Source organism: Jiangella anatolica, from assembly GCF_003236295.1.
Classification (GTDB): Bacteria; Actinomycetota; Actinomycetes; order Jiangellales; family Jiangellaceae; genus Jiangella; species Jiangella anatolica.
This window is the reverse complement of the sequence record NZ_POTW01000008.1, coordinates 1-56,361: the sequence shown is the minus strand read 5'-3', so window position 1 is coordinate 56,361 and position 56,361 is coordinate 1. Positions and strand designations below refer to the sequence as shown.

Here is a 56,361-nt window from a genome sequence, read left to right as displayed (position 1 = left end):
CCAGGTGTTCCTGGAGGTCCCCGACAACCGCGACGCGCTGCCGATGCTGGCGCCGGACCAGGCCGAGATCACCTGGCTGTCCCGCCGCCGCCCGGACGGCACCGTGACGGCCAACGGCGAACTGCTGGTCGACGCGGTGTGCGCGGCCGAGTTCGGCCGCGGCGCCCGGGCCGCCGAGCTGGACGCCAGCGCCGTCGACACCGTCGACATCGACCTCGAGGTGCTGTGGGAGGTCGCCGCGGCGGCCGGCAGCAGCGCCTACGCGTGGATCGCGGGCGAGGCCGGCGCCGTCAAGACCATCCGCCGGCACCTGGTCCGCGAGCGCGGCATCGACAAGGGCGCGGTCTCGTTCATGGGCTATTGGCGGGCCGGCCGCTCGGAGAACTGAGCGTCATCGCAGCCGCACGACGCTGCCCGTGAGCAGCTTCGCCTCGTCGGAGACGACCCACGCGATCACCTCGGCGACCTCCTCGGGGGTGGCGACGTGGGTGAGTTCGCGGCTGGCGGCGACGGCGGCGCGGACCTCGTCGGTGACCCAGCCCGTGTCGGTGACCGGCGGGTAGACGATGTTGGCGGTGACGCCGTAGGCCGCCAGCTCGACCGACGCGGACATCGTGTAGTTCTCCTGGGCCGCCTTGGCCGCGCCGTAGGACACCTCCTCGGGGAAGCCGTGCTGGCCGCCCGACGTCAGCCCGACGATGCGGCCCCAGTCGCCGCCGCGGGCGACGTGGCGGCGGGCGAACTCCGCGATGAGCAGCGCCGGCGCCATCGCGTCGACGCCGAACTGCTGCCGGAACGTGGCCTCGGTGACCTGCGTCATCGGCCGGCCGAACCGGTCGGCCGAGGCCGGGGTGAAGGTGTCCTGGACCCAGCCGCTGGCGTTGTTGACGAGGATGTCGACCGGGCCGAGATGCCGCTCGGCCTCGTCGAACAGCCGTTCCGGCGCTTCCGGGTCGGTGAGGTCGGCCTCGACGGCGTGCGCGCGGGCGCCGGACGCCTCGATCGCGGCCACGACGTCCGTGCCGTCGCCGCGGCGGGCCGCGTTGTACGCGTCCTCCTGTCCGTCGGCGTCGCCCGGGCGGAAGAACGCCACGAGCACGTCCACCCCGCGCCGGCCGAGGGCGACCGCGGTGGCGGCGCCGATGCCCGCGTTGGCTCCGGTGACGACGGCGACGTGGTGGGGATTCGTCATGCCGCCATCCTCACGAGGGATCGCGGACCCGCGCCACCAGTTTCTTCGGCGCCAGCAGGCAGTAGCTCTCGGTCATCAGCTCGGCGATCTCGGCCCAGTCGATCTCGTCGGGCAGCACCAGCACGACGACGTCGCGGCCCCAGCTGCCGCGGAAGTACGGCGGGCCGGCGGCGACCAGCGCGGCCAGCTCCTCCGGCGGCGCGCGGAACGTGAGCAGCGGCACCGGCTGGTCGACGCCGCCGGCGGCGCGGGTGTAGGCGGCGTGGTGGTCGGGATCGACGGTGAGGACGTGCGCGAACGTACGCCCGCGCACCCGCCACCGCGTCCCGACCCAGGCCAGCTCCTCGTACGCGTCGGGCAGGCCCATGCAGATCTCGCGCAGCGGCTCGACGATCTCGTCGGGGACGTCGTCGTCGTGGTACACCATCCGCCGAGGCTAACCGCCGCCACCGACACCGCCGCGGGCGAGGACGTGCTGCACCTCCACCGTTCGCTCGTGCAGCTCGCGGTAGAGCGGGAACAGCCGGTCGTACACGGCGGCGTCGGCCGGGTCGGGCGCGACCGTCACGCCGCCGCCGTTCCACGCGTCGTCCCGGGCGGCCGCGCCGATCGCCACCGCGGCGAACTTCGCGTCGCCGTAGGCCGCGCCGACCGTCACCGCCGGGACCTCCTGCGTCACCCCGGCGGCGCTGCTGACGATGCCGGTCCACAGGTCGCCCTGAGTCCCGCCGCCGACCGCGACCACCCGCTCGGCCTCGACGCCGGCGGCGGCGAACTCGGCCAGGTTGTGCCGCACGCCGAACGCGGTCGCCTCGAGCAGCGCCCGGTAGACGTGCCCGGCGCCGTGCCGCAGCGACAGCCCGGCCAGCACGCCGCGGGCGTCCGGGTCGGCGAACGGGGTCCGCTCGCCGTCGAAGTAGGGCAGCGCCAGCAGCCCGTCCGACCCGGCCGGGACGGCGGCCGCCTCGGCCAGCAGCTCGGGGTACGGCCGGCCGCCGGTCAGGTCGCGGAACCAGCCGGTGATCGACCCGGAACTGGCCATCCCGCCGGCCAGCGTGTGCAGGCCCGGATGCTGGCCCACGGTGCCCCACAGCTGCGGATGCGCCACCGGCGACGACGTCACGGCGATGAAGAACATCGTCGACCCGTACATGATCATCACGTCGCCGGGCCGCCGGACGTCGACGCTCTCGGCCTCGGCCCACGCGTCGATGGTGCCGACGGCGACCGGCGTGCCCTCGCGCAGCCCGGTCGCGGCCGCCGCCTCCGCCGTCACCTCACCCGCGATGTCCGTCGGCCAGCGCAGCGACGGCAGCGCCAGCCCGGGTGCGACGGCGTCGGCCCACTCCGGGATCCACTCGCCGCGGACCCGGTCGTACAGCGGCTGCGCCTGGTTCGCCGAGTGGTGGTCCAGCACGTACTCGCCGGTCAGCCGGTACACGACGTAGCCGTTGGCCATGAAGAAGTAGCGGGTGCGGGCCCACACGTCCGGCTCGTTCTCGCGGATCCAGGCCAGCTTCGGCCCGGCCGACTGCGACGACAGCCGCGACCCGCACCGCGCCAGCACCTCGTCCTCGCCGAGCAGTGACGACAACGCCGCCGCCTGCCCGACTGCGCGGGTGTCGACGCCGTACAGGACGGCCGGCCGCAGCGGCGCCCCGTCCGCACCGGCCACCAGCGCCGTCGGCCCGATGCCGCTGACGCACACCGCGCCGATCGACGCGGCCGGGAACCGCGTCGTCATGCGCCGGCTCAGCGCGCACACGTCGGCCCACCAGACGGCGTCGGCGTCCTGCTCGACCCAGCCCGGCCGCGGCCGCTGGGTCTCGTGCTCGACCACCTCGACCGCGATCACGTCGCCGCCGAGCGACGCCATGACCGCCTTGCTGCTGGCCGTGCCGATGTCGATGCCGAGGACGAACTCGGCCACGCCTCAGCCGCCCAGCCGCTGGTAGTCGACGGCCAGCAGCCGGCAGACCTGCTCCAGCTCGGCCAGGTAGTCGCCCGGCACCGCGTGGATATGGTTGGCGCCGAACCGGGACAGGAACTCGGCGGCCGGGACGTCCATGCGGGTGAACGCGTGCGGCCACTCGAACGTCGACTGCCGCGCGAGCTGCTCGTTGACCTCGTCGCCGTAGTCCTCGAAGGCGCCGCGTACCACCTGCATGCGGTAGTGGCCGCTGTGCCGGGTGAGCCTGGCCAGGGTCATCTCGCCGGGCGCGGCGATGTGGTGTACGGACGCGCCGCCGGCCGGGAAGAAGAACACCTCCGGGTAGAGGTGGACGCGGCGCAGGTTCTCGGCCGGGTCGTCGCTGCGGGCGGCGTACCAGGTGGCGTGCTGGCCGGAGTTGGCGAGATCCCAGATGTCGCGGTCGGCGTGGTAGTGCCGCACGTCGGCGAAGAGCACCGGGTCGCCGGAGATCAGCTTGAGGATCTGCATCGTCAGCGCGGCGTCCATGTCCGACTCCGTCGCGGTGACGTGGGTCGGCTTCGGGCCCTCCCAGTCGTACGGGTCGTTGAGGAACGCCTCGGTGATGTCCATCGTGGTGAAGTGCGTCGTCAGCTCCGGCTGGCCCTTGATGCCGGAGAAGTCGAGGTTCCACTCGTCGATCAGCTCACGCACCGCGTGGTACGAGCGGATCTGCCGCTCCAGCAGCTCCGGGGTGAGCTGCTTGCCGTCGTAGTGGACGTTGGCGTGCTTCTCCAGCCACTCCCGGCCCTCCTTGGCCCGGGCGGGCGACACCAGCTCGGAGCGACGGACGATCTCCCACTGGTCGATCTCCTCGACGTCGACGCCGAACGTCGACAGCCACTGGTCGGTGTTGGCGACCGCGGTGTACATGCCCATCGGGCGGCCGCCGAACCGGCCGAACGTGCTCCCCCGCAGCCCGCCGACCGCCTGCGCCGCCCGGACGTGCACGAGCAGCCGGCCCAGCGTCTCCGGGTCCGCGACGTCGCCCCAGACCCGGCCGTGCACCCGGCCGATCTGGTCCAGCGCACCGCCGGCGGCCAGCATGCCGACCATGCCCGGCTGCACCGGGTCGATGTTCGACAGCAGCACCAGCGGCCCCGGCGTCGCGTCGGCCGCCAGCATCGAGAAGTGCGGGAACGCCCACACCGAGTAGTTGAAGATGGTCAGGTCCGGCCGCGCCTCGGCCACCAGCCGGGCCTGGCTGGACGCCAGCTCGTTCGTCCACACCAGCTCCGGCGCCCGGACCACCTCGTGGCCGGCGCCCTCCAGCGCGGCGGTGATCGCGTCCTCCGACGATCGCGCCCAGTCCGCGATGTCGCGGTGCACGAAGTCGCGTCCGTCGGAGATCGTCAGCAGGCCGATACGTGCCACGGTGCACCCCTCGAGGTCGAGAAATCGATTGCACAGACACGCTAGGATGACGGCGGAGCGGATGTCAACGGCACGGGTGCCGGCGGCCGGCGACGGACGGAAGGGGTGCGGTGGTCACGATCTACGACGTCGCCCGGCAGGCCGGGGTGTCGGCCGCCACCGTGTCGCGCGTGCTCAACGGCCACGTGCGGGTCGACCCGGCGCTGGCCGAGCGGGTCACCGACGCCGTCGAGCAGCTCGGCTACCGGCGCAACGCCGTGGCCCGCAACCTGCGGACCAGCCAGACCACGCTGTGGGCGGTGATCGTCTCCGACGTCGAGAACCCGTTCTTCACCTCGATGGTCCGCGGCATCGAGGACGTCGCGCTCTCGGCCGGGTACTCCGTCGTGCTCTGCAACAGCGACGAGAACCCGGAGAAGGAGTCCAACTACATCGCCGCGGCGCTGGCCGAGCGGATGGCCGGCGTGATCATCTCCCCGTCCTCGAACCGCGTCGACGACGTCGAGCTGCTGCTGCGGGCCGACTGCCCCGTGGTCGTCATCGACCGCGAGCTGTCCGGGCAGAGCACCGACACCGTTCTCGTCGACAACGAGCACGGCGCCGAGCTCGGCACCGCTCACCTGGTCGAGCAGGGGTTTCGCCGCATCGCCTGCATCGGCGGGCCGCGCTGGCTGAGCACCGCCACGCAGCGGCTGGACGGCTACGGCAAGGCGCTGCGCGCGGCCGGCCGGCCGGTCGACCCGGCGCTGATCCGCCACGCCGACTTCCGCGAGCGCGGCGGCTACGAGGCGATGGCGTCGCTGCTGGACGACAACGCCGACGCGCCGCCGGACGCCGTGTTCGCGGCGAACAACCTGATGACCATCGGCGCGATGGAGTGCCTGGTGCAGCGCGGCATCGCGGTCCCGTCCGAGGTCGCGATCGTCGGCTTCGACGCGATCCCCTGGGCCGACCTCATCCGGCCCACCCTGACCACCGTCGCCCAGCCCACCTACGAGGTCGGCCGGCGGGCGGCCCAGCTGCTCGCGAAGCGCCTGACCAGCCCGGACGCCGAGCCCACCCGTGTCGTCCTGCCGACCGCACTGCAGGTGCGGGCCAGCTCACGCCGAGACGGCTGACAGAAACCGATTTCTCGCCCGCTACGACCACAGGCCGGCGATCGGCGCCGCGACGATGTCCGTATCGACGACGAAGGCTCGCGGACCCGTGTGGAGCACGGCACCACCGATGAACCGATCGCCCAACTCGTCCCGCAGCCAGGCGAGATGGCGCAGCGCCGCATCGGGATCGGCGCCGACGACGGCTTGGGCGAGCTGGTCGGGCAGGAAGTGGCTGCGGGCCAACCGGCTGGCCGCGATCGTCCTCCCACACGCTCGAGCAGCAAAATGCCGCACCTGTCAGTGGGCATTTCCCACACCCTCGGGCGTCCCTCAGGCCGGCGTGACGGCGGCGATCGTGACGTCGAAGCCGGCGCCGTCGTTGTCGCCGCCGAGCTCGCGCAGCCGCACGCAGATCCCGGTCTCGACGTCGAGTGCGACGTCGAAGGAGTCGGCGTAGGCGCGCTCGTCCGGCTGCGGGCCGCCCTCGTCACGCAGCAGCCCGGCCGCGACCTCGCCGAACAGCATCGCGCAGCAGGTGCAGCGCGGGTCGTACGACGACGTCGGCCGGACCGTCGCCTCCACCGTCGGGCGGCCGGCGCGCACCCCGTCGCGCACCATCAGCACGTCGACCCCGCCGGACAGCTCGACGGGGTCGAGCATCGCGACCCACAGGTAGTTCTCGTACATCGGGTCGTCGTAGAAGACGTGGACCGTGGACGGGCGCTCGGCGACCAGGCCGTCGGCCCGCAGCACCGGCGCCGGAGCACCGGGGTCCAGCGGCAAGGCGATGTCCGCCGGCAGCTGCGGCGTCTCGTCCACCAGGTGCTCGACGCCCTCGTGGTCGACGACGCGCATGCGGCCGGGCCGGTCGATCCAGGCCCGGACCGCCTGCTCGGCGACGATCGAGTGACCCACGAGCGTGCGGGTCAGCTCGACCGATCGCCACCGCCAGGGCGACGAGCGCGCCAGCGCCCGGAACCCGTCCTCGTCCACAGAGAAAACCGGCTCAGACCAGCCGCTTGGCCAGGTTCTCGTCCAGCGCGGCGAGGAAGTCCTCGGTGGTCTGCCACTCCTGGTCCGGTCCGACCAGCAGCGCGAGGTCCTTCGTCATGACGCCGGCCTCGACGGTCTTCACGATGACGTCCTCGAGGGTCTCGGCGAAGCCGGTGACCTCGGGGGTGTTGTCGAGCTTGCCGCGGTGCTTGAGGCCGCCGGTCCACGCGAAGATCGAGGCGATCGGGTTGGTGGAGGTCGGCTTGCCGGCCTGGTGCTGGCGGTAGTGCCGGGTGACGGTGCCGTGCGCGGCCTCGGCCTCGACGGTCTTGCCGTCCGGCGTCATCAGCACCGACGTCATCAGGCCGAGTGAGCCGAAGCCCTGCGCGACGGTGTCGGACTGGACGTCGCCGTCGTAGTTCTTGCAGGCCCAGACGTAGCCGCCCTCCCACTTCATCGCGGCCGCGACCATGTCGTCGATGAGCCGGTGCTCGTAGGTGAGCCCGGCATTCTCGAAGTCGGCCTTGAACTCGCGCTCGAAGACGTCGGCGAAGATGTCCTTGAAGGCGCCGTCGTAGGCCTTGAGGATGGTGTTCTTCGTCGACATGTAGACCGGGTAGTTGCGCTGCAGGCCGTACGAGAACGAGGCGCGGGCGAAGTCCTCGATGGACTTGTTGAAGTTGTACATGCCCATCGCCACGCCACCGTCGTCGCCGTAGTTGGCGACCACGTGCTGGATCGGCTCGGAGCCGTCGGCCGGGGTGAACGTGATGGTCAGCTCGCCGGCGCCGGGCACCTTGAAGTTGGTGGCCTTGTACTGGTCGCCGTGGGCGTGACGGCCGATGATGATCGGCTTGGTCCAGCCCGGCACCAGCCGCGGGATGTTGGAGATGATGATCGGCTCGCGGAACACGACGCCGCCGAGGATGTTGCGGATCGTGCCGTTGGGCGAGACCCACATCTTCTTCAGACCGAACTCCTCGACCCGCGCCTCGTCCGGCGTGATCGTGGCGCACTTGACGCCGACGCCGTGCTCCTTGATGGCGTTGGCGGCGTCGATGGTGACCTGGTCGTCGGTGGCGTCGCGGTGCTCGATGCCGAGGTCGTAGTAGCGCAGGTCGATGTCGAGGTACGGGTGGATCAGGCGGTCCTTGATGAACGCCCAGATGATCCGTGTCATCTCGTCGCCGTCGAGCTCGACGACCGGCCCGGCTACCTTGATCTTCGCCATGTCAGCAACTCCAGAAAGAGAATGTTTGTCTCGACGTCAAGATAACAGACGGGCTCAGATCAGCCCGAGCCCGGCGACGGCGTCGCGCTCCTCGGTCAGCTCCTGGACCGACGCGTCGATCCGCAGCCGGGAGAACGCGCTGATCTCCAGCCCCTGGACGATCTCCCAGGCGCCGTTCCGCGACACCACCGGGAACGACGAGATCAGCCCCTCGGGCACGCCGTAGGAGCCGTCGGACGGGATCGCGGCGGACGTCCAGTCGCCCTCCGGCGTGCCGTTGACCCAGGAGTGGACGTGGTCGATGGCCGCGTTGGCCGCCGACGCCGCCGACGACGCGCCGCGCGCCTCGATGATCGCCGCACCCCGCTTGGCCACCGTCGGGATGAAGTCGTCGGTCAGCCAGGCCTCGTCGACCAGCTCCGCCGCCGGCTTGCCGGCGACCTCGGCGTGGAAGATGTCCGGGTACTGGGTGGCCGAGTGGTTGCCCCAGATGGTCAGCTTGCTGATGTCGGCGACGCCGACGCCCAGCTTCGCCGACAGCTGCGACAGCGCGCGGTTGTGGTCCAGCCGGGTCATCGCGGTGAACCGCTCGGCCGGGACGTCCGGCGCGTGCGACTGGGCGATCAGCGCGTTCGTGTTGGCCGGGTTGCCGACGACGAGCACGCGGACGTCAGACGCGGCGCCGGCGTTGATCGCCTCGCCCTGCGGCTTGAAGATGCCGCCGTTGGCCTCGAGCAGGTCGCCGCGCTCCATGCCCTTCGTCCGCGGCCGCGCCCCGACCAGCAGGGCGACGTTGACGCCGTCGAACGCCTGGCGCGGGTCGTCGTAGATGTCGATGCCCGACAGCAGCGGGAACGCGCAGTCGTCCAGCTCCATCGCGGTGCCTTCGGCCGCCTTCACCGCCGGCGGGATCTCCAGCAGCTTGAGCCGCACCGGGGTGTCTGCCCCCAGCAACTGGCCGGACGCCACCCGGAAGAGCAGCGCGTAGCCGATCTGACCGGCCGCGCCGGTGACGGTGACGTTGACGGGCGCCTGGGCCATGGTGGTTCTTCTCCTCGGTGAGCTGAACGGATTCAGGACGGGGGCGGGACGATGAGCGACGCGATCAGGGTCCCCGCCCCCAGGAACCCCAGCGTCAGCAGGTCGATGGCGCGCGAACGCACCTTGAGCAGGCCGGCGACGCCGCTGGGCAGCACCGCCCGCAGCACGGCGGCCAGGCAGATGCCGGCGGCGATGATGAACGTGCCGCGGCGGAAGTGGTTCTCGGCGACGATGACGGTGCCGAGCGCCACGACGGCGAGGGACAGCAGCAGCGGCCACTGCCGGAACGTCGCGCGCAGCCAGCTCGCGGGCGTCAGCCGCCGCTCGGCGGCCTGCGCCCAGCGGCTGCTGGCCGCGGCGCGATGGGAACCGGCGCGTGTGCTCACCGCTTCGAGATCTCCACCCACTGCTGGTCGTGCGGCCCGGTGTAGTCGCTGTCGGGCCGGATGAGCCGGTTGTCCTCGTGCTGCTCGATGACGTGTGCCGTCCAGCCGCTCATCCGCGAGATCGCGAACACCGGCGTGAACAGGTCGGTCGGGATCCCCAGCGCGTGGTAGACGCTGGCGGCGAAGAAGTCGACGTTCGGGTACAGGCCCTTCTCGTCGAGCACCGTCTGCTCCATGCGGCGGGAGAACTCGTAGTAGCGGCGGTTGCCGGTGAGGTCGGCCAGCTCCTCGCTCATCTTGCGCAGGTGCGTGGCGCGCGGGTCCTCGGTCTTGTAGACCCGGTGGCCGAACCCCATGATCTTGCGGCCGGCGCCCAGCTCGTCGCGGACGAACTGGTCGACGGCGTCCTCCTCACCGTCGATCGAGGTGAGCGTCTTCATGACGGCCTCGTTCGCGCCGCCGTGCAGCGGCCCGCGCAGCGCGCCCATGGCGCCGGTGATGGCCGAGTGCATGTCCGAGAGCGTGGCGGCGATGACCCGGGCGGTGAACGTCGACGCGTTCATCGTGTGGTCGGCGTGCAGCACCAGGCACTCGTCGAAGATCTCCGCGGCCCGCGGGGCCGGCCGCTCGCCGGTGATCTGCAGCAGGAAGTTGCCGGCGATGCCCAGCTCCGGGTCGGCGTCGGGCACCTCGCGGCCCGAGCGCTGCGCCTCGTAGGCGGCGACCAGCACCGGCAGCTGGGCGACCAGCCGGGTGGCCTTGCGCCGGTCGGCGTCGATGGAGGCGTCCTCGGCGTCGGGGTCGTCGATGGCCAGCGACGACACCAGCGTGCGCAGCGCCTCCATCGGAGTGCCGTTGCCGACGACGTACGGCAGCAGCGTCGTGGCCACCGAGCCGTACCGGCGGCCGTCGGCCAGCTCGGCCGTCAGCCCGTCGAGCTCGGCCTGGGTCGGCAGCGTCCCCCGCTGCAGCAGATGGACGCACTCCTCGAAGGAGATGCGCCCGGCGATGTCATGGATGTCGTAGCCGCGGTACCAGAGCCGACCCTCTCGCCCGTCGATGTCGGAGATCGACGTGGACGCGGCCACGACGTCGGCGAGGCCGCGCGGAGACTTCTCGGCCATGAAATGAGTCCTCCTCAGGGGGAAGAACGAACCGGCCTCGAGGCCGCCGATCCGCTCGCCGGGCGTGGGTCCGGCCTACGGGCGGACGGCGGACTCGGCCGCCTCCACGACGTTGGCCAACAGCATTGCACGAGTCATGGGGCCGATGCCGCCGGGCATCGGTGCGAGGTGCCCGGCGACCTCGCGCACCTCGGGCGCGAGGTCTCCGGTGTAGCGGCCCTTGCCGTCCGGGCCGACGACGCGGGTGATGCCGACGTCGAGGACGGCCGCGCCCGGCTTGATCATGTCGGCGGTGATCAGCCCCGGCACACCGGCCGCGGCGATGACGATGTCGGCCCGCCGCACGGTGCCGGCGAGGTCGCGGGTGCCGGTGTGGCAGACGGTGACGGTGGCGTTCTCGCTGCGCCGAGTGAACAGCAGTCCCATCGGCCGGCCGGCGGTGACACCACGCCCGACGACGACCACCTCGGCGCCGTCGATCGGGACGTCGTAGCGGCGCAGCAGCTCCAGGCAGCCGCGCGGCGTGCACGGCAGCGGCGCCGGCTGCATCAGCACCAGCTTGCCGAGGTTCTGCGGGTGCAGGCCGTCGGCGTCCTTGGCCGGGTCGATGGCCGACAGCACGCGCTCCTCGTCCAGGCCCTTCGGCAGCGGCAGCTGGACGATGAAGCCGTGACAGGCGGGGTCGTCGTTCAACTGCGCGACGGCCGCCTCGACCTCGGCCTGGGTGGCCGTGGCGGGCAGCTCCACCTGGAGCGACTCGATGCCGACCTCGGCGCAGTCGCGGTGCTTGCCCGCGACGTAGGCGTGGCTGCCCGGGTCGTCACCGACCAGGACGGTGCCCAGCCCGGGGATCACGCCCCGTTCGCCCAGGGCCTTGACCCGGGCGGTGAGCTCGGAGCGGATGGCGGCCGCGGTGTTCTTGCCGTCGAGAATCTTTGCGCTCACGTATCTGATTCTCGCATGGACCGCCGCGGCCGCCGACGGGTGCTCAGCCGCTCTTGCGGCGGAACATCCGCTGGGTCTTCGCCCCGTCCTCGTGCGACGGGCCGGTGCCGGACGCGTGGTCGTCAGGGTGGTCGTGGTCGGCGGACTTCTTCCGCTCCAGGGCCTCGCGCATCTTGGCCTTGAGATCGTCGTTGCCGCCGGACTTCTTGGCTGCCATGGTCGTCACCCTACCTCGCCGACGCGCCTGATCATCACGGCTTCCCACGTGCCCGGCGACGGGCCGTGTCGGTGTGGCGACGGGGTCCGCTCAGCGACGCTCGGGCGTTCGGCCCCGTCGCGACGGGCTGCGGTCAGTGAGACGGCGACACTCCGGCGTCCGGCTTGTGGCATCGGCCTGTCGGGCCGGTTCGATGTGGCTTTGGTCTTGGCCGGCAGCAGGGGGACGGCCACTGCAGCACAACGGCCAACGCCACGCATCACGGCCAACGCGACGCGGCGAACGTGCGCCGGCCGTCAGTGGAAGAAGTGCCGGGTCCCGGTGAAGTACATGGTCACACCGGCCTCGCGGGCCGCCGCCACGACCTCCTCGTCGCGCACCGAGCCGCCGGGCTGGACGACGGCGCGCACGCCGGCCTCCGTCAGCACCTGCAGGCCGTCGGCGAACGGGAAGAACGCGTCGGAGGCGGCGACGGAGCCGGCGGCGCGCTCGGCGGCACGGCTCACCGCCAGTCGCGCGGAGTCGACGCGGTTCACCTGGCCCATGCCGACGCCGACGGCGGCGCCGCCGCTGGCCAGCAGGATCGCGTTGCTCTTCACCGACCGTACCGCCCGCCAGGCGAACACGAGGTCGGCCAGCGTCGCCCCGTCGACGGGGTCGCCGGCGGCCAGCGTCCAGGTCGCGGGGTCGTCGCCGGGCGCGTCGACGCGGTCCACCTGCTGCATGAGCAGGCCGCCGGAGATGGCGCGCGTCTCGACCGGGCGGGCGCCGTCGCCGGCGACGCGCAGCAGCCGCACGTTCTTCTTCTGCGTCAGCAGGTCCAGCGCGCCGGGCTCGAAGTCCGGCGCGACGACGACCTCGGTGAAGATGGTCGAGATCAGCTCCGCCGCCGCGGCCGTGACCGGCCGGTTGGCCGCGATGACCCCGCCGTACGCCGACACCGGGTCGGTGGCGTGCGCCTTGCGGTGCGCCTCGGCGATGTCGGCGCCGACGGCGATCCCGCACGGGTTGGCGTGCTTGATGATCGCGACGGCCGGCTCGGCGAAGTCGTGCGCCGAGCGCCACGCGGCGTCGGCGTCGACGTAGTTGTTGTACGACATCTCCTTGCCGTGCAGCTGCTCCGCGCCGGCCAGCCCAGGGTCGCCGAAGCCGCGGTACAGCGCCGCGGCCTGGTGCGGGTTCTCGCCGTAGCGCAGGACGGCGCTGCGGTCCCAGGCGCCGCCGACCCACTCCGGGAACACGGTGCCGTCGGCCGGCGGCGCGACGACGCTGCCCAGCCAGGACGCGACGTGCACGTCGTAGGTGGCGGTGTGGGTGAACGCCTGCAGCGCCAGCCGCTGCCGCTCGCCCAGCGTGAACCCGCCGGCCTCGACGGCGGCCAGTACCTCGCCGTAACGGGCCGGGTCGACGACGACGGCGACGTTGGCGTGGTTCTTCGCCGCGCCGCGGACCATCGACGGACCGCCGATGTCGATCTGCTCGATCACGTCGTCCGGCCCGGCGCCGGACGCGACCGTGTCGGCGAACGGGTACAGGTTGCTGACCAGCAGCTGGAACGGCTCGATGCCGAGCTCGTCGAGCTGGGTGCGGTGGCTCTCGTGGCGGACGTCGGCGAGCAGGCCCGCGTGCACGTTCGGGTGCAGCGTCTTCACCCGGCCGTCGAGGCACTCGGGGAACCCGGTGAGCTCCTCGACCGCGGTCACCGGCACGCCCGCGGCCGCGATGCGGGCCGCCGTCGACCCCGTCGAGACGATGGCGACACCGGCCGCGTGCAGGCCCTGGGCCAGCTCCTCCAGCCCCGTCTTGTCGTAGACGCTGATGAGCGCGCGCCGGATCGGCGTACGTGCCTCGCTCACGGGATGGTGACCTTTCTCTCGGTGATGGTCCAGCCCTCGCGGGCCAGCCGGCCGATGTACTCGACCAGCTGGGCGCGCTCGGCGACCTTGATCCGCTCGGTGAGCGTGTCCTCGGTGTCGTCGTCGAGGACGGGGACCGCGACCTGCGCGACGATCGGGCCGGTGTCGACACCCTCGTCGACGAAGAACAGGGTGGCGCCGGTGATCTTGACGCCGTAGGCGAGCGCGTCGCGGGGACCGTGGATACCGGGGAACGACGGCAGCAGCGCGTTGTGGGTGTTGAGGTAGCGGTCGCCGAACCGGCTGAGGAACGCGGGACCGACCAACTTGAGAAAGCCGGCGGAGACGACGAGGTCCGGTGCGTGCTCGGCGGTGCGCTCGGCCAGGGCGCGGTCCCAGTCGGTCCGCTCGGGGTGGTCCTTGACGCGCTCGACGAACGCCGGCACACCGGCGTCGGCGGCGAGGTCGAGCGCCCGGATCCCGTCGCGGTCGGCGCCGACGGCCACGACCGTGGCGCCGTAGGAAGGGTCGGCGCAGGCGTCGAGCAGGGCGGCGAGGTTGCTGCCGGTACCCGACACCAGCACCACGATCCGGCAGGTCACCCGCCGACAATACCTGGGCCTATCGCTCCGGCGGCGGAGGTGGTGGGTCCTCTTCTTTTACGGAGATCGGCTCACCCTCCGCTGTGTCTACTGCCCGGTCCGCCGGGTCGACGTCCACCGCATGCGCCGCACCGTCCACCGGCTCGTCCACTGCCTCGTCCACTGCCTCGTCCGCGGCATCCACCGCACGCCGGCGGAGGCGAAGGCCCAGGACCACGACCACCGCAGGGACCGTGACCAGGCCGAACGTCGCCGCCGCGACCTCCCACGGGACCGGGCCGAGCGCCGTCATCCGTTCCGCACCCACCGAGCCGCCGGACAGCAACGCCAGCACCGCCATCGCGACCGCCGCGATCGCACCGGCGCCGGCCGCCACGCCCGCCGCCTGAGCCAGCGGCACGGCCGCCGACTCCTCCTCGTCGTCCACCTCGTCGACGTCGGCCTCGTCCTCCGGCACGTCCGCCGCGGACACGCCCCGCACCGGGCCCAGCCGGCGGTGCACCAGCACCCCGGCCAGCACGCCGGCGAGCACGGGGCCCGCGACCACCAGCCAGGTGACCGAGCCGGGCAGGCTGGACGGCAGCGCGCCGAGCAGCGGCACCGCGGGCACCAGGCCGAGCGTGACCCCGTCGGGCGCCACCGAGGTCGCCGTCCCGACCGCGAAGCCGGGGCCGAGCGCGAACGCCGCCGACCACAGCACCAGGTTCGGCACCAGCAACGCGCAGCCGGCGACCAGCAGCGTCGTGCCGAGCAGGCCGGCGTCCAGGGCGGTGGCGAGGTCCCCGGTCCGGCCGAGGTGGATGACCAGGCTGACCCCCATCAGCACCGCACCCACCACGACCAGCCCCGCCACCGCCGCGGCCGCGCCGGCCAGTGCCGCGCGCATCAGAGGTGGCACCCGCCACCACCATTCGGCCAGCAGCCCGGATTCGTGCGCCACCCCGGTCGTCACCGCGGCGGCGGACCACAGCGCCGCCCACAGCATCGCCGTCAGCGGATCACCGGCCACCCCGGGGCTGACCGAGAGCGACGCGATGAGGCCCGCGCCCACGACGTACGTGACGACCGCCGGCAGCACGACGGCGGCCGCGCCCCGCGTCGTCGCCACGCCGGCCGAGTGCGCCGCCCACCGGGCGGACCGGTGCAGCAGCAGCACGAACAGCAGCGTGAGGCCGAGCGGGGCGAGCGTGAACGCCCCGTCGCCGACCTCCAGGCCGGCGCGGTGCGCCGTCAGCCAGACCCGGGAGCCGATCCGCAGCGGGTCGCCGAGCGGGCCGACCGCGCCCTCGGCGATCCACATCGCGACACCCGGCAGGACGCACAGCGCGAACCCGGCCAGCAGCGCCCACGCCGTCGCCAGGATCGCCGCCAACCACGGGACCCGCGACCCCCACGCCGGCTCATCGCGCCGGAGCAGCGGTCGGGTCAGCAGGTCGGCCACGCCTCCATCGTCACCGGAAAGGGCACACTATTCGGCGGCACCACGCCGACAAACGGCTGATCAGCTGCGTATTCCGAGAGCGGATTACGAGGAAACGCGCCCGATCGCCGAATTGGTCGTGCAACCGTGGGGCGCACTCACGGGTCCTCCTGGGTGTAAGCGGACAATCGATGGGCACAGGGGAGGTTCAGGCATGCGCCAGCCCGCGGACTTCGACGCGTTCTACGACGCCACCAGCCGGCGTGTGCTGCACCAGCTCTACGCGCTGACCGGAGACCTCTCCGCCGCCCAGGAATGCACCCAGGAGGCCTACGCCAGGGCCTGGCAGCACTGGCCCGCCGTCATGGCCGCGACCAGCGCCGAGGCGTGGGTGCGCGGCTCCGCGTGGCGGCTGGCGTCCGGCCGCCGGCGGCCCCGGCGCCGCCCGGCGCGTCCGGCACGACCGGCCCCGTCCGGCGGCTGCGCCGAGCTCGTCGCCGCGCTGCGGCAACTGCCCGAGAAGCAGCGCTACGCGATCGTCGTCCGGCAGCTCGCCGGCGCGTCCGTCGCCGACATCGCGGCCGAGACCGGAACGTCGGTCGCGGCCGTCGAGAACCGTCTCGCGAAGGCGCATGCCACCCTGGCTCGTATTCTCCCCGGCGACCCCGCCCTTCTCACCGGAGGCCACCGTGTCTGACAGCCACGACGACAGCCTTTCCCGGCGCTTGTCGTCGCTCGAATCGGACCTTGCGGGCATCTCGCTGCCCGGTCCGGGCGCCGCACGGCGCCGGGCCGCCCAGCGGACCCGGCACCAGGTCACGGGCGGCGTGCTGGCCGGCGTGGTGGCCGTCGCACTCGGCGTGGTCGCGGTCAACCCGCCCGCTTTCGTGGCGTCGCCGCAGCCGGCCGAGTCGCCGACCGGCACGGACTCGCCGACGGCCGTCCCCTCGACACCACCCCCGTCGACACCACCGGCCGTGCCCACCCCGGACCCGACCGGCGACGGCGAGAGCCCCGACCCCGGCGGCGCGAACGGCGACGGCAATGGCGACGACGGCACCGGCTCGCTCGCCGTCCCGCCCGGCGCGCTCATCGGCATCGACTTCCTGCTCGACCCTAACCCGGCCGACCTGGACTGGGCCGAGGTCCCGGCCGACGACACCTGGCTGCCCTGTGTCCCGGACTTCGCCGACACCGCGGCCGGGGTCTCCTACGAGACCAGCGTCCAGTCACGCTTCGACCACTGGGTGGAGCCGGCCGGAACCGGCGCCGAGGCCCGGCTCGAGCAGCTGCGCGACGAGATCACCGACTGCGCGCAGAGCGGCGACGACTACTACCTGTCCGACGTCTGGCGGCTCACCGGGGTCGGCGACGAGGGCTACCTCATGGTCTGGAACGGCCCGCCGCGCACCGAGGAGTCCGCCACCTACGTGTCGGCCAGCATCGTCCGGGCCGACGGTTTCATCAGCGCCGCCTTCCGCGGCTGGGACGGTCAGGAGTACATCGGCCCGCCGGGCGCCGAGGATGCCATCGAGGCGGTGTCCACGCTCTGCGCCGTGTCGGACGTGGACTGCCCGGGTACGCCGGAACGGGAGCAGGTGTACCCCGAGCCGGTCGGCGACGTCGACGGCTGGCTCTTCATCGAAGACCTCGCCGAGGCGGGACTCACCGCCCTCACCCAGGGCAGCGATGTCCAGGAGGGCGGTGACGCGGCCGGGCCCACCGACTACGGGTTCATCAACCTGCCGGTCGACCCGTTCGCCGACGGCGCCACGTCGCTGCAGCAGCGCTTCTACAGCGACCCGCTGGAGACGGGCGGTGCCGTCCTGGACCAGCTGCGGGCCACGTTCCCCGACGCCGCATCCGCGCGGGCCCACTACGACACCTTGGTGGCCGCCGCCGGCCAGCCGGTCCAGTCCACCGACGCCGTGGAGGACACCGGCACGGTCTCCGGCGACGGCTACGACGGCGCCACCTGGCGGCTGACGGGCGGTGACGGGCTCGAGTGGCTCTACGGCGCCGCGGTCAGCGGCGACGTCGTCACCGTCGTCTACTACGGGCTGCTCGACGACGAGCTCTCCCCCGAACAGATGCGGGGCCTGGTCGAACACGCCGCGCAGCGGATCGGGGGGTGACGACGATGGCCGCGAACAGCACGGACTTCGACGAGTTCTACAACGCCACCCACCGGCGCGTGCTGCACCAGATGTATGCGATGACCGGCAACCTCGCCGACGCGCAGGAGTGCACGCAGGAGGCGTACGCCCGGGCCTGGCAGCGCTGGAAGACCGTCAGCCAGGCCAGCAGCCCGGAGGCGTGGATCCGCACGGTCGCCTGGCGGATCGCCGCCAGCCGCTGGCGCAAGGCCAAGAACGGCGTGACAGCGCTGGTCAAGCACGGCGCGCCGGACCACTCGCCGTCGCCGGACCCGGACCACGTCGCGCTGGTCACCGCGCTCAAGCAGATCCCGGAGAGCCAGCGGCAGGCAATCGTCCTGCACCACCTGGTCGGGATGAGCGTCGACGACATCTCGCGCGAGACCGGCACGCCGACCGGGACGATCAAGGCGCGCCTGTCGCGGGGGCGGGCGGCGCTGGCGCAGTTGCTCGCCGACACCGGCGACGCCGCGGGGATACCGGCGGGAGGTGAGGCGTCGTGACGGGCGACTTCGACGACGAGCTGCGGCAGCGGCTCGGCGGCCTGTCCGCCGACCTCGACGGCGTCGCGCTGCCCGGCCCGGCCGCGGCCCGTGCCCGGGCCGCCCAGCGGACCCGGCACCAGGTCACCAGCGGCGTGCTGGCCGGGGTGGCGGCGGTCGCGGCCGGCGTACTGATCGTCAACCCGGCGCCGCTGACGACGACGCCCGAGCCGGCGCCGCCGGCCAGCCGGTCGACCGAGGCGCCGACGGACCCGACGACGACGCCTGACGACCTGAGCCCCGCGCTGCTGACGGCCGGCGACGTCACCGACGCGACCGGACAGGCGGCGGCCGAGGTGACCCAGCGCAGTGCCGTCGACTGCGACCCGGCGGACGTGCTGGCGAGGCTCTCGTCGCCGCTCGGGCACGCCGAGGTGACCTACCAGGCCGGGGACATCGCCGTCCGGCAGGACATCCTCCGCTTCTCGGCCGCCGAGTCCGTGACCGGCGTGTGGGCGGAGATCCGCTCCTGCCTGCCCGCCCGCGGCGACGACGACGGCGACGCGCCGTTCGTCACCGACGACCTCCTCATCGACGGCGTGGGCGACGAGGGCTGGCTGGTCCGCTACTACCCCGACCCGGACACCGACGAAGGCTCCGCCGTCACGGCGGCGCTGGTCCGCTACCAGGACGTCGTCAGCCTCACCGTCCGCACCGAGCCACAGCCCGACGGCCCGGACGCCGACATCGAGGTGCCCGTGACCGCCGCGCGGCGGATGTGCGACGCGCTGTTCGCCACGTCCTGCGTCACCGACCCGGTGCTGCGCGATGCCGGACCCAACCCGGAGGAGACGACCGAAGGGCCGACCGGCGAGTCGACGAACGATCCGGGCACCGTCCCGGGCGGCGAGCCGACCGAGCCGGCCGACCCGACGACACCGGCGGAGGAACTGCTCGAGCTCGCCGAGGACCCGTTCCTGACCGACGACGATGTCGCCGCGGTCGGCACCGCCACCGGGTTCGTGCGCCAGCCGGAGCTGGACCCGGACGCGGTCTGGACACCGTGTCTGCAGAACCCGATCGACTCCGGCGCGATCACCGCCGTCGCGCTCGGCTACAACCACGATCTCGACGCCAGCATCGTCGAGCGGGTGGCGTTGATGCCGGACGGCGAGTCGGCGTTCAGCTACGTCGCCGCGCACACCACGCTGCCGGAGGTGTGCGGAGAGGTGGGCGAGTTCCGCGAGCAGACGGTGGGCGAGCCGGTCGCCGTCGACGTGGACGGCGCCGACGACGCGGTGGCCTGGGTCGTCGAGAGCGTGCCGACCGCGGAGAACCCGGGCTCGGAGAGCTCCTTCGCCGGCATCGGGATCGCCCGCGTGAGCAACATCGTCGTCGTGATCGGGTTCAGTGCCATGGGTGACCCGTCCGGCGGCGACTGGCCCGGCACGGTGAGCGGGCTGCTGGCGACCGCGCTGGAGCGGGCGGTGGGCTGAGCCCGTCGTACGCTGCGGGTCATGGAGCGCACCGACGCCGAGGCACTGGACCGCGACGACCCGCTGGCGCACCTGCGCGACCGGTTCGACCTGCCGGACGGGCTGATCTACCTCGACGGCAACTCGCTCGGCCCGCTGCCCCGCGGCGTGGCCGAGCGGGCCGGCCGGCTGGTCGGCGCCGAGTGGCGCGACGACCTCATCACGTCGTGGAACGCGCACGGCTGGTACGACCTGCCGGCGACCGTCGGCGCGAAGCTGGAGCCGCTGCTCGGCGCCGAGCCCGGCACCGTCACCGTCGGCGACTCCACCAGCGTGCAGCTGTTCAAGCTGCTCGTGGCGGGCGCGCGGCTGCGGCCGGACCGGCGGGTGATCCTCACCGAGCCGGGCAACTTCCCGACCGACTCCTACGTGATCGACGGGGTCGCGCGGCTGCTCGGCCTAACGGTGCGCTGGTGGGACGCCTCGTCGCAGTCGCTGAGCGCCGTACTGGACGACGACGTCGCCGTCGTCTCCCTCTGCCACGTCGACTACCGGCTCGGGCGCATGCATGGCGGCGCCGCCGTCACCCGCGCGGTGCACGACGCCGGCGCCGTCATGCTGTGGGACCTGTGCCACTCCGCCGGCGCCGTCGCCGTCGACCTCGCCGGCTGGGCCGCCGACCTGGCCGTCGGCTGCGGCTACAAGTACCTCAACGGCGGCCCCGGCGCGCCCGCGTTCGTCTACGTCGCGCCCCGCTGGCTGGACGTCGTCGACCAGCCGATCACCGGCTGGTTCGGGCATGCGACACCGTTCGCGCTGGAGCGCGACTTCCGCCCGGCCGACGGCGTGCGCCGGCTGCTCAGCGGCACCACGCCGGTGATCGGCACGGCGGTCCTGGACGCCGCGCTGGACGCGTTCGACGGCGTCGCGATCGCCGACGTGCGGCGCAAGTCGCTCGCGCTCACCGACCTCTTCCTGACGCTGGCCGACGAGCGGCTCGCGCCGTACGGCGTCGAGGCCGAGGTGCCGCGCGACCACGCCGCCCGCGGCTCGCAGCTGTGCCTGCGGCTGGACGAGGCGTACGGGTTCGTGCAGGCGCTGATCGCCCGCCGCGTCGTCGGCGACTTCCGCGAGCCTGACCTGGCCCGGTTCGGCCTCGCGCCGCTCTACGTCCGCTTCGCCGACGTGTACGACGCGGTCGAGCACATGGCCGCCGTCCTCGCCACCGGCGAGCACCGCCGCCCCGAGCACGTCGCCCGGGCCGCCGTCACCTGACCCGGTCGTACGTCGCGATGATCACGCCGGTCGTCGTCGGGACGGACTTGGCCAGCCGGAACGGCGCGAGCTGCGCTCCGTCGCGGAAGAGGCGGGCGCCGTCGCCGAGGACGAGCGGGTGGATCGACAGCACGAGCTGGTCGACCAGGTCGAGGCGGAGCAGCGTCTGGACCAGCTCACCGCTGCCGAGCACGCCGATGTCCCGGGACTCGCGGTCCTTGAGGCCGGCCAGCTCGCCCGGGCCGAGGAGCACGGAGTTCTCCCAGGTCAGCGGCTCGGTCAGCGTGGTGGACACGACGTACTTGGTGGCGGCGTTCAGCACTGGCGTGAACGGGTTGCCGTCGGTCTGCTTCGGCCAGAACCCCTCGAACTGCTGGTAGGTGACCCGGCCGAACAGCAAGGGGCCGCCCTGTTCGCCCTGCGCCATCCCCTCGCCCATCTCCCGCATCGCGACCTCGTCGGCGTAGGGCCCGGCCCAGCCGCCGTGCGCGAAGCCGCCGCGGGTGTCCTCGTCCGCCCCGCCCGGCGCCTGCATGACGCCGTCCAGGCTGACGTTCTCGATGACGATGATCCGGCCCATGAGGCGCCTCCTAAACCAAACGGTGTAGTAAAGTCTACGCACATGAGCCGGACCGACCGCAAGCATCAGGCGATCCTCGACGCGGCCACCGAGGTGTTCCTGACCGATGGCTACGCGGGAACGACCATCGACCGCATCGCCGCAACCGCCGCGGTCTCCAAGCCGACCGTCTACGCGCACTTCGGCGACAAGCAGGCGCTGTTCACCGAGATCGTCACGCGCACCGTCGACGAGGCGGCCGAGCCGGTGCACGCCGAGGTCGCCGCGCTGCGCGACACCGGTGACGTCGCGGCCGACCTGCGCGACCTCGCCCGCCGGCAGCTCACGATGGTGATGCGGCCGCGGCTGCTGCAGCTGCGCCGGCTGGTCATCGGCGAGGCCGGCCGCTTCCCCGAGCTGGGCCGGCTGTTCGCCGAGCGCGGTCCGGCCCGGACGATCGCGGACCTCGCGGCGGCGTTCCGCGGACTGAGCGAGCGCGGCCTGCTCGCCGTCGCCGATCCGGAGCTGGCGGCGGCGCACTTCAACTGGCTGGTGATGTCGGTGCCGCTGAACCACGCCATGCTCACCGGCGACGACACTCCCCCGCCGGCCGCGGAGATCGAGCGCCACGCCGACGAGGGCGTCCGCGTCTTCCTGGCGGCCTACGGCGTCCAGCCGCCGTGATGACCCGACCGTCCGCGAACGATCAGGTGACCAAAGCGGCGCGGGCGGCTCGGCGGTCAGCGCAGCGTGTCGAAGTACTCGCCGAAGGCGGCGGCCTCGTCGCGCTGCTCGACGTCGAGGACGTAGGCGGCCTGGAGCAGCTTCGGGACCTTCGGCAGCACGATGAAGCGCACCTTGGCGCCATCGGTCGTCTTGACGACGTAGCGGCGCTGCAGGTCCTTCTTCGCCGTCTGCAGGTTCGCGGCCGTGACGTACACCGGGTCGAGGGCGCCGAGCGAGCCGGGGTCGCCGACGACCTCGACGATCGCGAGGTCCTTCGTGCCCGGCACATACCCGACCACGTACGAGTGGATGATCGTCCTCTTCGCGACGATGTAGTTCTTCTCCACCGAGTCGTACCCGTAGACGATCCGGTAGCCGTCCGGGTCCTTCACGGCGGCGTCGAAGACCCGCCGCAGCTCGGTCATGATTTCGCTCACGAAAGCCTCCCCCAGGGAATCGGCCGGGCCACCCCAGGGGCGGCCCGGCCGAGTCTCTCCCGATCCATGATGGTCAGAGCTTCTGGTAGATCTCCCGCATGAGCCGGGCGGTCTCGCTCGGGGTCTTGCCGACGGCGACACCGGCGGCCTCGAGCGCCTCCTTCTTGGCCTGCGCCGTGCCGGACGACCCGGACACGATGGCGCCGGCGTGGCCCATGGTCTTGCCCTCGGGCGCGGTGAAGCCGGCGACGTACCCGACGACCGGCTTGGTGACGTGCTCCTTGATGTAGGCCGCGGCCCGCTCCTCGGCGTCGCCGCCGATCTCGCCGATCATCACGATCGCCTTGGTCTCCGGGTCGGCCTCGAACGCCTCGAGCGCGTCGATGTGCGTGGTGCCGATGACCGGGTCGCCGCCGATGCCGACGGCGGTGGAGAAGCCGATGTCGCGCAGCTCGTACATCATCTGGTAGGTCAGCGTGCCGGACTTGCTGACCAGGCCGATCGGGCCGGGGCCGGTGATGTCGGCCGGGATGATGCCGGCGTTGGACCGGCCCGGGCTGATCACGCCGGGGCAGTTCGGCCCGACGATGCGGGTCTTGTTGCCCTTCGCCGAGGCGTACGCCCAGAACTCGGCGGTGTCGTGCACCGGGATGCCCTCGGTGATGACGACCAGCAGCTCGATGCCGGCGTCGACGGCCTCGATGACGGCGTCCTTGGTGAACTTCGGCGGGACGAACGCCACGGACACGTTGGCGCCGGTCTTGTCCATCGCCTCGGCCACGGTGCCGTACACGGTGAGCACGGCCTCGGGGCTGAACTCGGTGAAGTCCAGCTCCTGGCCGGCCTTGCGGGCGTTGACGCCGCCGACGATCTTCGCGCCGGCCTTGAGCATCCGCTGCGTGTGCTTGGTGCCCTCGGCGCCGGTGATGCCCTGGACGATGATCCTGCTGTTCTCGTCGAGGAAGATTGCCATGACTCGTCGCCCCTACTTCGCTGCCGCGAGCTCGGCCGCGCGTCGCGCGGCGCCGTCCATCGTGTCGACCTGCTCGATCAGGCCCGCGGGCGCCGTGGCGGCGAACTCGGACAGGATCCGCCGGCCCTCGACCGCGTTGTTGCCGTCGAGACGGACGACCAGCGGCTTGGTCACCTCGTCGCCGCGGCTCTCCAGCAGCCCGAACGCGTGCACGATCCCGTTGGCGACGGCGTCGCAGGCGGTGATGCCGCCGAACACGTTGACGAACACGGCCTTGACCTCGTCGTCGGACAGGATGATCTCCAGCCCGTTCGCCATCACCTCGGCCGACGCGCCGCCGCCGATGTCGAGGAAGTTGGCCGGCTTCACGCCGCCGAACTCCTCGCCGGCGTAGGCCACGACGTCGAGCGTGGACATGACCAGCCCCGCGCCGTTGCCGATGATGCCGACCTCGCCGGACAGCTTGACGTAGTTGAGGTCCTTCTCCTTGGCGCGCGCCTCGAGCGGGTCGGCGGCGGCCTTGTCCTCGAACTGCGCGTGCTCCTCGTGCCGGAACTCGGCGTTCTCGTCCAGGCTGACCTTGCCGTCCAGCGCGACGACCTGGCCGTCGGGCGTGCGGACCAGCGGGTTGACCTCGACGAGCGTGGCGTCCTCGCTGGTGAACACCGTCCAGAGCTTCTGCAGGATGTCGATGACCTGGTCGCGGACGTCGGCCGGGAACCCGGCGGCGTCGGCGATCTCGGCCGCCTTCGCGGCGTCGACGCCGGCGATGGCGTCGACCGGAATGCGGGCCAGCGCCTCGGGCCGCTCGACCGCCAGCTGCTCGATCTCCATGCCGCCCTCGACGCTGGCCATCGCCAGGTAGGTGCGGTTGGCGCGGTCGAGCAGGTAGGAGACGTAGTACTCCTGGTCGATGTCGCTGGCCTGGGTGACGAGCACCCGGTGGACCGTGTGGCCCTTGATGTCCATGCCGAGGATGGCCCCGGCCTTCTCGGCGGCCTCGTCGGCGGTCTCGGCCAGCTTGACGCCGCCGGCCTTGCCACGGCCGCCGGTCTTCACCTGCGCCTTGACGACGACCGGGCCACCGATGTCGGCGGCGGCCCGGCGGGCCTCGTCCACCGTCTCGGCGACGGACCCCGGCAGCACCGGGACCTCGTGCTTGGCGAAGAGCTCCTTCGCCTGGTACTCCATCAGGTCCACGCGAATCCATCCCTTGTGTCGGCCGCGATTCGAAGGGCAGCCTATCCGCCGACCACGATCTCCCGGAGCGCGGTCTCCCCGTTCACCGTGACGGTGACGGTGGCGGCACCGGCCCGCAGCCCCCGGATCGTGCCGGACGCCGGGTCGACCGCGACGACGGCCCAGCGCGGCGCCGTGCCGGCCGGGCCGATGTGGACACCGGCGCCGCCCCACTGTGCCGACACCGGCCACTGCACCGGGACGACGCGCGTGCCGTCCTGCGACACCGTCGCCGACACCGCGCCGGACGCCCCGACGGCCAGCGACTCCGGCGCCGTCAGCGCGATCGAGTCGACCCGGGCCCGCACCTCGGCCGTCAGCCAGGCGTCGTCGTCGCCGCGGTCGCCGGAGGCGGGATCCAGGCCGAGCAGCGTCCAGCCGGTGAAGCCGCCGTCGTCCGGCGTCGACGCCGGCGCCTTGCCGGAGTTGCCGTTGACGATGAACGGGACGCCGTCGACGGAGGTGGCGTCGAAGACGCCGGCGTGCGCGCCGACGAACGCCGCGGACTTGTCGCTGTCCGCCTCGAAGTCGCCCAGCCAGGTCTCCAGCATGGCCGCCTCGCGCCGGTCGGCGAGCTGGCTGTTCGCCGTCGGCAGCGGGTCGTCGATCGGGTGGTGCTGGAAGACCAGCACGCCGGTGATCTCCGGGTCGGCCGCGGCCTCGTCAAGTGCCCGCCGCAACTCGGCGAGCTGGGCGAACCCGCCGCCGCGCAGCGTCCCGAACGCGGAGTTGAGCGTGATGATCCGGGTGGTGCCGTCGTCGGTCGGCAGATCGACGGTGTGCTGGGTGGCGCCGAACTCGGCGATGAAGTTGCCGATCGGGCCGCCCTGCACCTCGTGGTTGCCCGGCACGTAGTACCAGGGGAAGTCGACGCCGGCCAGCTCCTCGTCGAGCACCCGGCGGGCGAGGTCGAAGTCGATCGGCGCCGCCTCGTCGACGAGGTCGCCGTTGATCACCAGCGCGTCCGGATCCTCGGCGACGATCTCGCGGAGCGTACGGCGGGCGGCCGCGACGATGTCGCTGTCGGGGTTGCGCCCGACGAACTGCGAGTCGCTCATGACGGCGATCCGCTGGCCCGCGTCGTCGGCCGTGCCGTTGGTGACGATGACGGGGTCCTCGAACCGCTGGCTCGCCGGCAGCTCGACGTCCGGCGCGATCTCGACGGTGATGTCGCTGAACGACGTCTCGCCGTTATAGCTGCGCGCGCCGGAGGCCTCGACGGCGTAGATGTCGCGGAACCGCAGCGGGTACTCGGTACCGGCCGGGACCGGGAACGTGAGCTGCTGCCAGCCGGTGAACGTCGTATAGCCGCCGTTCAGCGTGAGCGGCGTGCCGTTGGGGTCGTAGACGCGCATCCGGATCCAGGTGCCCTGGCCGTCGCCCTTGACCCACGCCTTGATCGTCTGCGGCTGGCCCGGCAGCGTGAACTGCGCCGGCGGCGTGGCGTACGCGGCCCGGGTGTTCGGCCCGGTGAAGTCGTACGTGAGCCGCACGCCGTCGCGGCCGTCCGGACCCTCGGTGGGCGCGATGGCGCCGGTCGCGCGGGCGAAGCTGACGGTCCAGCGGGCGGCGTCGTCGAACGTCGCCACCGGGACCTCGGCCAGGCCGATCGTCACGGCGACGCCGGTCTCGACGCCGCCGGCGGTCAGCGTCAGCAGCGCCGAGCCGGTCTCGATCAGCGGCCGCACGCTGAACCCGTCGCCGTCGGGCACCAGCTCCACGACGCCCTCGCCGCCGGCGACGGTCACGTCCGCCGGCTCGATCGGCGCCCGGTAGCCGTCGATGTCGTAGCCGGTGAGCGCGAGCGTCCCGGTGTCGCTGGCGCCGGCCAGCGGGAGCAGGGTCGCGGTCGGCTCCAGCCGGCGCAGCTCGCCGAGCACGGTGACGCCCAGCTCGCCCTCGGCGCCCAGCACCGAGGCCTGGACGTCGGCGTCGCCCGGCGCGATGCCGGTGACGACCGCGGTGTTCGGCGTGGCGCCGCGCAGCACCGAAGCGACCCGTCGATCCGACGTCGTCCACCGCGGCCGCGCCTCGACCCGCGCGAACGTCTCGTCGTGACCGCGCGCCTCGATGGTGCGGGTGAGCCCGGGGAAGACCCGGTCGGTGTTCTCGGCGTCGCCGGCCAGGACGCGGAAGCCGTCCAGTTGGCCGGAGCCCTCGGCGGCGAACAGCGCGAGGCCGTTGGCGACCGAGCGCTCGCTGCCGTCGGACGGGCTGTTGACGACGGTCCGGTCGTCGGTGCCGGGGTCGCGGACCACCAGCGTGGACGAGCCGCCGCCGTCGATGTTCAGCGCGTCGTACGCGCCGAGGTCGTCCATCAGCTCGGCGAACTCGGTCAGCGTCATGCCGCGCGAGTGCGCCTGCTTGCCGTCGACGGACACTAGATACATGGTGCGGCCGTCCTCGGACAGCCCGATCGACGTGCGGGCGGCCGGCTCGGTGTCGGTGAACGTGCGCTGCACGCCGTCGTCGACCAGCAGGTGGTTGCCGCCGACCGCGACCGCGACGTCGCCGAAGTCCGAGCGCGGCGCGTAGGAGACGTCGACGGTGTCGCCGGGCGCCAGCGCGAGCAGCGACGTCGCACCAGTGTCCCGGCCGACCAGCACGACGGTGTCCGCCGCGATCGGCCCGGATCCCAGCGTCGTCCCGACCGCCGTCACCACGCCGTCGACGACGGTGACCTCCGCGCGCGTGGCGGCGGCGCCGACGGTGTTCGCCCGGGTGTAGCTGCCCCACTGCGACGTGAACACGCCGATGCCGTTCGCCGGCAGCCCGAGCGTGTTGACGCCCGCGAGCGGCAGGCTGACGCCGTCGCCGGTGACCGCGGTGCCCTCCAGGAACACCTGCGCGAGCGCGGCGACGCCGTCGCTGGACACGGCCAGCGCGTTCTCGTGGCCGGCCGTCGGCGCGGTGATCATGCCCTCGTCGCGGCTGATCCCTGCGCCGAGCGGCGCGTTGGAGTTGTTGATGTCGTAGAAGTCGCCGTTGATCGCGGCCGTCGCGCCGCTCGCCTCGGCCAGCGAGCGGACCGTCGCGGTCGTCGTCACCTCGCCGGAGTACTGGTAGTCCAGCGTGACGCCGGCGTCGAGGTCGACCTCGAGGATGCTGCCGGCGTTCCAGCCGCCGTCCTCCAGCCGGGAGAACGTCGTCAGCTCCATCCCGGGCGCGATGGTCTGCCGGTCGGTGCCGGCCAGCACCGACTCGCCGGGACGGGTGAGGTCGCCCGGTTCGACGGCGGCGGCCGCCGGGACGACGAGCAGGCCACCGGCCAGCAGCGTGGCGGTGAGTACGGCGATGCGCGCGCGATCACGTCGATTCAGCACGGAGCACACCCCATCGAGAACGGACGACCCGTCATCGAGCGGCGGGCCGCAACCCGGTGAATTTCCGGCAAACCTTACCGAATCAGGGCATGCGTGCGCTATCGGCGGAAATAATTTCCAGCCGGAATCGGGTCAGGACGCCCGCGCGCGGTCACGCAGCGTGTCGACCCACTCGACGATCTCCTGCGTCGACGCGCCGGGGGTGAAGACCCGGGCGACGCCGAGCTCGGCCAGCAGCGGGATGTCGGCCTCGGGGATGATGCCGCCGCCGAACACCACGATGTCCGCGGCGTCACGCTCGGCCAGCAGTTCCAGGACGCGCTTGAACAGTGTCATGTGCGCGCCGGAGAGGATGGACAGGCCGACGGCGTCGGCGTCCTCCTGGATGGCGGCCTCGACGATCTGCTCCGGCGTCTGATGCAGGCCGGTGTAGACGACCTCGACCCCCGCGTCACGAAGTGCGCGCGCCACCACCTTGGCGCCACGATCGTGCCCGTCGAGACCGGGCTTCGCGACCACGACGCGCAGGGGACGTCCCTCCGTCATGACTACCTCCAGGAACAACGCTGATCCGCCGGATGTTGCCGACAGTACCCGCAGTGGTGACGGGACCGTCCGTTCGAAGGAGAGGTCCTGCATACGGCGGAGTTCTCGCACGAGTGTGACGCAGATCACATGTCACAGAGCGTCACGAATCTTGCCTGCGCAAGGTCGATCAAGGTTTGCCCGTCGGTCGAGGTCACGACGCGATTACGGGGATCCCTCCGCTGCTTCCGGTGTCACAGTCCGTGATCACCCGCCGAAACGCTGGAGCGGAGGCGTTTGGCAGGACCCCTAGGGGACGGCTACTGTCCACCGAGTCCTTGTCCCCGGCGAAAGGTTCCTGGCGTGTCGCAACGCTCCGGCAGCGGGCGTCACCGTAGCCGCCGTCGACACGTCAGTGTCCCGTCGGTGGTCGGTTCCGTAGCGGTAGCAGCAGCGGCCTCCGGGGCCCTGGCCATGCCTCACGCGGTCGGCTCCACCGGCAGCTCGGACGAGGGACTCGGCGCCATCGCGCAGCGCCCCCAGGAGTCGGATCACCCGACCGAGGGCGGCGCGCTCGACACCCTGGTCGCCGCGGAGCAGTCGCTCGCGGCCGAGACCGGCGAGGTCGCGCAGGAGGCGCACAGCCGCATCGTCGAGCAGCAGCGGGTCGAGGCCGCCGAGGCGGCCGCCCGCGCCGAGCGCGAGGCCAAACGCTGGCTGCTGCCGCTGGACAGCTACCGCATCACGGCGGGCTTCGGCGCCGGCGGCTCGATGTGGTCCAACCGGCACACCGGCCTCGACTTCGCCGCGCCGTCGGGCACCGAGGTACGGTCGCTCTCCTCCGGCGAGATCATCTTCGCCGGCTACGACGGCCCGTACGGCAACAAGATCGTCATCCGGCACTGGGACGGCACCGAGACCTGGTACTGCCACCTCTCCGCGTTCGTCCTCCGCTCCGGTGAGGTCGCCCCGGGCGAGGTCATCGGCCGCGTCGGCTCCACCGGCAACTCCACCGGGCCGCACCTCCACCTCGAGGTGCACCCCGACGGCGGCGACCCGGTCAACCCCCGCTCCTGGCTCGAGGAGCAGGGCGTCAGCGTCTGACGCTTCGTTCTCTCCTGTCACTACCCGGCCCGAGCGGGAGCATGCGCCGCGGTTCTAGCCGAGCTCGTCGGCCAGCTCCAGCCAGCGCTCCTCCAGCGCCTCGCGCTCGCCGTGCACCGACCGCAGCTCGGTGTCGAGCGCCAGCACCTTCTCGTGGTCCGTCGCGTTGTCGGCGATCCGCTCGTGCAGCGTCTTCTCCCGCCGCTCCAGCTTCTCCAGGTCGCGCTCGATCCGGGTGATCTCCTTGCGCGTCGCCCGGCTGTCCCCGGACCGCGCCCGGGCGGCGGCCGGCGCCACGGCCTGCTCCGCCTGCTCCCGGCGCAGCTCCAGGTACTGGTCGACGCCGCGCGGCAGCTGCACGATCCGCCCGTCGCCCAGCAGCGCCCAGACGGCGTCGGTGACGCGCTCGAGGAACCAGCGGTCGTGGCTGACGACGACGAGCGAGCCGGGCCAGCTGTCGAGCACGTCCTCCAGGACGTTCAGGGTCTCGACGTCGAGGTCGTTGGTCGGCTCGTCCAGCAGCAGCACGTTGGGCTCGCCCATCAGCAGCCGCAGCAGCTGCAGCCGGCGCCGCTCGCCGCCGGACAGGTCGCCGACCGGCGTCCACTGGCGCTGCCCGGCGAAGCCGAAGCGCTCCAGCAGCTGCCCGGCCGTGACGGTGTCGCCGCCGCCCAGCTGCAGCTCGCGGCGGACCTCCTCGACGGTCTCCAGCACTCGCTTGCCCGGATCGAGGCCGACGACCTCCTGGTCCAGGTGCGCGGCGGCGACCGTGCGCCCGATCTTCACCCGGCCGGAGTCAGGCGCCAGTGACCCGTCCAGCAGCCGCAGCAGCGTCGTCTTGCCGGCGCCGTTGACGCCGACGATGCCGGCCCGGTCGCCCGGCCCGAGCCGCCAGGTGACGTGGTCGAACAGCGTCCGGCCGCCCAGCGACACGGTGACGTCCTCGGCGTCGAACACGCTCTTGCCCAGCCGCGTCGTCGCCAGCTTGGCCAGCTCGTAGCGGTCCCGTGGCGGCGGCTCGTTCTCGATCAGGGCGTTGGCGGCGGAGATGCGGAAGCGCGGCTTGGACGTGCGCGCGGGCGGCCCTCGCCGTAGCCACGCCAGCTCCTTGCGCAGCAGGTTCTGCCGCCGCGTCTCGTCGGCGGCAGCCAGCCGGACCCGCTCGGCGCGGGCCAGGACGTACTCGGCGTAGCCGCCCTCGTAGGAGTGGACGGCGCCGTCGGCGACCTCCCAGGTGGTCGTGGCGACGGTGTCGAGCAGCCAGCGGTCGTGCGTCACCATGACGAGCGTCCGGTTGCCCGCGGCGAGGTGCGTGGACAGCCAGTCGATCGCCTCGACGTCGAGGTGGTTCGTCGGCTCGTCGAGCAGGATGAGGTCGTCGTCGCCGATCAGCAGCCGGGCCAGCGCGACCCGTCGCCGCTCGCCGCCGGACAGCGGGCCGACCACCGCGTCCATCGAGAGCCCGGGCACCAGGTGCGCCAGCACGTCGCGGATCCGCGCGTCGCCGGCCCACTCGTGCGTCGGCCGGTCGCCGACCACGGCCCGGCCGACCGTCGCCGCCGGGTCGAGCTCGTCGCTCTGGCCCAGTCGGCCGATGCGCAGCCCGCCGGTGCGGCTGACCCGGCCGGAGTCGACCTGCTCCAGCCCCGCCAGCACCCGCAGCAGCGTCGACTTGCCGCTCCCGTTGCGCCCCACGATGCCGATGCGGTCGCCGTCGGCGACGCCGAGCGAGACCCCGTCGAGGATGAACCGGGTGCCGTAGGCCAGCGAGGCCGACTCGAGGTTGATGAGGTTACGGGGCGCCATGTCGCACCCAGTTTCTCACGCCGGGCAGTAGTGCCTGTTCTTGCCGCCCACCTGCTCCAGCCGGTGCTCCGACATCGGGTGGTGGCACAGCGGGCACTCGATCTCGCGCGCCGGGCGCGGCGGCGGCGCGTCGTCCTGCCGGCCCAGATCGGCCGGTCCCAGCAGCGGCATCAGCACCTCGGTGAGCCGGCCGTACCACGGCAGCTTGCGCTTCTTCACACGTTAATAGTTAGCACACTAATCAATCGCGTGCGATAGAGTGTGGCCATGACGACAGACCTCGGCGACGACCCGCTGGCTCTGGACCGGCAGGTCTGCTTCGCCCTGGCCGTGGCCGCCCGCAGCGTCATCGGCCTGTACCGGCCGCTGCTCGAGCCGATGGGCCTGACCCACCCGCAGTACCTGGTCATGCTAGCGCTGTGGGAGCGCGAGCCGCGCTCGGTCAAGGACCTCAGCAGCACCCTGCAGCTGGAGTCGGCGACGCTGTCGCCGCTGCTCAAGCGGCTGGAGGCGGCCCGCTACGTGTCCCGGCGGCGCAGCGCCGACGACGAGCGGCTGCTGGTCGTCGAGCTGACCGACGCGGGCCGGGCGCTGCGCGCGGAGGCCGAGAAGATCCCGTACGCGATCGTCGACCGGCTGGGCATGCCGGTCTCGGAGCTGGAGGACCTGCACGCGTCGCTCACCCGCGTCATCGCGGCGGCGACGACTCCTCCGGAGTGAGGTCGACGGCGTTGAGGTGCACCCGCTGCCCCTCGTGGTCGAGGATCGTGAGGCACTCCGCCGGCCCGTCGTGCGCGACGATCGCGTGCGGCGCCATCGTCGAGAACTGCGCCGCCTGACCGGCTCGCACGAGGATCACCCGCTCGCCCAGGTACAGCCGCACGGTCCCGGACAGCACGGTGAACCAGTCGTGGCCGGGGTGCACGCGCAGCTGCTTGGGCCGGGTCCGCCGGGTGATCCGCATCTTCGCGACGGTCAGCCCGTGCGGGCCCTCGTCGCGCGACAGCAGCCACGTCGTGGCGCCGTGCACGCGGTCGTGCTGCGGCCGGATCACGACGTCGGTGTCCTCGACCGGCTCGACCAGCTGGTCCAGCGTGGTGTCGAGAGCGCGGGCGATCGGCACCAGCTGGTCGATCGAGATGCGCCGGCTGCCGGTCTCGATGCGGCTCAGCGTCGACGGGCTCAGGTGGCAGCGAGCCGCCAGCGCGTCCAGCGACCACCCCTTGGCCTGCCGCAGCCCGCGGATCCGGGCCCGGATCACCGCGTCGACATCGACCTCGTCTTGCGTCATAAGCAAGACTCTATGCGATCGGCGCATGCCTCGCCTACCGTCGCGGTATGAGCCACGACCACGACCACGGTGACGACTCCCTCGCCGACCTGCTCGACCTCGACGCCGACGTGCTGAGCGACTACTGGACGGACGCGCTCGACCTCGTCCATGCCGCCGCCGGCTCCGCTCCTGGCCAGCGCCTCGTCGACCTGGGCGCCGGCACCGGCACCGGTGCGCTGCGGCTGGCCCGGCTGTTCCCGGACGCCGACGTGATCGCCGTCGACGCGTCGGCGGAGATGCTGCACCGGCTGCGGGAGAAGGCGGTCGAGCAGGGCCTGGCGGAGCGGATCACGACGGTCCACGCCGACCTCGACACCGGCTGGCCGGTCCCCGCCCCCGTCGACGTCACGTGGGCGTCGCTGTCCCTGCACCACCTGGCCGACCCGGACCGCGTCCTGCGCGACGTCCACGCCGCCACCCGCCCGGGCGGCCTGATCGCCGTCGCGGAGTTCCCGGTCCAGCTCCGCTTCCTGCCCGACGGCGACGGGGCGGCGCTGGAGACGCGGCTGCTGGAGGTGCTCGGCCGATACCAGGCCGAACGGCTGCCGGAGCTCGGCTCGGACTGGCGGGCCCGTCTGACGGCCGCCGGCTTCATGCTGCTGGACGAGCGGACCTTCGACATCGACCTCGCCCCCGCCCCACCGGCGGCCGCCGACTACGCCGCGCTCTGGTTCGGCCGGCTGACCCACCGCCTGGACGACCTCGACCTCACTCCGGCGGACGCCGCCGCCCTCACGGACCTGGTGACGGAGCTACGGAACGGCCGGACCGACCTGCGCGTCCGCGGCACCCGCACCGTCACCCTCGCCCGCCCCTGACCCCCGCTCCCATGATCATCAACCTTTTGGGCTGTCCCGACGACGCAAAAGGTTGATGATCATGGGCATCCACAGGAGACCGGAACCGGGGCAGCCAACAGCGAGGCGTGCCCACACTCCCCCCGTCCCCCTGATAGCTGCCCGTTCTTGGCCGGGACGACGCGGGTCAAGTCCGCGCCCCGCAACCACAGACCACACCAGCCACGAAGGGCGCGGACTTGAGGCGCGCCGGCCCGGCCAAGAAAATGGGCAGCAGGGGGACGGCCAACGGTCGCAGTCCCCTCAACGAACGACAGCCGCCCCTCAAACCGACCGTCGTAGCGCCGTCAACCGACGTCGGCCGGCCCCGTCACGGCCAGGGCGCTCGCGCACGTCCCGGACGCGGCCAGCTCGACGGCCAGCGCCCCGGCCGACACGGCGTCCCGGGCCAGGAAGACGCACGTGGGTCCCGACCCGGACACGATCCCGGCCAGCGCCCCGGCCGTCCGCCCGGCCGCCAGGGTGTCGCCCAGTGCCGGCCGCAGCGCCAGTGCCGCCTCCTGCAGGTCGTTGTGCAGCAGCCCGGCCAGCGCGTCGGCGTCGGCCGAGGCGAGCGCCGCCAGCAGCTCACCCGGGACCGACGGCGCCGGCACCTTGCGGTCCGAGCGCAGCTCGTCGAGGCGGCGGTAGACCTCGGGGGTGGACAGGCCGCTGTCGGCGGTCGCGAGGACCCAGTGCAGCGAACCGCCGACCGGCACCGGGCGCAGCCGCTCGCCGCGCCCCGTCCCGACGGCGGTGCCACCCTGCAACGCGAACGGCACGTCGCTGCCGAGCCCGGCGGCGACCGCGCCGAGCCGCGACTCGGGCAGCCGCAGCCCCCACAGCCGGTCGCAGGCGAGCAGTGCGCCGGCGGCGTCGGCGCTGCCGCCGGCCAGCCCGGCCGCGACCGGGATCTGCTTGTGGACGCGCAGCAGGGCGCCGCTGCGCAACCGGGCCTTGCGGGCCAGCGCCCGGGCGGCCCGGACGGCGAGGTTGGACTCGTCGGCGGGGGTGTGCTCGGCGTACGGCCCGGTGACGTGGACGGTGACCGCGTCGGCGTGGACGGCGGTGATCTCGTCGTAGAGCGAGACGGCGTGGAAGACGGTCGCGAGCTCATGGAACCCGTCCGGGCGGACCGGCCCGACGGACAGCATCAGATTGATCTTCGCCGGCACGCGGGCGATCACCTGTAGCACCAGCGAGACCTTACCGGAAATACCCGATCATGAGGCTCCAAAGGAGTTGATAGACGGGCGTGCCGCAGCGATCCGGACGAAGTCGTCAACGGTGAGCTGTTCGCCGCGTGCGCGCGGGTCCACACCGGCCGCCCTGAGCGCCGTCTCGGCGGCCGCGGCGGACCCGGCCCAGCCGCTCAGCGCGGCCCGCAGCGTCTTGCGCCGCTGGGCGAACGCGGCGTCGACGACGGTGAAGACGGCGTCCCGCAGGGCCGGGTCTCGGCCGCCCGAGGCCGACAGCAGCACCAGCCCGGAGTCGACGTTCGGCGCCGGCCAGAACACGGTCCGGCCGACGGCGCCGGCCGGGGTCACCGTCGCGTACCAGGCCGCCTTGACCGACGGGACGCCGTAGGTGCGCGACCCCGGCGGGGCCGCCAGCCGGTCGGCGACCTCCTTCTGCACCATCACCAGCGCCCGCGACAGGCTCGGGAACGCCTCCAGCAGGTGCAGCAGCACCGGGACGGACACGTTGTAGGGCAGGTTGGCCACCAGCGCCGTCGGCGCCGGCCCGGGCAACGTCGTGACGCGCAGCGCGTCGCCGGGCACCACCTCCAGCCGGTCCGCCACGCCGGGCGCGTACTCGGACACCGTCGACGGCAGCCGCTGCGCCAGCACCGGGTCGACCTCGACGGCGACGACCCGCGCGACGACGGGCAGCAGCGCCAGCGTCAGGGAGCCCAGCCCGGGTCCGACCTCGACCACGACGTCGTCGGCGCCGACGCCGGCGACCCGGACGATGCGCCGCACCGTGTTCGGGTCGATGACGAAGTTCTGCCCGAGCGTCTTGGTCGGCCGCAGCCCCAGCTCGGCGGCCAGACGACGAACGTCCGCCGGCCCCAGGAGTCTGGGACCGGCGGACGTCTCGTCGTTACGCACCGCCCGAGCCTACCGGCCCGGCGCGGACGATCCGGGTCAGCCGAGCGGCAGGCCGAGCGACCGGGCGCAGGCCGGCCAGTCGCCGTAGCCGCCGCGAGCGTCGCGGACCTTCGTGGCGATGCGGATCTGCTCGGCCTTGCTGTTCTCGTGCGGGTAGCCCGAACCGCCGTAGGCCTGCCAGGTGCCCAGCGAGAACTGCAGACCGCCGTAGTAGCCGTTGCCGGTGTTGATGGACCAGTTGCCGCCGGACTCGCACTGCGCCAACTGGTCCCACACGCCGCCGTCGACGTCGCCGCCGCCGCTGCCACCGCCACTGGAGTCGTCCTCCGCGGGCGGGGGCGGCTCCGCGGTGCCGATGAGCACGACCTGGTCAACCGGGGCCGCGACGACGGTCTCGGAGAGCACCTCCTGCGAGGACAGCTCGCCGTCGACGTAGGTGTTCTGCACCACGCGCTCGACCGAGCCCTCCTTGCCCTCGGTCTCGACCTCTTCGGTGCCCTTGTCGAGGGAGTCGTCCTCCTGCTCGGTCACCTTGAACGGCACCGCCGCGGTGACCGTCTCGGTCTCGACGGTGACCCGCCGGACGGTGACGGCGAGCGCGTCGGCCAGCTGGGTCTCTACCGCCGGTTCCACGAGGTCGAGCTCGCCGAGCGTGAGGCCGGCGTCCTCCAGGGCCTCGCCGACGGTCAGCGCCGTCGTGGTGACCGGGTTGGTCGCGCCGTCGGCGGTGACGGTGATCTCCTTCGGGGTACGCACCTCGAAGTCGATGCCGCCGCGCCCGATGGGCTGGGACCGGGCCACCGAGATGTCGGCGCCGTCGGCGCGGATGTCGAGGTCCCCGAGCGCCTCGTCGACGGAGAGCGCGGTGGTCCAGATCTGCTGTTCCTGGCCGTCGACCGTGACGGTGATCTGGCGGGCGTAGCGGACGCTGATCTCGGTGCCGTCCTCCACGTCGCTGTCCAGCGACGGGATGACCTCGTCACGGGAGCCGACCTCGATGTCCCGCTCCTCGAGAACGTCCTCGACGCTGCCGCCGAAGGTGTGCACGGTCTCGGTCTGCCCGTCGACGGTGAGGACGACGGCGTTGTCGAGCGTGATGTAGGCGACGCCGCCGCCTACCAGAGCGGTGACGACGGTGGCGTTGATCGCCAACGTCTTCGCGGACAGGCGCACTGTGCTCCTTGGTCGTACTGTCCGGGCACGGGACCGCGCGGCGCGGCCGGTCACTCGATCCGCCGACCTTCCGGCGGACGGCGTGCCCGTCCGTTGATCTGCCACCCGAAGCTTCCCCGACCCCGGCTAACAATCACGGGACGGTAACGCATCGCGGGCACCCGGACAACTGATCGGAGCGGAAAATCCGGACAAACCGGTCGCGGCGACGGAGTTGTGACGCTGTGACACCCCCGCGCGCGAGCCCTCGTCGCCACGCCCGGGCGCGTCCGCCCGCGGCCGGCCGTTGACCAGCGCAAACGACTGCCTGTCACCATGCGCCGAAAGCACGCTCGGTGTTCGCCTGGAGGGTGTGACACAGCGTCTCCAGGTCCTGCCCGAGCGTCTCGGCGATGAACCGGACGGTCACCGGGACCAGGTACGACGCGTTCGGCCGGCCCCGGTAGGGATGTGGGGTCAAGAATGGCGCGTCGGTCTCGACGAGCAGATTCTCCGGCGGCGTGACGGCGAGAGCGGCCCGCAGGTCGGCCGCGTTCTTGAAGGTGACCGGGCCGGCGAAGGACAGGTACCACCCTCGCGCTGCGACGTCGCGCGCGAACGCCTCGTTCCCGGAGAAACAGTGAAATACGACACAATCGGGCGTCTCGGCGTCGTCCAGCACCCTCAGCACGTCGTCGTGGGCGTCCCGGTCGTGGATGGTCAGCGCCAGGCCACGACGCCGGGCGATCTCGATGTGCGCACGCAGCGAGTACTCCTGCGCGGCCACGCCCTCGGGTCCGGTGCGGAAGAAGTCCAGGCCGGTCTCGCCGATGCCGCGCACCCGCGGGCTGGACCCGGCCAGCCGGTCGATCTCGGCCAGCGCGTCGTCCAGCTCGCCGGCCGCGGCCAGCTTCGGCGCCTCGTTCGGGTGCAGCGCGACGGTGGCGACGACGCTCGGATTGCGCTCTGCGACCTCGACCGCCCAGGCGGCGCCGGGCAGGTCGCAGCCGACCTGCACGATCCGGGTCACGTTCACCTTCGCGGCCGCGTCCAACGCCTGCGTCACCCCGAACGCGTCGCCGTCGTCGCCGTCGGCGATGTCCAGGTGACAATGCGTGTCCGTGACCGGCGCCGGCAGCGGCTCGGGCAGCGGCGGGCGGGACCGGTCGCGCTTCCGCCCGGCCTCGTCCGTCGCCGACCGCCGCTCGCGGGGCGCGTCCGTCACTGGTCCGCTGCCGCCGGGTCCAGCCGCGGGAACAGCGCGTCGCCCTTGGTGACCTCGGCGCCCGCCACCAGCTGGCCCCAGCGGCCGGCGTCGGCGACCGGCTGGGCGGCCAGCGCGCCGAGCGCCTTCTCCGCGCCCAGCGAGTCCCACAGCTTCGCCGTCGCCTTCGGCATGACCGGGTTCAGCAGCACGGCCAGCGCCCGCAGCGCCTCGGCGGAGGAGTAGAGGATCGTGGCCAGCCGCTCCCGCTGCGCCTCGTCCTTCGCGACCGCCCACGGCTGCTGCTCGGTGATGTAGCCGTTCGCGGCGTCGACCAGCGTCCAGACGGCGGCCAGCGCCTCGTGCGGCGCGACCCGGTCGACGGCGGCGTCGGCGTCGGACGTGGCCTTCGCGGCGACGGCGGCCAGCGCGTTCTCGGCGTCGGTCGCCGGGCCGGGGGCCGGCAGCGCGCCGTCGAAGTACCGTCCGACCATCGCCGCGACCCGGGAGGCGAGGTTGCCCAGCCCGTTGGCCAGCTCCGCCTGGTAGCGGGCGGCGATGTCCTCCCACGAGAACGAGCCGTCGTTGCCGAACGCGATGGCGCGCAGGAAGTAGTAGCGGAACGCGTCGGAGCCGAACGTGTCGGTGATCTGCGCCGGCGCGATGCCGGTGAGCTTGGACTTGCTCATCTTCTCGCCGCCCACGAGCAGCCAGCCGTGCGCGAACACCTTCTTCGGCAGCGGCTCACCGGCGGCCATCAGCATCGCCGGCCAGATGACCGCGTGGAAGCGCAGGATGTCCTTGCCGACGAAGTGGATGTCGGCCGGCCAGGTGCCCTCGTACTTCTCCGGGTCCGCGCCGTAACCGACGGCCGTCGCATAGTTCAGCAGCGCGTCGAACCAGACGTAGATGACGTGCGCCGGGTCCCACGGCACCGTGACGCCCCAGTCGAACGTCGACCGCGAGATGGACAGGTCCTGCAGGCCCTGCCGGACGAAGCCGAGCACCTCGTTGCGGGCGCTCTCCGGCTGTACGAAGCCCGGGTTCTGCTCGTAGAACTCCAGCAGCCGCTCGGTGTAGGCGGACATGCGGAAGAAGTAGTTCGTCTCCGACAGCTTCTCGACCGGGCGGCCATGGATCGAGCAGACCAACTGGCCGGCGTACTCGCCGGTGCCCTCGAGGAGGTCGCCGGGCTGCTTGTACTCCTCGCAGGCGACGCAGTAGTAGCCCTCGTAGGTGCCCTCGAAGATCTCGCCGTTGTCGTACAGCTTCTGAATGAACTCCTGCACGCGGGCCACGTGCCGCGGCTCGGTGGTGCGGATGAAGTCGTCGTTCGACGCGTCGATGGTCTGCAGGACCGGCTTCCAGGCGTCCTCGACCAGCCGGTCGGCCCACGTCTGCGGGTCCGTGCCGTTCGCCTCGGCCGTGCGCATGACCTTCTCGCCGTGCTCGTCGGTGCCGGTGAGGAACCAGACGTCCTCCTGGTGCTGACGGTGCCAGCGGGCGATGAAGTCGGTGGCAACTGTGGTGTACGCGTGGCCGATGTGCGGTGCGTCGTTGACGTAGTAGATCGGCGTGGTGACGTAGAACGCCTTGGGCATGCGGCCGATCGTAGTCCCCGCGCGCCGTCGCGACCGCCGCGGTCAGAGCTTGGGCACGACGGTCTGGAGGAACAGCTCGGTCTGGCGCCTCGTGTCGCCGCGGACCGGCCAGAACACGAACGTGTCGAAGCGCAGCCGCTCGCGGTAGTCGGTGAGCGCCTCGGCCCAGTGCCCGGCCGACCCGACCAGCAGCTGGTCGTTGCGTGGCGGCCGGTCGTCGTCGATGACGCCCATGACGTTGAAGACGCGGCGGACGGCGGACGGGTCGCGGCCGGCGGCGACGGCGCCCTCGTCGACGGCACGCTGCATGGCCGGGACCTCGTCCAGCGACAGGTACGCGTTCGTGGGCAGCCAGGCGTCGGCGTGCCGGCCGGTCAGCGCCAGCATCCGCGGCTTGAACGCGCCGACCCAGATCGGCGGGACGGGGTCCGGCGACGCACCGGCGACGGCGGTGGCGTCCCGCAGCCGGTAGTACGCGCCGTCGTGCGTCACCGGCCGGCCGGACCACAGCCGGCGCAGCAGCGGGATCGCCTCGTCCAGCGCGCCGATCGCCTCGCCCAGCGTCGGCCACTGGGCGCCCCAGCCCGGCAGCCCGTCGTACGGGCCGCCGGAGCCGAGGCCGAGCACGAACCGGCCGCCGCTGGTGTGCTGCAGCGTCGCCGCGCCCTTCGCGATGACGGACGGCGACCGGAACGGCAGCGCCGTCACGTTCGTCGCCACCCGCACCCGCGACGTCCGGGCCAGCAGCAGCGGGACCAGCGTCCACGCGTCCAGCTCGGACGGCAGGTACGGGTGGTCGGAGACGGTGACGAGGCCGGCGCCGAGGTCCTCGGCGATGACGGTCGCCTCGAGCAGTTCCGGCAGCCGGTCCGCCGCCGCAGGAAGAGCCACGCCGTAATCAGTCATGGCTCCACGAAACAACCTCAAGCACTGTTGAGGTCAAGGGACTCGCGAAGGAACGCGCCCGTGCGCGACTCCGGCGCCGCGGCGACGTCGGACGGCGTGCCGGTGGCGACGACGCGCCCGCCGGCCGCGCCGCCGCCCGGGCCGAGGTCGACGACCCAGTCCGCGGCCCGGATCACGTCGAGGTCGTGCTCGATCGCGACGACGGTGTTGCCGGCGTCGACCAGCCGCCGCAGCACGCCGAGCAGCCGGGCGACGTCGTCGACGTGCAGGCCGGTGGTGGGCTCGTCCAGCAGGTAGAGGGTGCGACCGGTGGACCGGCGGGCCAGCTCCTTCGCCAGCTTGATCCGCTGCGCCTCGCCGCCGGACAGCGTCGTCGTCGGCTGGCCGAGCTGCAGGTAGCCCAGGCCGACGTCGTCGAGCAGCCGTAGCCGCGCGGCCGCCGCCGGGACGTCCGCGAACAGCTCGGCCGCCTCGGCGACCGTCAGCGACAGTGCCGCGGCGATGTCGTGGCCCCGGTAGGTCGCCTTCAGAACGTCGCGGGTGAACCGGCGGCCGCGGCAGACCGGGCAACGCACCTGGACGTCGGGCAGGAAGTGCATCGACACGTCCAGCACGCCGGCGCCGCCGCACCGCTCGCACCGTCCGCCCGGCACGTTGAAGGAGAAGTGCCCGGCCGTCAGCCCCTGCGCGCGGGCGCCGTCGGTGCGGGCGTACGCCTCGCGGATCGGCGTTAACGCGTCGGAGTAGGTCGCGGCGTTGGACCGCGGCATCCGGCCGGCCGCCTGCTGGTCGATCGTGACGACCTTGTCCAGGTGCGTCCAGCCGTCGATGCCGTCGTGCTCGCCGGGCCGGTCGCCGGACCCGTGGAAGCGTTGCCGGCCGGCCCGGGCGACGATGTCGAGCAGCAGCGACGACTTCCCGGACCCCGATGGCCCGGTGACGGCGACCAGCCGGCCCAGCGGCAGCTCGGCGGTCACGTCCTTCAGGTTGTGCTCGCGCGCGCCCCGGACGACGAGCGCGGCGCCGTCCGCGTCCGTCGGCGCGGCCGGGACGGGCACCCGGGACCGGCCGGACAGATAGGCCCCCGTGACCGATCCCGGCGTCGCCGCGACCTCGGCCGGCGTCCCCGCGGCGACCACCCGGCCGCCGTCGCGCCCGGCGCCGGGACCGATGTCGATGACGTGGTCGGCGGCCCGCAGCACCGCGAGGTCGTGCTCGATCACCAGCACGGTGTTGCCGAGGTCGCGCAGCCGCCGCAGCACGTCGACCAGCCGGGCGACGTCGGCCGGGTGCAGCCCGATGGTCGGCTCGTCCAGCACGTAGAGCACGCCGGTCAGCCCGGATCCGAGCAGCGCCGCCAGCCGCAGCCGCTGCGCCTCGCCGGCGGACAGGCTGGGCGTGGCCCGCTCCAGCGTCAGATACTCGACGCCGACGTCGACCAGCCGGCGCACGCGTTCGTGCAGGTCGGCGACGACCGGCTCGGCGAACCGCCACTCCTGCGCGTCGACCTCGCCCTCGAGCGCGTCGATCCAGACCGCCAGCTCGCCCAGCGGCAGTCGGGCCGCCTCGACGACGGTCAGCCCGGCGACGGTGACCCGCCGGCTCTCCGGCCGCAGCCGCGTGCCGTCGCAGTCGGGACAGGTCTCCTGGCGCAGCAGCCGCTCGGTCTTCTCCCGGTAGCCGGCGTCCTCGATCCGGTCGGCGTAGCGGCGCAGCACCGCGGTCGCGACGCCCTCGAACCGGCCGGCCGCGACGGTGCGCGGCGGCGCGGCCGTGACGTGGCGGCCGAACTCCGGACTCTCGACGCCGTGCAGCAGCAGGCCGCGCTGGACGGCGCCGAGCTCGCCGACCGGCGCGTACGCGTCGAACTCGAACCCGTAGTGCCGGCCGGCGGCCCGCAGCACCGCGATGTTGCGGTCGGTCGTCACCGGGTGCCAGCCCAGCACCGCCCCCTCGGCGACGCTGAGAGCGTCGTCGACCAGCTTGGCGGTGTCGGGCCGCACGACCACGCCGAGGCCGGTGCACGTCGGGCAGGCGCCGGACGGCTTGTTGAAGGAGAAGTCGCCCATGACGAGGTCGGCGGTCTCCGTGCCGCAGGACCGGCAGCGCACCGTCTCGGCGTCGCTGGGCTCGTCGTCCCACGAGTCGTCGTCGCGGTAGCTGGGCGGCAGCGGCGCACCGCACGACGGGCACGGCCGCTGGCCGATGCGGGCCCAGAGCAGCCGCAGGTAGGTGAAGACCTCGGTCGCGGTGCCGACGGTGGACCGCGGGCTGCGGTTCGTGAGGTACTGGTCGATGCTGATCGACGGCGACAGACCGGTGATGGAGTCGACCGGCGCCTTGCTGACGAACGCGGTGACCAGGCCGAGCGACTCCAGGTACTGACGCTGGCCCTCGCGATGCAGCAGGTCGAAGGCGAGAGTCGACTTGCCCGAGCCGGACCGGCCGGTCAGCACGACCAGCCGGTTGCGGGGGATGGCGACGGTGACGTTCTTCAGGTTGTGCAGGCGGGCGTTCGTGACCCTGATCTCGCCGGAATCCATCCTTCAATTCTCCCATTGAAGTGCGTTTTGAAGGTTGAGCTGGGCAGTTGCGGCAGATGCCGGGATAAGCTTCAAGTCCGCCGGTCAACGGGAGGGAACAAGATGGCGCTGCGGCCGGTGGACCTGGCCCGTGCGGTGGGCGTCTCGGCGCAGCAGATCCGCAACTACGAGGACGCCGGCGTCCTGCCGCCGGTGCCGCGATCGGAGTCCGGCTACCGGCAGTTCTCCGACCGGCACCGCCAGGCGCTGCTCACGTTCCGCGCGCTGATGCCCGGATACGGCGTCGTCGAGGCGCGGGCGATCATGCGGTCGGTGCACCAGGGCGACGTCGCCGCAGCGCTCGCGCTGGTCGACGCCGTCCACGCGGAGGTGAACGACCAGCGGCGGCAGCTGCGCGAGACCGCCGCGGCGGTCGAGACGATCGCCGCCGGTTCGCCCGCGGCGCTCGAGCCGGCCGGCCCGGGGCTACGCGTCGGTGAGCTGGCCCGGCGGCTCGGGGTACGGCCGTCGGCGCTGCGCACCTGGGAGGCGTTCGGCCTGCTCACGCCGGCACGCGAGCCGGGCACGTCGTACCGCAGCTACGGTCCGCAGGACGTCCGCGACGCCCAGCTGGTGCATCTGCTGCGGCAGAGCCGGTACGGGTTGCCGCAGGTCGGCCAGGTCCTCGCCGAGCTGCGCCGGACCGGCAGCACCGAGGCGCTGCGCGCGGTCCTCGTCCAGCGCCGGGAACAGCTGACGGCGCGGACGCTGGCCATGCTCGACGGCGCCGGCCGGCTGCACGCCTACCTGACCGCCGATCAGTCGCCGGACGCCTCCTGGGCCGCGGCCGCGCGGCCCTCGCGGACCGCCTCGCCGGCGTTGGCCCAGGGCGTGCCGGCCCATGGGTCGTAGTCGACCTCGAGCGGCTCCTGCTCCGGCCGCTGTCCCTCCGGCACGTGCTGCAGGTTGACCCGGATCCGGTACCAGAGCGAGCTGCGCCCGCGCATGCCGTCGACCAGCACGTCGGCCGGCTCCAGGTGCGGCACGACGCCGGCGTGCCGCTCCTTCCACCGGTCCAGCCCGGCCAACGCCTCGTCCTTGGTCTTCGCCCGGGCGATCTCGATCAGCGGCATCGTCTGGGTGCGCCGGCCGGTGCCCTTCGGCGGCTTCTCGGCCGGACCGAGCCGCTCGGCCAGTTCCAGCAGCCGGTCCAGCGATCCGGCCGACGTCTCGATGCCGGCCCACGGGTCGCCGATCTCCTCGAACCGCCGCGCGGCGGTGGCCAGCGTGTAGTCCTCCGGCCGGCAGCCCGGCACCTCGTCCCAGGTCAGCGGCATCGACACCCGAGCGTCGGCCTTGGCCCGGACCGAGTAGGCGGAGGCGACCGTGCGGTCCTTGGCGTTCTGGTTGAAGTCGACGAAGACGCCCTCGCGCTCCTCCTTCCACCACCTGGCGGTGGCGATGTCCGGCGCGCGGTTCTCGACCTCGCGAGCGACGCTCTCGGCGGCCAGCCGCACCTGCCGGTACGACCACAGCGGATCGATGCGGGTGTAGATATGGAAGCCGCGCGAGCCCGACGTCTTCGGCCACGCGGTGAGGCCGTGGTCCTCCAGCACCTCGCGCGCCACCTGCGCGACGTCGAGGATCTGCGCCCACTCGATGCCCGGGTTGGGGTCGAGGTCGATGCGCAACTCGTCCGGGCGGTCCAGGTCCTCGGCGCGGACGGGGTGCGGGTTGAGGTCGATGCAGCCGAGGTTGACCACCCAGGCCAGCGCCGCCGCGTCGCGCACGACCACCTCGTCGGCGGACGTGCCGGACCGGTAGCGCAGCGTGGCGACCTCGATCCAGTCCGGCCGCTTGTCCGGCGCGCGCTTCTGGAAGAACGCCTCCTGGTCGATGCCCTTGACGAACCGCTTGAGGATCATCGGCCGGCCCTCGACGCCGCGCAGCGCGCCGTCGGCGACCGTGAGGTAGTAGGTGACGAGGTCCAGCTTGGTGTGGCCGCCGTCGGGGAAGACCACCTTGTCCGGATGGGTGATCGTCACCTCACGCCCGGCGACCTCCAGCACCTGCGAGGACGACATGACTCCACCATAGAGGGACCCGCCGTCAGGACGGCTCCGGCTCCTGGGCCAGTGGCGCCTCGGCGACGGGGTGCTCCACCAGCGCGAGGACCCGGCTGGCCATGAACCGGGCGGTGCGCATCGGAGTGCCGGATCGGGTCACCTCGGCGACCACGACCACGCCACGGGAGATCGTGACGTCGACCCGGCGGCCGGCCTTGGTGGCGACGATCTCGTAGCTGCGCGCCGTGTCGCCGGCATCGATGACGATCTCGACCCTGTCGCCCCGCATACACCCACGATGCCACGGCAGAGGCGTGCCCGGCGGCGATGCCGGGTACGGAACCGGGTGACGGAAGGAGTCCATCATGACCACGGACACTCCGCACACGCTGGTGCACCTCGCGGACTCCGGCCTGGCCGTGACCGCCATCGACGACGTCCGCGGCTTCGAGGTCGTCGACGTCAACGGCGACGAGGTCGGCACCGTCGACGACCTCGTCATCGACCCGGAGGAGAAGAAGGTCCGGTTCCTGCAGGTCGGGTCCGGCGGCTTCCTCGGCCTCGGCGAGCGCAAGCAGCTGATCCCCGTCGACGCCATCTCGCGGATCGACGACGCCAAGGTGCACATCGCGCAGGAGCGCGGGCACGTCGCCGGTGCGCCGACCTACGACCCCGACCTGGTGCCGGCCCGCGAGTACTACGAGGAGCTGTACGGCTACTACGGCTACGCGCCGTTCTGGGCGTCCGGCTACGTGTACCCGCCGTACCCGTTCCACCTGTGAGCGGCCGTCAGTACGCCGCGACCGCCGCCTCCTCGTAGTCCAGCCGCTCCAGCTCGCGGCGCATGACCTCGTCGTCCAGCTCGCCGGCGTCGCGGGCGGCGGTCAGGGCACGGCGCTGGGCGGCCAGCATCTCGCGGCGGGCGGCGAGCATGGCCTGCCGCACCTGCGGCGAGGGGTCGGCCTCCTCGACGTCGGCGTCGCGGTCGTCGGCGGACTGCCGGGCCCGCATCGCGGCCGCCATCCGGTCCCGGATCGCCGTCAGCGCCGCGACGTCCACGCCGGGCGGCGGCTCGGCGAACAGGTCGCGCAGCGCCCGCTCACCGGCCTCGCGGGCGATCTGCCGGGCCCGGCGGGTGGCCGCCCGCTCCGCGGTCCGCTCGTCCTCGTCGGAGATGTTCAGGCGGCGGACCAGCAGCGGCAGCGTCGGTGCCTGGATCAGCAGCGTCCCGACGGCGACGACGAACGCGAGCGCCTGGATGGTGCTGCGGCCCGGGAACGGCTCACCGGCCGCCGTCAGCGCGGGCACACCGGCGGCCGCGGCGAGCGTCACCACCCCGCGCATGCCCGACCACGAGATGACCAGGAGCTGGTCACGGGGCAGCGGCTGGTAGGTGCGGGGCTGCCGGCGCGGCCGCAGGAATGTCAGGTAGCGCCGCCGGAACGCCCGCTGCCCGTAGGTGAGGAACACCCAGAGCGGCCGGATCAGCAGCACCGTCAGCAGGATGACCACGCCGGACAGGGCGAACCGGCCCCATTCGCCGCCCTCGATCGGGAGGTCGTCGAAGACGAACCTGCACTGCAGGCCCATGTAGGCGAAGACGAACGCCTCGAGCAGCGTGTCGAGGCTGCGCCAGACCTGCCGGCCCTGCAGCCGGGTCTCGAACCCGGCGTCGGCGTCGTGGTGGCCGACCCAGAACCCGGCGGCGACGACCGCGAGGACGCCTGACGCGTGCAGCTCCTCGGCGAACAGGTACGCCGCGAACGGCACGACCAGCCCGAGGACGGTCTCCAGGCCGCTCTCGCCCAGCCGCTGCCGGGTCCAGTGCACGCCGGCGGCCAGCGCCAGCCCGACCGCGCAGCCCACCACGGCCGAGTACAGGAAGAGCAGGATCGCGTTGTCGATGAACGGGTGGCTGCCGGTCGCCGCGGCCACGGCGAGGGTGAAGATCGTCAGCGCGGTGGCGTCGTTGACCAGGCTCTCGCCGGTCAGGATCGTCATCAGCCGTTTCGGCAGCCCCAGCTTCCGGCCGATCGCGACCGCGCTGACGGCGTCCGGCGGCGCCACCACCGCGCCCAGCACCAGCGCCGCCACGAGTCCGAACTCGGGCACGATCCAGTTCGCCACCACGCCGGTGACCAGCGTCGACACGATCACCATGCCGACGCCGAGGGACAGGATCGGGCGCAGGTTGCGGGCCAGGCTGTAGACGGAGAAGTCCAGCGCCGCGGAGTACAGCAGCGGCGGCAGCACGACGCTGAGGATCAGCTCCGGCTCCAGCTCGAACCGCGGCAGCCCGGGGATGAACGACACCGCCGACGCCAGCACCACGACCACGATCGACGGCTGCAGCCCGCGCCGGTTCGCGACCGCGGTCACCGCGATCGCCCCCACCACCACGAGCAGCAACTGCATCGTCTGGCAGGTTATCCGCCTACGGAATGTGCTGGACCCCGATCCGCTTGCGGAACGCCCAGTAGACCCAGCTCTGGTAGAGCAGGACGACCGGCACGAATGGCACCGCCACCCACGTCATCACCGTCAGCGTGTAGTCCGACGACGACGCGTTCGCCGTCGTCAGGCCGTTGGCGGCGTCGAGCGTCGACGGGAGCACGTCCGGGTACAGCGCGGCGAACAGCGTCGCGACGGTGCCGGCCACCGCGGCGAACGTCGCGACGAAGGCCCAGCCCTCGCGGCCGCGCGCGATCGCCGTCGCACCGGCCGCGATCGCCACCACCGCGACCAGCGCCGTCGCCGCCGCCAGCCGTGACGGCGAGTCGTCGCGCAGCAACGTCCAGGCCAGGAAGCCGGCCACCACGAGCGCGACCGGGACGGCGAGCCGGCCGGCCAGCCGCCCGGCCCGGTCCCGGATGTCGCCGACGGTCTTCAGCGCGATGTAGTGCGCGCCGTGCAGCAGCGCCAGCGACAACGTCACCAGGCCGCCGAGCAGCGTGTACGGCGTGACGATGTCGGTGAGGTCGCCGGCGAAGTCGTGGCCGGCGTCCAGCGGCAGGCCCTGGACGAACGTCGCCAGCAGCACGCCCCACAGGAACGCCGGCACGATCGACCCGGCGAAGATCACCAGATCCCAGCGGGCCCGCCAGGCGTCGGTGTCGCCCTTGGCGCGGTACTCGAAGGCCAGGCCGCGGCCGATCAGCGTCAGCAGGATCAGCACCAGCGGCAGGTAGTAGGCCGACCACGCCGTCGCGTACCACTCGGGGAACGCGGCGAACGTCGCGCCGACGGCGGTGATGACCCAGACCTCGTTGCCGTCCCAGACCGGCCCGATCGTGTTGATGAGGACCCGCCGCTCGGTCTCGTCGCGGGCGAACCGCCTGGTCAGCAGGCCGACGCCGAAGTCGAAGCCCTCGAGCGAGAGGTAGCCGATCCAGAGGACGGCGAGGAGCAGGAACCAGAGCGTGCTCAACTCCATGATCGTCACTCCCTCAGTACGCGAAGCTCAGCGGCTTGTCGGCGTCGTCGTCGGTCTCCTCGGGGACGGCGGGCGCGACGTCGGGCAGGCCCGGCCGGGCGTGCTTGAGCAGCAGGTGCACCCACAGCCAGGTCAGGCCGGCGTACAGGACGGTGAACGCGGCCAGCGAGATGAACACCGTCCGGGCCGTCGTGCTGGGACTGATCCCCGACGCCGTCGGCATCAGGCCGAACACGAGCCACGGCTGCCGGCCCATCTCGGTGAAGATCCAGCCGAACGCGTTGCCGGCCAGCGGCAGGACCGGGAGGATGGCGGCCGCCCGCAGCGCCCACGGCGACGTCGGGACCCGTCCGCGTCTGGTCGCCCAGAGCTGCCAGAGCGCGATCAGCCCGGCCAGCCCGCCCATCGTGATCATCATCCGGAACGTCCAGTACGTGACCGGGATGTTCGGGCTGTAGTCGCCCGGCCCGAACTCCTCCTCGTACCGCGCCTGCAGGTCGTTGATGCCCTCGACCTCGGCGTCGAACGAACCGGTCGCGAGCCACGACAGCAACCGCGGCACCTCGATGCTGTACAGCGCCTCGCTGCCGTCCAGCGTGCCGATGGTGAACAGCGAGAACGGCGCCGGCTGCTGGGTGTCGTAGAGCGCCTCGGCGGCGGCCATCTTCATCGGCTGCACCTCGGTCATGATCTTGCCCTGGGTGTCGCCGGTGATCGCGACGCCGACGCCGCCGATCAGCACCGTGACGGCGCCGATCCGCAGCGCGGTGCGGAAGGCGGCTCGGTCGGACGGACGGCCGGGCTCGGCGTCCTCGGGGTTCCGCGCGCCCTTGACCAGGTGCCACATCGCGACTGCCGCGACCACGCCGCCGCCGACCATGAACGCCGCGAAGATCGTGTGCGGGAACGTGATCAGCAGCACCTTGTTCGTCAGCACCGCCCAGATGTCGGTCAGCTCGGCCCGGCCCGCCTCCTCGTTGATCTCGTAGCCGACCGGGTTCTGCATGAACGAGTTCGCGGCCAGGATGAAGTAGGCCGACAGCAGGGTCCCGACGGCCGTGATCCAGATCGTCGCCAGGTGCAGCTTCGGCGGGATGCGGCCCCAGCCGAAGATCCAGACGCCGACGAAGACGGACTCGAGGTAGAAGGCCAGCAGCGCCTCCATCGCCAGCGGCGCGCCGAACACGTCGCCGACGAAGCGGCTGAAGTCGCTCCAGTTCATGCCGAACTGGAACTCCTGCACCAGCCCGGTGACCACGCCGACGGCCAGGTTGATCAGCAGCAGCTTGCCGAAGAACTTGGTCAGCCGCAGCCAGCGCTCGCTCTTCGTGCGCATCCAGACCGACTGCATGATCGCGACGAGGAACGCCATCGAGATGGTGAACGGGACGAAGAAGAAGTGCACCACCGTGGTGATGCCGAACTGCCAGCGGGCGAGGTCCAGCACGTCCATGCGCGATCGTCCTTCGGTGTGTACTACGTTCCGTCGTAGATGCTACGACCTACTGTAGTACTACGAGCGGTCGGTAGACTGTGAGTCGTGCGAGGACGTGCGCGACTGGGTGAGCTGGAACGCGCCGTCATGGAGCAGTTGTGGGCGCTCGGCGCGCCGGCCACGGTCCGCCAGGTGCACGAGACGCTGGCCGGGTCGCGCGACATCGCGTACACGACGGTCATGACGGTGCTGGACCGTCTTGCCCGCAAGGGCTCGGCCGAACAGATCCGCGACGGGCGCGCTTACCGCTACCGGCCCGCCGTGTCCAGGGACGAGCTGACCGCCGAGCTCATGCACGAGGCGCTCGACACGGTCGACGGCACGGACCGGACGGCGGCGCTGTTGCGCTTCGTCGACTCCGCCTCCGCCGACGACGCGCGGGCGCTGCGCGAAGCGCTGGCCGCGGTCGAGCGGTCCGCGGGCGAGCAGCCATCCGATGGGCGGCCGGCGGACGGGCATCCGTCGGCTGACCGTCCCGCCGACGCCGCCAGCGCCCAGCTCTCCCCCGCCCAGCCGTCCGGCGGCCACCCGCTCGCTGACCGGCCCACCGGCGGGCGGGTGGCCGGCTCGGGTGCGCCGTGACCGAGACCACGCCGGTCGTCCTGCTGGTCCTCGCGTTGCTGCTGACCGGCCCGGTGCCGGCCCTGCTGGCGCGGTCGCGATGGCCGGAGCGGGTGCCGCGTGCGGCGCTGGTGCTGTGGCAGGCGGTGGCGCTGGCGGCGGTGCTGTCCGCGCTCGGCGCCGGCGCGTCGGCGGGCACCCTGGTCATGACGCTCCCGTCGCCGGGCCTCGGCCTGATCCTGCTGCACGGGGTGTCGCTGCTGCTGACGGTCGTGGTCGTCGCGCGGCTACTGTGGTCGGCGCACACGCTGGGGATGTCGCTGCGGGCTCGCCGGCGCCGTCAGCGCCACGTCGTCGACCTCGTCGGCCGCCCCGATCGCCGCGCCCCGGGCGCACTCGTCGTCGACGTCGCGAGGCCGCTGGCCTACTGCATCCCGGGCGTGCGGTCGCGGGTGGTCGTGTCGGCGCCGGCGCTGGACGAGCTCGGCACGGACGAGACGGCCGCCGTCCTGGCACATGAGCGGGCGCACGCCCGGGCCCGTCACGACCTCGTCCTCGAAGGGTTCGGCGTTCTGCACGACGCGTTCCCGCGGCTGGTGCGCAGCTCGGTGGCTCTCCGGTCGGCGGCCGGCCTGGTCGAGATGCTCGCCGACGACGCCGCCCGGAGACAGTGCGGCGCGGTGCCGCTGGCCCGGGCGCTGGCCCGGATGGCGCACGCCCCCGTCCCGGCCGGCGCGCTCGGGACCGGCGCCGTCACGCCCGCGGTGCGGATCCGCCGCCTGGCCGCTCCGTCGAGCGCCGCGGCGGACGCGCCACTCGGCGCCGTGCCGGCGTGGCTGGTCGCGGCGCTGGCCTACGCGGCCGCCGTCGCCCTGGTCGTCGTGCCGACCGTGGCCGTGGCGGCGCCCTGGCTGACGGCGCTGTCTCACGCGCTTCTGCCCTGATCCGGCCGGGAAATGAGGGTCTTCTGCTGCTTCCGTGGGTGGGGTGGGCTCCGGTCTTTGGTGATCTTGGGGGACCAGTCGAGCCCGCGAAACCGGCGGATGCACGCCACACCGGCGGCTGCTGGCCCTCGCCGCTCCGGGTTGGGCGGTCTGGCGGGCATCGGCCGTCGCCGCGGGCCCCGGCGCCCGCCTCGCCGTCGCCTGCCCTTCGCATTCGCAGGTGAGCACGCCCCGGAACAGCGCGACGCCCGGCAACGATGTGGGATCACTGCAACAACGCTGCGGCATCGCTGTCGTGGGAGCCGCAGCGATCTCACACCGTCACCGCAGTGACCCCACACCGTTGCGCCACCGGCCGTCGCACCGCCGGCCCGGCCACCCACGGAAGCAGCAGAAGAGTCGGAAACGATCACGCTAAGTAGGGGTGCTCCCACTTGACCAGGCATGCATACCTGGCTAACCAGGAGAACGCCTGGTGCAGGCGGCGTAGGTTGGCCGTGACGGCGTCACGCCCCCTAGCCGGAAGGAAGTCACGATGATCCCCGCCGAGGACCTCACCGATCAGACCGTCCGCGCGCTCGTCACCGCCATCAACGACGGCGACCGAGCCGCGTTCCTCGGCCTGCTCACCGACGACGCCGTGCTGACCGACGACGGCTCGCAGCGCGACCTCGAGGAATGGATCGACCGCGAGATCTTCACCGTCAACGGTCACCTGGACGTCGAGTCGCAGTCGGCGGACGGCCAGTCGCTGGTCGCCGCGTACCGCAACGACAGGTGGGGCCAGATGCGCACGACCTGGTCCTTCACCGTCATCGACGGGAAGATCAGCCTGCTCGCGACCGGCCAGGCCTGACCCCCGCCGCGCCGTTCAGGCGTCGGGGTCGTCCGTGGCCTTGGCGGCGACGACCGCGGCGTAGACCTCCCGCTTCGGCAGGCCCAGCTCGCGGGCGACCTCGGCGATCGCCTCCTTGCGACGCACGCCGGCCGCCTCGCGCTCGACCACCTGCGCGACCGCGTCGGCGGGCGTGACGGTCGCCGAGCGGGGCGGCGCACCCTGCACGACCAGCGTGATCTCACCCAGCGGTCCGTCCGCCGTCGCCCACGAGGCGAGGTCGCCGAGCGGCCCGCGCCGGACCTCCTCGTGCGTCTTGGTAAGCTCGCGGCACACGGCCGCCGGCCGGTCGGCGCCGAACGCCGCCGCCATCGCGGCGAGCGTCTCGGCCAGCCGGTGCCGCGACTCGAAGAACACCAACGTGCGCGGCTCCGCGGCCAGCGCCTCGAACGTCCGCGACCGCTCCCCCGGCCGGCGCGGCGGGAAGCCCTCGAAGCAGAACCGGTCGACCGGCAGCCCACTGACCGCGAGCGCCGTCAGCACCGCGGACGGTCCCGGCACCGCCGTCACCCGCACGCCCGCCTCGACGGCCGCCGCGACCAGCCGGTAGCCGGGATCGGACACCGACGGCATGCCGGCGTCGGTCACGAGCACCACGCGCGCGCCGTCGGTCAGCGCGCTCAGCAGTTCCGGCGTGCGCGCGGACTCGTTGCCCTCGAAGTACGACACGATCCGCCCGGCGATCGTCACACCCAGCGACGACGCCAGCCGCAGCAGCCGCCGGGTGTCCTCCGCCGCCACCACGTCGGCCGCCGTCAGCTCGGCCGCCAGCCGCGGCGGAGCGTCGCCGACGTCGCCGATCGGGGTGCCGGCCAGCACCAGGACACCGTCGCCCGTCGAGTTCGCCACCCGCCCATCCTCGCGCAACGGTGCGCCGGTCTTCACAGCGAGCACTCGTAGGATGACCCGGTGACCCAGACGGTAGACGCCCCCGAGGCCGCGGCGACGACGCCGGCGGCCGCGATCCGGGACCGCCTCGTCCGGCCGATGCCGGGCGACCGCATCTGGGGCTGGATCGGCCCGCTGCTGGTCGGCCTCGTCGCGGCGGTGCTGCGGCTGGTCGACCTCGGCCGGCCGAACAAGATCATCTTCGACGAGACGTACTACGCGAAGGACGCGTACTCGCAGCTGCTGTTCGGCTACTCGCGCAAGTTCACCGAGGACGCCAACGAGCGCATCCTCAACGGCGACCTCGACGTCTTCCTGGACGAGCCGTCGTTCGTCGTGCACCCGCCGGTCGGCAAGTTCATCATCGGCCAAGGTATCCGGGTGTTCGGGATGGACCCGTTCGGCTGGCGGGTCGCGGTGGCGCTGTGCGGCGTGCTGACGGTGATCCTGGTGACCCGCATCGGGCGGCGGCTGTTCCGCTCGACCCTGCTCGGGTGCGTCGCCGGCCTGCTGCTCGCCGTCGACGGCCTGTCGATCGTGATGAGCCGGACCGCGGTGCTCGACGGCATCCTGACGATGTTCATCGTCGCGGCGTTCGGCTGCCTGCTGATCGACCGCGACCGGATGCGGGCCAAGTACGCCGACTGGGCCGAGGCACGGCTGTCCCGCGGGCTGACCGAGCCCGGCGACGGGCCGCTGTTCTGGTGGCGGCTGTGGCGGCTCGCGGCCGGCATCACGCTCGGCCTGGCCTGCGGTACGAAGTGGAGCGGGCTGTACGCGGTCGCCGTGTTCGGGCTGATGACGGTGCTGTGGGAGGTCTCCGCGCGGCGAGCGGCCGGGCTGCGCAGCCCCGTCCTCAACTCGATGCTGCGCGACGGCCCGGTGGCGTTCCTCACGATGGTCGTCACCGCGGCGTTCGTCTACGTCGTGTCCTGGTGGGGCTGGATCTTCTCGTCCGACGGCTACGGCCGGCAGTGGGCGACGGAGAACGCGCCGTCGACGCTGGGCCAGCTGTTCCCGGGCTGGGCCCGCAGCCTCTGGCACTACCACGACGACATGTGGCGCTTCCACCGCGGCCTGGACACCCCGCACGACTACCAGTCCAACGCATGGGAGTGGCTCTACCTCGGCCGGCCGGTGTCGTTCGACTACGAGGGCTACGACCTCGGTCAGGCCGGCTGCGAGGCCGAACGCTGCAGCCAGGCGGTGCTCGCGCTGGGCACGCCGCCGCTGTGGTGGGGCGCCTGCGCGGCGCTGCTCGTGTGCCTGTGGTGGTGGTTCTTCCGCCGCGACTGGCGAGCCGGCGCGATCCTGGCCGGCGTCATCGCGACCTGGGTGCCGTGGCTGTTCTTCTCCGACTGGCTGGTGTTCGACCAGCGCACCATCTTCTACTTCTACGCGGTCGCGATCGCGCCGTTCCTGGTGCTGGCGGTGACGTTCGCGCTGGGGCTGGTCATCGGCCCACCCGACGCGGAGCCCCGGCGGCGCGCCGTCGGGGTGGCCATCGCCGGCGCCTACGTGCTGATCGTCGTCGCCGTCGCCGCCTGGTTCTACCCCATCCACGTCGACCAGCTGATCTCGTACGACGACTGGCATGCGCGGATGTGGTTCAGCCGCTGGATCTGACGTCGCCTGCCGCTCAGGTCAGTTCGGCGATGCCCTCGACCAGCAGCCAGACGCCGAACAGGACGAACAGTGTGGCGGCGCCGACCTGGATGAGCCGTTCCGGCAGCCGCTGACCCAGGATCCGCCCGACGACGATCGCCAGCGCGTCGGCGGCGACCATGCCGACGGTCGAGCCGATCCAGACGCCGGCCCAGTCGTTGTCGGCTGCCAGCGTGATGGTGGCGAGCATCGTCTTGTCGCCCAGCTCGGCCAGGAAGAACGCGGTGCCGACGGCGATGACGGCGGTCCGCGTGGTGCGCTCGGCCTTGCTCTTCTCCTCGTCGGTGAGCGTGTCGCCGCGCCAGGTCCAGATCGCGAAGCCGAAGAACGCGACCGCCGCGACGATGTTGATCCAGCCGGTGGGGAGCGCCTCGCCGAGCCCGAAGCCGATCGCGACCGACGCCAGGTGCACGACCGTGGTGGCGATCGTGATGCCGAGGATGACGTGCCACGCCTTGAAGCGGGTGGCGAACGTCATCGCCATCAGCTGGGACTTGTCACCCAGCTCGGCGACGAAGATCACGCCGAAGCTCACGAGGAACGCGGCCCACAGGTCGGCCATCGAATCCCTTCCGGTCACGCCGGGACCGGAAGACGCGAGACTCCGACCCGGCATTGCTGCCATGGGTCGAAGGTCTCGCCCGCCTCTGAAAAGAGGCCGCGCGGCCGGACGCCGGAGCGTCAGTATGTCGACCGCGACATTGGGGGCTACTCCCCTTCGCTGCCAGCAGCTTACCGGGACGGCGGAGCCGGAATCCAGCCGACGTGTGCGGACTCACACCCCGCGGTTCACCTCGCCGACACCTCGCCGCCGTCCGGCGTCCCGCCCGCCGCCGCGTCGGCTCGGGCGGCCCGGCCGATCGCGACCGCGGCGAGCAGCATGAGCGCCGCGCCGGCCAGCGCCGGCACGTTGACCTCCGTCGCCTCGGCCAGCGCCCCGAACAGCAGCGCGCCCACCGGCGCGCCGACGATGCCCAGCGTCCGCGCGGCGGAGGAGACCCGGCCGAGCAGCTCGCCGGGCGTCCGCTGCTGCGTCAGCGTCACGAAGTGAACGTTGACCACCATGCCGGCGACGCCGAAGACCGCGAGCGCCGCCGCCGTCGCCGCGGGATGGGCGACGCCGCCGATGACGAGGAGGCAGCCGGTCTGCAGGGCCAGCGCCAGGACCATGGCCCGCACGCCGCCGCCGGCCCGCCGCCCCACCCGCGTCGCCACCAGC

At 72.7% G+C, this 56,361-nt stretch carries 54 protein-coding genes and 2 pseudogenes (1 of these 56 only partly in view); 17 read left to right on the top strand and 39 right to left on the bottom strand.

The genetic code is table 11. The annotated features are described in order from the left end of the window. Positions 1 to 388, top strand: the end of a protein-coding gene (locus tag C1I92_RS04875; protein WP_111253547.1) for a siderophore-interacting protein. 566 nt of this gene lie to the left of the window's left edge; 388 of the gene's 954 nt are visible here — the last part of the coding sequence; its start codon lies off the left edge, out of view; the stop codon is at positions 386 to 388. A 3-nt stretch (positions 389 to 391) separates the two neighbouring features. Here C1I92_RS04875 and C1I92_RS04870 read toward each other — a convergent pair whose 3' ends face one another. The 4 genes from C1I92_RS04870 to C1I92_RS04855 are packed head-to-tail and all read right to left on the bottom strand — an operon-like array spanning position 392 to position 4,535. Continuing rightward, a complete protein-coding gene (locus tag C1I92_RS04870; RefSeq protein WP_111253546.1) occupies positions 392 to 1,192 on the bottom strand; it encodes an SDR family NAD(P)-dependent oxidoreductase in 801 nt (266 codons plus the stop codon). Between the two features lie 10 nt (positions 1,193 to 1,202). Continuing rightward, on the bottom strand, positions 1,203 to 1,619 hold the full coding sequence (locus C1I92_RS04865) for an MmcQ/YjbR family DNA-binding protein (RefSeq protein ID WP_111253545.1): 417 nt from the start codon (positions 1,617 to 1,619) through the stop codon (positions 1,203 to 1,205). 9 nt (positions 1,620 to 1,628) lie between these two features. Then, positions 1,629 to 3,122: an FGGY-family carbohydrate kinase gene (locus C1I92_RS04860; RefSeq protein ID WP_111253544.1), complete on the bottom strand. Its 1,494-nt coding sequence runs from the start codon at positions 3,120 to 3,122 to the stop codon at positions 1,629 to 1,631. 3 nt (positions 3,123 to 3,125) lie between these two features. Then, positions 3,126 to 4,535, bottom strand: coding sequence for an L-fucose/L-arabinose isomerase family protein (locus C1I92_RS04855; RefSeq protein ID WP_111253543.1), 1,410 nt, complete (start codon positions 4,533 to 4,535; stop codon positions 3,126 to 3,128). Between the two features lie 110 nt (positions 4,536 to 4,645). On the opposite strand from C1I92_RS04855, the gene C1I92_RS04850 reads away from it, so the two are divergent. Continuing rightward, complete coding sequence (locus tag C1I92_RS04850) at positions 4,646 to 5,653, top strand: LacI family DNA-binding transcriptional regulator (RefSeq protein ID WP_111253542.1); 1,008 nt, start codon at positions 4,646 to 4,648, stop codon at positions 5,651 to 5,653. A 21-nt stretch (positions 5,654 to 5,674) separates the two neighbouring features. On the opposite strand, the gene C1I92_RS04845 is transcribed toward C1I92_RS04850, so the two are convergent. The 11 genes from C1I92_RS04845 to C1I92_RS04795 form a co-directional block, all read right to left on the bottom strand. Next, positions 5,675 to 5,878 carry a hypothetical protein gene (locus C1I92_RS04845; RefSeq protein ID WP_199520960.1) on the bottom strand — a complete coding sequence of 68 codons (204 nt, stop codon included), beginning with the start codon at positions 5,876 to 5,878 and terminating at the stop codon, positions 5,675 to 5,677. An 87-nt stretch (positions 5,879 to 5,965) separates the two neighbouring features. Beyond that, positions 5,966 to 6,628: a hypothetical protein gene (locus C1I92_RS04840; RefSeq protein WP_111253541.1), complete on the bottom strand. Its 663-nt coding sequence runs from the start codon at positions 6,626 to 6,628 to the stop codon at positions 5,966 to 5,968. Between the two features lie 13 nt (positions 6,629 to 6,641). Continuing rightward, positions 6,642 to 7,859 carry an NADP-dependent isocitrate dehydrogenase gene (locus tag C1I92_RS04835; protein WP_111253540.1) on the bottom strand — a complete coding sequence of 406 codons (1,218 nt, stop codon included), beginning with the start codon at positions 7,857 to 7,859 and terminating at the stop codon, positions 6,642 to 6,644. 54 nt (positions 7,860 to 7,913) lie between these two features. Beyond that, on the bottom strand, positions 7,914 to 8,900 hold the full coding sequence (locus C1I92_RS04830) for a malate dehydrogenase (RefSeq protein WP_111253539.1): 987 nt from the start codon (positions 8,898 to 8,900) through the stop codon (positions 7,914 to 7,916). 32 nt (positions 8,901 to 8,932) lie between these two features. Further along, the gene (locus tag C1I92_RS04825; RefSeq protein ID WP_158563994.1) at positions 8,933 to 9,286 is read right to left on the bottom strand and encodes a DUF3017 domain-containing protein; all 354 of its coding nucleotides are present in this window, start codon (positions 9,284 to 9,286) and stop codon (positions 8,933 to 8,935) included. After that, a complete protein-coding gene (locus tag C1I92_RS04820) occupies positions 9,283 to 10,410 on the bottom strand; it encodes a citrate/2-methylcitrate synthase (protein ID WP_111253537.1) in 1,128 nt (375 codons plus the stop codon). Before C1I92_RS04820 ends, C1I92_RS04825 begins: the two co-directional genes overlap by 4 nt. Before the next feature lie 75 nt (positions 10,411 to 10,485). Next, on the bottom strand, positions 10,486 to 11,355 hold the full coding sequence (locus C1I92_RS04815; RefSeq protein ID WP_111253536.1) for a bifunctional methylenetetrahydrofolate dehydrogenase/methenyltetrahydrofolate cyclohydrolase: 870 nt from the start codon (positions 11,353 to 11,355) through the stop codon (positions 10,486 to 10,488). 43 nt (positions 11,356 to 11,398) lie between these two features. Then, on the bottom strand, positions 11,399 to 11,572 hold the full coding sequence (locus C1I92_RS04810; RefSeq protein ID WP_199520959.1) for a DUF5302 domain-containing protein: 174 nt from the start codon (positions 11,570 to 11,572) through the stop codon (positions 11,399 to 11,401). A 296-nt stretch (positions 11,573 to 11,868) separates the two neighbouring features. Beyond that, positions 11,869 to 13,428 (bottom strand): bifunctional phosphoribosylaminoimidazolecarboxamide formyltransferase/IMP cyclohydrolase, encoded by a 1,560-nt coding sequence (gene purH / locus C1I92_RS04805; RefSeq protein WP_111253534.1) that lies wholly within the window; start codon positions 13,426 to 13,428, stop codon positions 11,869 to 11,871. After that, positions 13,425 to 14,030 carry a phosphoribosylglycinamide formyltransferase gene (gene purN / locus C1I92_RS04800; RefSeq protein WP_111253533.1) on the bottom strand — a complete coding sequence of 202 codons (606 nt, stop codon included), beginning with the start codon at positions 14,028 to 14,030 and terminating at the stop codon, positions 13,425 to 13,427. Before purN ends, purH begins: the two co-directional genes overlap by 4 nt. A 19-nt stretch (positions 14,031 to 14,049) precedes the next feature. Beyond that, the gene (locus C1I92_RS04795; protein WP_111253532.1) at positions 14,050 to 15,471 is read right to left on the bottom strand and encodes a cell division protein PerM; all 1,422 of its coding nucleotides are present in this window, start codon (positions 15,469 to 15,471) and stop codon (positions 14,050 to 14,052) included. A 193-nt stretch (positions 15,472 to 15,664) separates the two neighbouring features. Between C1I92_RS04795 and C1I92_RS04790 the strand changes: the two genes are divergently transcribed. The 5 genes from C1I92_RS04790 to kynU are packed head-to-tail and all read left to right on the top strand — an operon-like array spanning position 15,665 to position 20,838. Further along, positions 15,665 to 16,147, top strand: coding sequence for a sigma factor-like helix-turn-helix DNA-binding protein (locus tag C1I92_RS04790; RefSeq protein WP_111253531.1), 483 nt, complete (start codon positions 15,665 to 15,667; stop codon positions 16,145 to 16,147). Then, a complete protein-coding gene (locus C1I92_RS04785; protein ID WP_146605021.1) occupies positions 16,140 to 17,585 on the top strand; it encodes a hypothetical protein in 1,446 nt (481 codons plus the stop codon). The genes C1I92_RS04790 and C1I92_RS04785 overlap by 8 nt, the downstream gene beginning before the upstream one ends. 5 nt (positions 17,586 to 17,590) lie before the next feature. Beyond that, on the top strand, positions 17,591 to 18,109 hold the full coding sequence (locus C1I92_RS04780; protein ID WP_111253610.1) for an RNA polymerase sigma factor: 519 nt from the start codon (positions 17,591 to 17,593) through the stop codon (positions 18,107 to 18,109). Continuing rightward, positions 18,106 to 19,584 carry a hypothetical protein gene (locus tag C1I92_RS04775; protein WP_111253529.1) on the top strand — a complete coding sequence of 493 codons (1,479 nt, stop codon included), beginning with the start codon at positions 18,106 to 18,108 and terminating at the stop codon, positions 19,582 to 19,584. Before C1I92_RS04780 ends, C1I92_RS04775 begins: the two co-directional genes overlap by 4 nt. 12 nt (positions 19,585 to 19,596) lie before the next feature. Beyond that, the gene (gene kynU / locus C1I92_RS04770; RefSeq protein ID WP_369124075.1) at positions 19,597 to 20,838 is read left to right on the top strand and encodes a kynureninase; all 1,242 of its coding nucleotides are present in this window, start codon (positions 19,597 to 19,599) and stop codon (positions 20,836 to 20,838) included. Here kynU and C1I92_RS04765 read toward each other — a convergent pair. Further along, the gene (locus C1I92_RS04765) at positions 20,831 to 21,418 is read right to left on the bottom strand and encodes a dihydrofolate reductase family protein (protein ID WP_111253527.1); all 588 of its coding nucleotides are present in this window, start codon (positions 21,416 to 21,418) and stop codon (positions 20,831 to 20,833) included. The genes kynU and C1I92_RS04765 overlap by 8 nt on opposite strands. 42 nt (positions 21,419 to 21,460) lie before the next feature. Between C1I92_RS04765 and C1I92_RS04760 the strand changes: the two genes are divergently transcribed. Continuing rightward, complete coding sequence (locus tag C1I92_RS04760) at positions 21,461 to 22,081, top strand: TetR/AcrR family transcriptional regulator (protein WP_111253526.1); 621 nt, start codon at positions 21,461 to 21,463, stop codon at positions 22,079 to 22,081. Positions 22,082 to 22,137: 56 nt separating this feature from the next. On the opposite strand, the gene C1I92_RS04755 is transcribed toward C1I92_RS04760, so the two are convergent. From C1I92_RS04755 to C1I92_RS04735, 5 genes are all read right to left on the bottom strand, one after another. Continuing rightward, complete coding sequence (locus tag C1I92_RS04755; protein WP_146605020.1) at positions 22,138 to 22,560, bottom strand: hypothetical protein; 423 nt, start codon at positions 22,558 to 22,560, stop codon at positions 22,138 to 22,140. 73 nt (positions 22,561 to 22,633) lie between these two features. After that, positions 22,634 to 23,533, bottom strand: a complete 900-nt coding sequence (gene sucD / locus C1I92_RS04750) for a succinate--CoA ligase subunit alpha (RefSeq protein WP_111253524.1) — start codon at positions 23,531 to 23,533, stop codon at positions 22,634 to 22,636. A gap of 12 nt (positions 23,534 to 23,545) precedes the next feature. Further along, positions 23,546 to 24,733, bottom strand: a complete 1,188-nt coding sequence (sucC, locus tag C1I92_RS04745; RefSeq protein WP_111253523.1) for an ADP-forming succinate--CoA ligase subunit beta — start codon at positions 24,731 to 24,733, stop codon at positions 23,546 to 23,548. A 41-nt stretch (positions 24,734 to 24,774) separates the two neighbouring features. Then, entirely contained in the window at positions 24,775 to 28,095 is a 3,321-nt protein-coding gene (locus C1I92_RS04740) for a phosphodiester glycosidase family protein (RefSeq protein WP_146605019.1), read from the bottom strand. Positions 28,096 to 28,227: 132 nt separating this feature from the next. Continuing rightward, positions 28,228 to 28,641 carry a cobalamin B12-binding domain-containing protein gene (locus tag C1I92_RS04735; RefSeq protein WP_111253521.1) on the bottom strand — a complete coding sequence of 138 codons (414 nt, stop codon included), beginning with the start codon at positions 28,639 to 28,641 and terminating at the stop codon, positions 28,228 to 28,230. A gap of 453 nt (positions 28,642 to 29,094) precedes the next feature. Here C1I92_RS04735 and C1I92_RS04730 point away from each other — a divergent pair, with 453 nt between their 5' ends. Further along, on the top strand, positions 29,095 to 29,724 hold the full coding sequence (locus C1I92_RS04730; RefSeq protein ID WP_111253520.1) for a M23 family metallopeptidase: 630 nt from the start codon (positions 29,095 to 29,097) through the stop codon (positions 29,722 to 29,724). 54 nt (positions 29,725 to 29,778) lie between these two features. Here C1I92_RS04730 and C1I92_RS04725 read toward each other — a convergent pair whose 3' ends face one another. Beyond that, positions 29,779 to 31,530 (bottom strand): ABC-F family ATP-binding cassette domain-containing protein, encoded by a 1,752-nt coding sequence (locus tag C1I92_RS04725; RefSeq protein ID WP_111253519.1) that lies wholly within the window; start codon positions 31,528 to 31,530, stop codon positions 29,779 to 29,781. A 15-nt stretch (positions 31,531 to 31,545) separates the two neighbouring features. Then, positions 31,546 to 31,749: a hypothetical protein gene (locus tag C1I92_RS33645; protein WP_158563992.1), complete on the bottom strand. Its 204-nt coding sequence runs from the start codon at positions 31,747 to 31,749 to the stop codon at positions 31,546 to 31,548. Positions 31,750 to 31,797: 48 nt separating this feature from the next. On the opposite strand from C1I92_RS33645, the gene C1I92_RS04715 reads away from it, so the two are divergent. Further along, a complete protein-coding gene (locus tag C1I92_RS04715) occupies positions 31,798 to 32,250 on the top strand; it encodes a MarR family winged helix-turn-helix transcriptional regulator (protein WP_111253609.1) in 453 nt (150 codons plus the stop codon). Here C1I92_RS04715 and C1I92_RS04710 read toward each other — a convergent pair. Further along, a complete protein-coding gene (locus C1I92_RS04710; protein ID WP_111253518.1) occupies positions 32,219 to 32,821 on the bottom strand; it encodes a helix-turn-helix domain-containing protein in 603 nt (200 codons plus the stop codon). The two genes, C1I92_RS04715 and C1I92_RS04710, sit on opposite strands and share 32 nt — an antisense overlap. A 47-nt stretch (positions 32,822 to 32,868) precedes the next feature. On the opposite strand from C1I92_RS04710, the gene C1I92_RS04705 reads away from it, so the two are divergent. After that, positions 32,869 to 33,681 (top strand): class I SAM-dependent methyltransferase, encoded by an 813-nt coding sequence (locus C1I92_RS04705; protein ID WP_111253517.1) that lies wholly within the window; start codon positions 32,869 to 32,871, stop codon positions 33,679 to 33,681. 326 nt (positions 33,682 to 34,007) lie between these two features. Here C1I92_RS04705 and C1I92_RS04700 read toward each other — a convergent pair whose 3' ends face one another. The 7 genes from C1I92_RS04700 to uvrA all read right to left on the bottom strand — a co-directional run bounded on the left by C1I92_RS04700 (position 34,008) and on the right by uvrA (position 43,216). After that, positions 34,008 to 34,895, bottom strand: a complete 888-nt coding sequence (locus tag C1I92_RS04700) for a 4-(cytidine 5'-diphospho)-2-C-methyl-D-erythritol kinase (RefSeq protein WP_233506848.1) — start codon at positions 34,893 to 34,895, stop codon at positions 34,008 to 34,010. 27 nt (positions 34,896 to 34,922) lie between these two features. Continuing rightward, positions 34,923 to 35,810 (bottom strand): 16S rRNA (adenine(1518)-N(6)/adenine(1519)-N(6))-dimethyltransferase RsmA, encoded by an 888-nt coding sequence (gene rsmA, locus C1I92_RS04695; RefSeq protein WP_111253516.1) that lies wholly within the window; start codon positions 35,808 to 35,810, stop codon positions 34,923 to 34,925. 36 nt (positions 35,811 to 35,846) lie between these two features. Continuing rightward, entirely contained in the window at positions 35,847 to 36,983 is a 1,137-nt protein-coding gene (locus C1I92_RS34765) for a resuscitation-promoting factor (RefSeq protein WP_158563990.1), read from the bottom strand. Between the two features lie 310 nt (positions 36,984 to 37,293). Beyond that, positions 37,294 to 38,187, bottom strand: a complete 894-nt coding sequence (locus tag C1I92_RS04685) for a TatD family hydrolase (protein ID WP_111253514.1) — start codon at positions 38,185 to 38,187, stop codon at positions 37,294 to 37,296. Further along, on the bottom strand, positions 38,184 to 39,767 hold the full coding sequence (gene metG, locus C1I92_RS04680; RefSeq protein WP_111253513.1) for a methionine--tRNA ligase: 1,584 nt from the start codon (positions 39,765 to 39,767) through the stop codon (positions 38,184 to 38,186). Before metG ends, C1I92_RS04685 begins: the two co-directional genes overlap by 4 nt. Before the next feature lie 42 nt (positions 39,768 to 39,809). Beyond that, positions 39,810 to 40,673 (bottom strand): LLM class flavin-dependent oxidoreductase, encoded by an 864-nt coding sequence (locus C1I92_RS04675; protein WP_111253512.1) that lies wholly within the window; start codon positions 40,671 to 40,673, stop codon positions 39,810 to 39,812. A gap of 17 nt (positions 40,674 to 40,690) precedes the next feature. After that, on the bottom strand, positions 40,691 to 43,216 hold the full coding sequence (gene uvrA / locus C1I92_RS04670) for an excinuclease ABC subunit UvrA (RefSeq protein WP_111253511.1): 2,526 nt from the start codon (positions 43,214 to 43,216) through the stop codon (positions 40,691 to 40,693). 102 nt (positions 43,217 to 43,318) lie between these two features. On the opposite strand from uvrA, the gene C1I92_RS04665 reads away from it, so the two are divergent. Then, entirely contained in the window at positions 43,319 to 44,107 is a 789-nt protein-coding gene (locus tag C1I92_RS04665; protein ID WP_111253510.1) for a MerR family transcriptional regulator, read from the top strand. On the opposite strand, the gene ligD is transcribed toward C1I92_RS04665, so the two are convergent. Beyond that, positions 44,014 to 45,279 (bottom strand): non-homologous end-joining DNA ligase, encoded by a 1,266-nt coding sequence (gene ligD / locus C1I92_RS04660; RefSeq protein WP_111253509.1) that lies wholly within the window; start codon positions 45,277 to 45,279, stop codon positions 44,014 to 44,016. The genes C1I92_RS04665 and ligD overlap by 94 nt on opposite strands. A gap of 25 nt (positions 45,280 to 45,304) precedes the next feature. After that, positions 45,305 to 45,550: a DUF8836 family protein gene (locus C1I92_RS04655; protein ID WP_111253508.1), complete on the bottom strand. Its 246-nt coding sequence runs from the start codon at positions 45,548 to 45,550 to the stop codon at positions 45,305 to 45,307. 76 nt (positions 45,551 to 45,626) lie between these two features. Between C1I92_RS04655 and C1I92_RS04650 the strand changes: the two genes are divergently transcribed. Further along, on the top strand, positions 45,627 to 46,043 hold the full coding sequence (locus tag C1I92_RS04650; protein WP_111253507.1) for a PRC-barrel domain-containing protein: 417 nt from the start codon (positions 45,627 to 45,629) through the stop codon (positions 46,041 to 46,043). Between the two features lie 7 nt (positions 46,044 to 46,050). Here the strand turns inward: C1I92_RS04650 and C1I92_RS04645 are convergent, their stop codons facing one another. From C1I92_RS04645 to C1I92_RS04635, 3 genes are read right to left on the bottom strand one after another with little or no spacing between them, the layout of a single operon-like run. Beyond that, positions 46,051 to 47,676 (bottom strand): Na+/H+ antiporter, encoded by a 1,626-nt coding sequence (locus C1I92_RS04645; RefSeq protein WP_111253506.1) that lies wholly within the window; start codon positions 47,674 to 47,676, stop codon positions 46,051 to 46,053. Between the two features lie 19 nt (positions 47,677 to 47,695). Then, entirely contained in the window at positions 47,696 to 48,694 is a 999-nt protein-coding gene (cydB, locus tag C1I92_RS04640) for a cytochrome d ubiquinol oxidase subunit II (protein ID WP_111253607.1), read from the bottom strand. Between the two features lie 13 nt (positions 48,695 to 48,707). Then, positions 48,708 to 50,147: a cytochrome ubiquinol oxidase subunit I gene (locus C1I92_RS04635; protein WP_111253505.1), complete on the bottom strand. Its 1,440-nt coding sequence runs from the start codon at positions 50,145 to 50,147 to the stop codon at positions 48,708 to 48,710. A gap of 87 nt (positions 50,148 to 50,234) precedes the next feature. Here C1I92_RS04635 and C1I92_RS04630 point away from each other — a divergent pair. The 3 genes and pseudogenes from C1I92_RS04630 to C1I92_RS04620 form a co-directional block, all read left to right on the top strand. Continuing rightward, positions 50,235 to 50,642, top strand: a pseudogene (locus C1I92_RS04630) (BlaI/MecI/CopY family transcriptional regulator); the annotation flags it as partial. Positions 50,643 to 50,767: 125 nt separating this feature from the next. Further along, complete coding sequence (locus tag C1I92_RS04625; protein ID WP_111253503.1) at positions 50,768 to 51,694, top strand: M56 family metallopeptidase; 927 nt, start codon at positions 50,768 to 50,770, stop codon at positions 51,692 to 51,694. Between the two features lie 535 nt (positions 51,695 to 52,229). Next, complete coding sequence (locus C1I92_RS04620; protein ID WP_111253502.1) at positions 52,230 to 52,550, top strand: nuclear transport factor 2 family protein; 321 nt, start codon at positions 52,230 to 52,232, stop codon at positions 52,548 to 52,550. 15 nt (positions 52,551 to 52,565) lie between these two features. Here the strand turns inward: C1I92_RS04620 and rsmI are convergent, their stop codons facing one another. After that, positions 52,566 to 53,438 carry a 16S rRNA (cytidine(1402)-2'-O)-methyltransferase gene (gene rsmI, locus C1I92_RS04615; RefSeq protein ID WP_199520957.1) on the bottom strand — a complete coding sequence of 291 codons (873 nt, stop codon included), beginning with the start codon at positions 53,436 to 53,438 and terminating at the stop codon, positions 52,566 to 52,568. A gap of 60 nt (positions 53,439 to 53,498) precedes the next feature. Between rsmI and C1I92_RS04610 the strand changes: the two genes are divergently transcribed. Then, on the top strand, positions 53,499 to 55,103 hold the full coding sequence (locus C1I92_RS04610) for a dolichyl-phosphate-mannose--protein mannosyltransferase (RefSeq protein WP_111253501.1): 1,605 nt from the start codon (positions 53,499 to 53,501) through the stop codon (positions 55,101 to 55,103). 13 nt (positions 55,104 to 55,116) lie between these two features. Here the strand turns inward: C1I92_RS04610 and C1I92_RS04605 are convergent, their stop codons facing one another. Then, positions 55,117 to 55,704 carry a TMEM165/GDT1 family protein gene (locus C1I92_RS04605; protein WP_111253500.1) on the bottom strand — a complete coding sequence of 196 codons (588 nt, stop codon included), beginning with the start codon at positions 55,702 to 55,704 and terminating at the stop codon, positions 55,117 to 55,119. Between the two features lie 227 nt (positions 55,705 to 55,931). Then, a pseudogene (locus tag C1I92_RS33640) lies at positions 55,932 to 56,361 on the bottom strand (MFS transporter); the annotation flags it as partial.

Excerpts from the sequence above, each read along its gene's own strand:
- C1I92_RS04870 (WP_111253546.1), bottom strand. The coding sequence starts at position 1,192 with ATGACGAATCCCCACCACGTCGCCGTCGTCACCGGAGCCAACGCGGGC.
- C1I92_RS04865 (WP_111253545.1), bottom strand. The coding sequence starts at position 1,619 with ATGGTGTACCACGACGACGACGTCCCCGACGAGATCGTCGAGCCGCTG.
- C1I92_RS04835 (WP_111253540.1), bottom strand. The coding sequence starts at position 7,859 with ATGGCGAAGATCAAGGTAGCCGGGCCGGTCGTCGAGCTCGACGGCGAC.
- C1I92_RS04830 (WP_111253539.1), bottom strand. The coding sequence starts at position 8,900 with ATGGCCCAGGCGCCCGTCAACGTCACCGTCACCGGCGCGGCCGGTCAG.
- C1I92_RS04820 (WP_111253537.1), bottom strand. The coding sequence starts at position 10,410 with ATGGCCGAGAAGTCTCCGCGCGGCCTCGCCGACGTCGTGGCCGCGTCC.
- C1I92_RS04810 (WP_199520959.1), bottom strand. The coding sequence starts at position 11,572 with ATGGCAGCCAAGAAGTCCGGCGGCAACGACGATCTCAAGGCCAAGATG.
- C1I92_RS04790 (WP_111253531.1), top strand. The coding sequence starts at position 15,665 with ATGCGCCAGCCCGCGGACTTCGACGCGTTCTACGACGCCACCAGCCGG.
- C1I92_RS04780 (WP_111253610.1), top strand. The coding sequence starts at position 17,591 with ATGGCCGCGAACAGCACGGACTTCGACGAGTTCTACAACGCCACCCAC.
- C1I92_RS04765 (WP_111253527.1), bottom strand. The coding sequence starts at position 21,418 with ATGGGCCGGATCATCGTCATCGAGAACGTCAGCCTGGACGGCGTCATG.
- C1I92_RS04760 (WP_111253526.1), top strand. The coding sequence starts at position 21,461 with ATGAGCCGGACCGACCGCAAGCATCAGGCGATCCTCGACGCGGCCACC.
- sucD (WP_111253524.1), bottom strand. The coding sequence starts at position 23,533 with ATGGCAATCTTCCTCGACGAGAACAGCAGGATCATCGTCCAGGGCATC.
- C1I92_RS04735 (WP_111253521.1), bottom strand. The coding sequence starts at position 28,641 with ATGACGGAGGGACGTCCCCTGCGCGTCGTGGTCGCGAAGCCCGGTCTC.
- C1I92_RS04730 (WP_111253520.1), top strand. The coding sequence starts at position 29,095 with ATGCCTCACGCGGTCGGCTCCACCGGCAGCTCGGACGAGGGACTCGGC.
- C1I92_RS04725 (WP_111253519.1), bottom strand. The coding sequence starts at position 31,530 with ATGGCGCCCCGTAACCTCATCAACCTCGAGTCGGCCTCGCTGGCCTAC.
- C1I92_RS04715 (WP_111253609.1), top strand. The coding sequence starts at position 31,798 with ATGACGACAGACCTCGGCGACGACCCGCTGGCTCTGGACCGGCAGGTC.
- C1I92_RS04710 (WP_111253518.1), bottom strand. The coding sequence starts at position 32,821 with ATGACGCAAGACGAGGTCGATGTCGACGCGGTGATCCGGGCCCGGATC.
- C1I92_RS04705 (WP_111253517.1), top strand. The coding sequence starts at position 32,869 with ATGAGCCACGACCACGACCACGGTGACGACTCCCTCGCCGACCTGCTC.
- metG (WP_111253513.1), bottom strand. The coding sequence starts at position 39,767 with ATGCCCAAGGCGTTCTACGTCACCACGCCGATCTACTACGTCAACGAC.
- C1I92_RS04675 (WP_111253512.1), bottom strand. The coding sequence starts at position 40,673 with ATGACTGATTACGGCGTGGCTCTTCCTGCGGCGGCGGACCGGCTGCCG.
- uvrA (WP_111253511.1), bottom strand. The coding sequence starts at position 43,216 with ATGGATTCCGGCGAGATCAGGGTCACGAACGCCCGCCTGCACAACCTG.
- C1I92_RS04665 (WP_111253510.1), top strand. The coding sequence starts at position 43,319 with ATGGCGCTGCGGCCGGTGGACCTGGCCCGTGCGGTGGGCGTCTCGGCG.
- ligD (WP_111253509.1), bottom strand. The coding sequence starts at position 45,279 with ATGTCGTCCTCGCAGGTGCTGGAGGTCGCCGGGCGTGAGGTGACGATC.
- C1I92_RS04655 (WP_111253508.1), bottom strand. The coding sequence starts at position 45,550 with ATGCGGGGCGACAGGGTCGAGATCGTCATCGATGCCGGCGACACGGCG.
- C1I92_RS04650 (WP_111253507.1), top strand. The coding sequence starts at position 45,627 with ATGACCACGGACACTCCGCACACGCTGGTGCACCTCGCGGACTCCGGC.
- C1I92_RS04645 (WP_111253506.1), bottom strand. The coding sequence starts at position 47,676 with ATGCAGTTGCTGCTCGTGGTGGTGGGGGCGATCGCGGTGACCGCGGTC.
- cydB (WP_111253607.1), bottom strand. The coding sequence starts at position 48,694 with ATGGAGTTGAGCACGCTCTGGTTCCTGCTCCTCGCCGTCCTCTGGATC.
- C1I92_RS04635 (WP_111253505.1), bottom strand. The coding sequence starts at position 50,147 with ATGGACGTGCTGGACCTCGCCCGCTGGCAGTTCGGCATCACCACGGTG.
- C1I92_RS04620 (WP_111253502.1), top strand. The coding sequence starts at position 52,230 with ATGATCCCCGCCGAGGACCTCACCGATCAGACCGTCCGCGCGCTCGTC.
- C1I92_RS04605 (WP_111253500.1), bottom strand. The coding sequence starts at position 55,704 with ATGGCCGACCTGTGGGCCGCGTTCCTCGTGAGCTTCGGCGTGATCTTC.